This is a genomic window from Marinomonas foliarum, assembly GCF_003337275.1.
GTDB lineage: Bacteria > Pseudomonadota > Gammaproteobacteria > Pseudomonadales > Marinomonadaceae > Marinomonas > Marinomonas foliarum.
Genome location: NZ_QPJQ01000008.1, coordinates 57,672 through 115,342, shown reverse-complemented (window position 1 = coordinate 115,342; position 57,671 = coordinate 57,672). Strand labels below are relative to the sequence as shown.

The window sequence follows — 57,671 nt, the reverse complement described above, 5'->3', positions numbered from 1 at the left end:
TTAAATCTTTTTCATGCAATGACTTACCTACATTGTAGCCTCGAGCAGCAACAAATGTATTGGAAATACCACCACCCACGATCAGCTGATCGCAGACTTTAGATAAGGACTCTAATACCGTTAATTTAGTCGATACTTTTGAACCACCAACCACAGCAACCAAAGGACGTGCTGGATTATCAAGCGCTTTACCTAATGCCTCTAACTCTGCAGCTAATAATGGGCCAGCACAAGCCACAGGCGCGTATTTGGCAACGCCGTGAGTTGATGCGTGAGCACGGTGAGCCGTTCCAAATGCGTCCATTACGAACACATCACACAAAGCCGCCATTTTTTTAGACAAGGTTTCGTCATCTTTTTTCTCGCCAAGGTTAAAACGCACGTTTTCAACCAAAACAAGTTGACCAGATTCAACCTCAACGCCATCCAACCAGTCTTTGGCTAATGGCACATCTTGCCCTAGCAAACTAGCAAGATGTGTCGCTACAGGTTGAAGAGAAAATTCTTCTTCGTACTGCCCTTCTGTTGGACGACCAAGGTGTGACATCACCATCACTTTAGCGCCAGCGGCTAACGCCAACTTAATAGTTGGCAAGGCTGCGCGAATACGTGCATCACTCGTCACTTTGCCATCTTTAACAGGTACGTTAAGATCTTCACGGATCAATACTCTTTTGTTCGTCAGATCCACGTCTTTCATATTAATTACAGTCATGTACGATGTCCTCGTCGTTTAAACTTCTGATGTCTCAATCCAAATTTGATTGTTCAATCACACCTGCCCAATGCTTAGCCACGTCCAACATACGGTTAGCGTAGCCCCATTCATTATCAAACCAACACAGTAACTTCACCATTCTCTGATCAATTACTTGGGTTTGTGTACTATCGATAATTACAGAACGTGGATCATGATTAAAATCCACAGACGCATGCGCTTCTTTGGTAAACCCCATTAATCCAGCGTATTTTGAGCTTGCCGCTTGTTCTAACTGGGTATTTATTTGTTCTACTGTTACATCCCGCTCTGTACGCAATACCAAATCAATTACAGAGACATTTAATGTTGGCACACGCACTGCATTACAACCCAACTTTCCGTCAAGTTCTGGCATCATCCGTGTAATACCTTTCGCTAAACCGGTATCAACTGGAATAATAGAGCTCAACGCTGCACGGGTAAGACGTAAATCCTTGGTGTGATAGCCATCAATCACAGGCTGATCATTCATCGCCGAGTGGATTGTTTGCGTCATGCCATGCGCCACACCCGCAAACTGCTTCACCACATCCAAAACCGGAATCAAACAATTCGTCGTACAAGATGCCGCTGACACAATGTTTTGATTTGCCTGAATGTCCTGATGATTAAAACCATACACAATAGTCGCATCCACATCAGCCGCAGCAGGCTGGGATAGCAACATTCTGGGAACACCGGCATTCAGATAGGCTTGCGCACCTTCTCGACTAGAAAAACTGCCCGAACACTCCAGCACCATATCCAGTTCAAGAGACGACCAATCCAACTCATCAGGAGTAGCACAAGAAAAACATAAAATACTATCGTCACCGATCAACAAGGCATTGCCTTGGGTCGAAACAGGCTTAGGGAAACGGCCATGAGTGGTGTCATAGCGAGTAAGATAACTGATTGTCTCAATATCGGACAATTCATTAATAGCAACCACTTGAATGTGATCGCGGTAGCCGTTTTCATACAACGCTCGCAATATCGAACGTCCGATACGACCATAACCATTTATAGCGACTCGCAACATATTCCTACTACTTCATCGCAAAGAAAGTGATCAAAAACCATCACCTTCCGCCTTAATAAAAGGAAAAAGAGGCATACAAACGTATACCTCTTTTCTTATCAAGCACCAGATTACGCAGCTAGAATTTTCTCAGCAGTCGCAACCACATTGTCTACTGTAAAGCCGAAGTGTTTCATAAGATCACCACCAGGAGCCGACTCACCAAACGTCGTCATCCCCACCATAGCGCCGTCGAAACCAACGTATTTGTACCAGTAATCTGTATGGGCCGCTTCGATAGAAACGCGCTTAGTCACGCTACTTGGCAATACAGATTCTTTGTACGCGGCGTCTTGGGCATCAAAGACATCAGTGGATGGCATAGAAACCACACGCACATTCTTGCCTTTCGCTGTAAGTGCTTCAGCAGAGTCCATTGCTAGGCCTACTTCAGAACCTGTAGCGATCAAGATAAGATCAGGTGTACCAGTGCAATCTTTCAGCACATAGCCACCTTTCGCTGCGTTAGCTAATTGCTGTGCATCACGTGCTTGCGCAGGCAAACCTTGGCGAGAGAATACCAAAGACGTTGGGCCAGTACGACGTTCAATACCCGCTTTCCAAGCAATCGCTGTTTCCGCGGCATCACATGGACGCCATACAGACATATTTGGCGTCATACGCAAATTCGCTAACTGCTCAATAGGTTGATGCGTTGGACCGTCTTCGCCTTGACCAATAGAATCGTGCGTGTAAACAAATACGTTTTGAATGCCCATCAAAGCAGACATACGAACCGCGTTACGGGCATATTCCATAAACATCATAAAGGTCGCACCGTAGTTAATAAAACCACCATGCAAAGAAGCACCATTCATGATACCGCTCATACCAAACTCACGAACACCATAGAAAACATAGTTGCCTGCTGGATCGTCTTGAATACCTTTTGAACCAGACCATAACGTCAAGTTAGAACCAGCAAGATCCGCAGAGCCACCTAGCAACTCTGGCAACATAGCACCAAAGAAACCAATCGAATTCTGAGATGCTTTACGGCTCGCGATGCTTTCACCTTTGTCTTGGCTTTCTTGAATGAAAGCTTGTGCTTTCGCTTCGAAGTCTGCAGGCAATTCACCCTTAATCACACGACGTTCAAATTCAGCCGCCAATTCTGGGTAAGCTGCTTTGTACGCTTCAAATTGTGCATTCCACTGAGCTTCACGAGCAGAGCCCGCTTCTTTCGCATCCCAACCAGAGTAAACATCAGCAGGAACCTCGAACGGAGCATGCGGCCAACCAAGGAATTCACGTGCAGCCGCAATTTCTGCATCGCCTAGTGGCGCGCCGTGGCAATCATGACTACCAGATTTATTTGGCGAACCAAAACCAATAATGGTTTTGCAGCAAATCAACGTTGGCTTAGTTGTTTCAGCTTTTGCCGCTTCAATCGCCGCTTTGATCGCTTCTGGATCATGTCCATCTACATCAGCAATAACATGCCAGCCGTACGCTTCGAAACGCTGCGGTGTATTATCAGTAAACCAACCTTCAACATGACCATCGATAGAAATACCGTTGTCATCCCAAAACGCAACCAATTTACCCAAACCTAGCGTTCCAGCAAGAGAAGCCGACTCGTGAGAAATACCTTCCATCAAACAACCGTCACCAAGGAAGCAATAGGTGTTGTGGTCGACGACAGTATGCCCTTCGCGGTTAAACTGCGCAGCTAAGGTTTTCTCAGCAAGCGCCATACCGACGGCGTTACTAATACCCGCGCCCAATGGTCCCGTTGTGGTTTCTACGCCATCGGTATATCCATATTCTGGGTGACCCGGTGTTTTAGAGTGAAGTTGACGAAACTGTTTTAAGTCTTCAATTGCCAATTTATAACCAGATAGGTGCAATAAAGAATAAATCAGCATAGAGCCATGGCCGTTTGACAACACAAAGCGGTCGCGATCAACCCATTTTGAATTGTTTGGGTTGTGCTTTAAAAAATCATTCCATAGCACTTCAGCGATATCCGCCATACCCATTGGTGCACCGGGGTGACCAGAGTTAGCTTTTTGTACGGCATCCATACTCAATGCACGTATGGCGTTAGCAAGTTGTTTACGAGACGGCATGGTTATTCCACTCCTGATAGCTTAACGAACAATAGAAGTAACATTCTCTACGGGATAGAACCACGATACAAGGTTGGCACCATCGTAACGCCCAAACACTGGGCAAAGAAAATGAAATCACTTAGAAATCTGCACCATCGTAACAAAAAAACCACCTTTTGCCTCATTAAAATCCACATACTGGGTTGATATTTAAACAATGCTAGTTCATGATTCGCCCTACTAATACAGCGTCGATTTGTCTCGGCTTGCGGGCGCTATATAAACTCAGCTAAACAGATACGCAAGAACCTGTTTAGCACTTTTGATGCCGAACAGGTTTTTTTATGCCTGTTTAGCGACTAACTCAGCTAAAGAGGAAAACTCAATATGTCAGAATATTCTTTATTTACCTCAGAATCCGTTTCTGAAGGCCATCCAGATAAAATCGCCGACCAAGTCTCCGACGCCATCCTTGATGCCATTTTGGCAGAAGACCCTGAAGCACGTGTTGCCTGCGAAACTCTCGTTAAAACCGGCATGGTCTTGGTTGCAGGTGAAGTTCGTACCAACGCATGGGTCGACATCGAAGAAATCGCTCGCGGTGTTATCCGTGAAATCGGCTACAACAGTTCAGACATGGGTTTCGACTGGGAATCTTGTGCCGTAATGAACGCCATTGGTAAACAATCTGCCGATATCGCGGTAGGTGTTGATGAAGCCAGTGAAAAAGAGCTGGGGGCTGGCGACCAAGGTTTGATGTTTGGTTTTGCAACGAACGAAACTGACGTGCTAATGCCTGCCCCAATCACCTACGCACATCGTTTGGTTCAACGCCAAGCTGAGGTTCGTAAAAACGGCACCCTAGACTTCCTTCGCCCAGATGCGAAAAGCCAAGTCACTTTCCGTTACGATGAAAATGGCAAGCCCTGCGCAATCGATGCGGTTGTTCTTTCGACACAACACAGCGCATCTGTTAAGCAAGCGGATCTTCGTGAAGCCGTCATGGAAGAAATCATCAAACCTGTTCTTCCTGCTGAATGGCTATCCAAAGACACCAAATACTTCATCAACCCAACAGGTCAGTTCATCATTGGCGGTCCAGTTGGCGATTGCGGTCTAACAGGTCGTAAAATCATCGTTGATACTTACGGCGGTATGGCTCGTCACGGTGGTGGCGCTTTCTCTGGTAAGGATCCTTCTAAAGTTGACCGTTCTGCTGCTTACGCTGGTCGCTATGTAGCAAAAAACATCGTTGCAGCAGGACTTGCTGATAAATGTGAGATTCAAATTTCTTACGCCATCGGCGTGGCTGAGCCAACATCCATTAGTATCAATACGTTTGGTACTGGCAAAGTAAGTGATGCCGTGATTTCACAATTGGTTCGTGAGCACTTCGAATTACGTCCAGCAGGCCTTATCAAAATGCTCGATTTGAAACGCCCGATCTACCTGCCAACAGCGGCTTACGGTCACTTTGGTCGTGAAGGTGAAAATTTCACTTGGGAAAAAACGGACAAAGCAGACGCATTACGCAAAGCTGCTGGTTTATAATTTTCTCAATTTCCGTTATAAAGCCTTCTTCTGCCTTTCTTTTAGAAAACAGACGAAGGCTTTTTTATTTCTACGTCCTCAAGCATTAGGGAACATAAGACACGTATGCGTATTCCACGAATTTTTATCGATACAGAACTCAGCGAGAATACTAGCCTTGTCTTACCTGACTCATCCTTCCAGCACCTCTGCAAGGTTCTGCGCCTCAAATCAGGCCACCCTATTCGCGTGTTTAATGGTAAAGGTGGTCAATATAATGCGATGTTAAGTGATGTCGAAAAACGCTCAGCCAGTATCCAGGTAGCCGATTTTGAAATGCTTGAAAACGAATCGCCAATCCAAGTCACCGTTGGGCAAACATTGTCTAGAGGCGAACGTATGGATTACGCTATTCAAAAAGCCGTCGAAGCTGGCGTATTTGCTATCCAACCACTTTTTAGTCAACGTTGCGAAGTGAAACTACAAGACAACCGTGCAGAAAAGCGCCAACAACATTGGCAGCAAGTCGCAACAAGTGCAGCTGAACAATGCGGTCGTGGTATTGTACCTGTTGTGTATCCACCAATAGAATTAACTGAGTGGATTTTAAATTGTAATGAAATGTTAAAGCTAACATTGCATCACCATAGCGCTAAACCCATTCGACAATTCGAAAAGCCAATCAATAATCGTATCGCGTTATTGATTGGGCCAGAAGGTGGCCTTAGTGAAAAAGAAGTGCAACTGTCTGAAAATTCTGGGTTTAATGCTATTTCGCTGGGACCTAGAGTACTAAGAACTGAAACTGCGCCAATTGTTGCGCTCAGTGTAATCAACACGCTATGGGGAGATATCTAATCTACTCATCATAACAGAATAGCAACATATTCATAAAATAAATGGATTTATCATCCCAATAGGAATTATAAAGGACAGAGAATCACATGTTTTACCGAATAGTGTTAACTTGCACGGTTTATATTGGAGCTGCTTTTGTACCTGCAATATCGCACGCTATATCCCTTGAAGAAGCCACTTACACAGCAATAGAAAATAGCCCATCAGTACGACAAGCTGTAGCAAAATATAGAGAATCGCAAGAAAGTGCAGACATTGCTCGACGTTCGGGCTATTACCCAAGTGTCGACCTTTCAGCAGGCATAGGACATGAAACTACCTACGCCGACGACAACCCCAACTCTGCTGACATTGATCTTGCCCGTCGAGAGTTAACACTGTCTTTGAATCAGCCTCTTTTTAATGGTTTTTCTACCGTAAATGAAATAGAGCGTTTAAGCAGCGAAGCCGAAGCTGATCGCTGGAGCGCTCTCATTTCGGTCGAAAATACTGCACTTGAAGTTGCTCAAGTTTATGCCAACATTTTACGTTATCGAGAGCTGGTGAATTTGGCAGAACTGAATCTTGAGACCCACCAACGCATTTATGGCCAGATCAAGCTTAAAAGTGATTCGGGCATAGGGCGGCAATCTGATCTCAGTCAAATCACCGCACGACTATCGAAAGCGCATGCAAATTATTTCGCCGCGGTTAACAACTTAAAAGACGCAGAAAGTAACTACAACAACATCGTGAGCGAAATGCCACCCAAAGAACTTATTTACCCAGTTCCAGACCAGGACCTACTGCCAAAAGATCTTGACTCAGCACTTAACGACTCCCTTAAGAGAAACCCTGCAATTGAAGGGGCTCGTTGGGACGTAGCCGCAACAGAGAGTGCACAGAAAGTCACCGATGCAGGAAAATACCCGACTGTTAGCTTTGTTCTAGAGCGAACATGGAATAACAATATTGATGGTGATGAAGGCCCAAGCGAAGACCTACTTGCAATGGTTCGTCTAAATTACAACCTTTACAGTGGCAGCACACAAAAACGCCAAGCCGAAGTGGCATCTCAACAAAATATACAAGCCACTGAAATACGACGAAAAACAATCAGAGATACTGAATTAACGGTACGCTTAGCATGGGCAGCTTTTGAAGCAACAACAGGGCAAAAAGAACATATTCGTCAATATGTTATTGCCACGAAAGAGTCTCAAATTGCCTATGAAAAGCAATTCCGTTTAGGCCGACGTACATTGCTGGATGTGTTGGATAGCGAAAATGAACTGTTTCAAGCTCGTCAAGATTACGTGAATGCAGACTACGATCAGCTTTTCTCTGAATTCAGGCTGTTTAATGCAAAAGGCGAGCTAATGCGCGCGTTCCGTATTTATCGCCCGCAGGTACTTGGATTTAATGACTCTTTTGAAGCAGCCAAAGTGCCAGCAAAGATTCCACCAACAGCTACTGAAGAATTGCAAGCTGCGGAGAACGCACTGACAAAAAAAGCGTCAGTCAACTCTCAACGTACACCACCCACCAACAACGAAGAAGTGCCAACAGAGAGTGAACTTTTCCTTGATGCAGGTGAAAAAGGCAGTAGTTGGTAACAACAGGCCAGTTAATACAGAGTCTTTGCGTTCAAAGACTCTGTTGCTATATGGCTTCAAGTCCTAGATGACGATTAATTCAGACCTTAATCATTCGTAATACGCCCGATTTTTATTTCTCAAATCAACTATATGAAAATCATGGGTGTTTTTTCTTCTCAGCGTCCCCATATTTCTATAGCATCAACACCTATTAATCGTTTTATCAAAGCGCTAAAACGTCGCTTTCGCTTTAGGAACTACCCCTATGACTATTAAGCTCGGCATTGTTATGGATCCAATCGCATCCATCAACTACAAAAAAGACACCTCACTCGCCATGCTATGGGCCGCTGCAGACAAAGGTTGGCAGCTTATATACATGGAGCAAAAGGACTTATTTCTAGACAATGGTAAAGCCTATGCCATGACTCGTCCGCTCAATGTATACAAAGACCCTGAGCATTTTTATGACCTAGGCAATGAAAGCAAAATGGCACTTGGTGAATTAGACGTTATCTTGATGCGTAAAGACCCACCGTTTGACAGTGAATTTGTTTACAGCACCATGATTTTAGAACAAGCAGAACGTGATGGCGCTATGGTGGTAAACGATCCAAAAAGCCTACGCGACTGCAATGAAAAACTGTTCGCGACACAATTTCCGCAATGCTGTCCAACGGTGCTTGTAACACGTCGCACAGATTTACTGAAAGACTTCCATAAAGAACATGGCGACGTCATTTTCAAGCCTTTAGATGGTATGGGAGGCACCTCTATCTTCCGCCTTAAACCAGACGACTCCAACGTCAGCGTCATTATCGAAACATTGACTAACATGGGTACAGAACAAATCATGGCGCAAAAATTTATCCCAGAAATCAAACAGGGGGATAAACGCATTTTAGTCGTTGATGGCGTACCAGTACCTTACACTCTGGCCCGTATCCCTGCATCCGGTGAGACACGTGGTAATTTAGCCGCAGGTGGTCGTGGTGAAGGCCGCCCACTCAGTGACAGAGATCGCTGGATTTGTGAACAAGTGATTCCTTCTTTAAAAGAAAAGAATTTAATGTTTGTTGGCTTAGATGTTATCGGCGATTATCTCACTGAAATCAATGTCACCAGTCCAACTTGCGTGCGTGAATTAGACTCACAATTCGATCTCAATATCGCAATGACATTAATCGAAGCCATTGAGAAACGTCTCCCGTAATAGCCGATGCGAGTAATTGATAAATTTTCTATCGCGCTCTTCATTGCCATTAGCCTTCATGTGCTAATGGTGATGATTATTGGCTTCGATTTCGAGCTGCCTTCACCAAAACCCAAAACACTGGAGGTAACGCTTGTTCAACACACTACAAAAGCGCCCAATGAAGCGGACTTCATCGCACAAGCCAATCAACAAGCAAGCGGAACGGAGCTTCGCAAACAGAAGCTAACCACCACAGAAAACGCACAATTTTTATCTGATACTATCCAAGAAATTTCGCCTCCGGTTCAACCTCAACTCGCTTCCCAAAGACCCATAGATGAACCCAGCTTGCTGGCGACACAAAATCAAGAAGCCGTTTTTGAGATCATCAACGAGCCAGATGAGGCAGCTAAAACACTCGAAGAGCAGTTTCGTGGTGAAACGCAAATACCCAGCCACATATCCAACGATATTGCGACTCTAGAAGCACTGCTCGATCAACAAAGGCAATCCTATGCGAAACGCCCAAGGATTCGACGACTGACTTCAGTGTCAGCAAAAGCAGCAGTTGATGCCCAATATTTGGATGACTGGCGCCGTAAAATAGAGCGGATAGGAAATATTCACTACCCAGAAGAAGCCAAGCGTAATCACCTATATGGCGAACTACGCCTTGCTGTGATCATCCAGCCCAGTGGTTACGTCGATGATATAGAAGTGCTACAGTCCTCTGGAATTAGAGTCTTAGACGACGCTGCAATGCGTATTGTTCGCCTTGCCGAACCCTTTCAAGCCTTCCCAAGCGAATTAAAAAAAGAAGTAGATAAGCTAGAAATCATCCGCACTTGGCGATTTGTACCTGGCAACCAACTGCAAAGCCGATAAACATAAACCAATATATTAAAAACATTAGGCACAAAAAAAGCCCTCATATAGAGGGCTTCTTCTTACCGTTTACTAAAGTTAACGATCAGTCAAATTGACCATCACCCATAGCAAGACGTATTTTCTTCATCGCATTTTTTTCGAGCTGTCGAATACGCTCTGCAGACACACCGTATTCATCTGCCAGTTCATGCAATGTCGATTTCGCATCAGATAACCAACGCTGTACTAGAATATTTCGGCTACGCTCATCAAGGTCTGACATTGCAACTTCTAAACGCTGGTTAGAGTCTTCTTCCCAGTTACCGTTTTCAAGCAAGGTTGCAGGGTCGGATCGATGATCCTCTAAATACTGAGAAGGCGCTTGGAAAGCACTGTCATCATCGTCATCAGCAGAAGCATCAAATGCCATATCAGACGCGCTTAAACGCCCTTCCATTTGGCGAACCACTTCCGGCGTGACACCAAGATCACTAGCAACTGACTCAACTTCGGAGTTACTGAACCAAGACAGGCTCTTTTTCGCACTGCGCAGATTAAAAAACATCTTACGTTGCGCTTTCGTTGTCGCGACTTTCACAATACGCCAGTTTTTCAGAATAAACTCATGAATTTCAGCTTTGATCCAGTGCACAGCAAAAGACACAAGACGCACACCCACTTCAGGGTTAAATCGTTTTACTGCTTTCATCAGGCCAACATTGCCTTCTTGAATAAGGTCGCCTTGGGCTAAACCGTATCCTGAGTAACTTTTTGCAATATGCACAACAAATCTCAAGTGCGACATAACCAATGTACGTGCCGCTTCAAGATCTTCTTTATAATAAAGACGCTCAGCTAACGCTTTTTCTTCGTCTGCCGTAAGAATCGGAATTCGTCCGACTGCTTGCATATAAGATTCAAGGTTTTGACCTGGAATCATCATGTCTGTAGGTTGGAGAGCTTTACCCATCTCTGTTTCCACCTTCTAGTTGTTCATACTGTGTATGACAAAATACTAACAAGTAAATTCTGCCTGTGTGTGACATAAATGTGAATAAACCATGGCTATTATCTTTAGACTGATTCTAGCCTTTCATCGTCACTGCAGTTCAATATTTGCGATATGTCGGTTAACGGCAATCCACGCGCCGAATACTCCAACAAACGCGCTGATAGTTAAACATAAAACAATCTCATCTGCATTAAAAGACTGAAGATCAAAACCACTCTGATAAAGATCAATCAATCGCTCCGCTGGCGCACTTACCCACCAGCTAAGCAAGAGAATACATAGGCTTGCAAAAAAACCGCCTAATACACCGAACCAAAACCCCATGTATAAAAAGGGCCTACGAATGTACGCATCTGTAGCGCCTACCAACTTCATCACCAACACTTCGTCTCGACGACTTTCTACCGCCATGCGAATGGTATTTCCCACGATAAGTAATACAGCAACTACCAACAATACGGATAAGGCATACACAAAACGCTGGCCAAAACTCAGTATATTCGCAAGACGCTGTAACCATTGTGCATCTAATTCTGCATGATCCACTTCTTTTTCAGCGGCCAATGTATCGCGTAGGGCTTGCAAGCTCGACAAAGTCGTAATGTCCACTGCTTGCTTAGGAATCACTCGTAAAACGATCGGCAACGGGTTCTCTGGAAGTGCAGACATAATCTGCTCATAACCACTGGATTGCTCAAAATACCTTAGCCCTTCTTCCTTAGAAATATATTCCACCGATGCGATGTCATCTTGTGCAGATAAACGATGGGATAATGCCAAAGCCTGAGTGTCTTCCATATTAGGGAAAAGATACAGAGTAATAACAGACTGCTGTTCCCATTGATCAGTCACCGACTGCACGTTTTTCAATAAAACATACAAACCACCGGGTAATGACAATGCGATAGCAATCACCATCACTGTCATGACGCTCGCCAAAGGATAGCTGATCAAACGCATGAAGCTTTCTGCTAGCGTTGCTTGGTGCTGACGAAAGTACTTATTGGGACTAAACGTAGTCCGTGTCGGCCAATTATGTTTCGTCGCTTTAATGGACTCTCGAGTGGCGCCTCGCTGATTCGGCTTTTGTGCCATTTAGCCAAACCCTCCATCGTTAACCATTCGACCTTGATTTAACGTCAAGACTCGATGTCGCATACGTGCCACCAACGCAAGATCGTGACTTGCCACAAGGACTGTCACGCCAACACGATTAAACTCTTGGAATAGATTCATAATTTCAGCGGACAACTTAGGGTCTAAGTTACCCGTTGGCTCATCCGCTAACAGTAATTGAGGTTTGTTCACTACCGCTCTGGCAATACCAACACGTTGCTGTTCACCACCAGACAATGCCATAGGGTTATATTTTTCTTTGTCTAATAAGCCGACTTTGTCCAACGCTGCTCTAACACGTTTAGCAATCTGCGCCGGGTCAGCACCGCTCACTTGTAGGGGCAGGGCTACGTTATGGAATACGCTTCGATCTAATAACAACTGGTGATTTTGAAAAACCACACCGACACGACGTCTATGGTGAGGCACGGCTCGTCGGCTTAAGGTACGCAGATCAACCCCATCAACCAAAATTTGGCCAGAGGTTTGACGTTCAATCATCATCATGAGTTTCATTAAGGTACTTTTACCTGCACCAGAATGCCCAGTAAGAAAAGCCATTTCGCCCTGTCGCAAATGAAAACTCACTTGTGACAATGCTTCTTGACCACTCTCGTACTTTTTACCCACCCGTTGAAATTCAATTTCCACGTTTATCCACTATCCTTAACTAAAAAGGTTGAATGTTTTTCTATTCGCCATCAAACAAGGCATCAATGAATTCTTGCGCAACAAAAGGACGCAAGTCATCCGCTTGCTCGCCCACGCCAATGTAGCGTATTGGCAGAGCAAACTGTTTAGAGATCGCAAAAATAATTCCGCCTTTTGCCGTACCGTCTAGCTTAGTTAATGTGATACCGCTCACACCAACCGCTTCAGAGAACAACTTCGCCTGACTAATTGCGTTTTGACCTGTCCCCGCGTCAAGTACAAGCATCACCTCATGAGGCGCATGTACATCTAGTTTTTTCATGACACGAACGACTTTAGACAGCTCGTTCATTAGGTTTGCTTTGTTTTGCAAACGGCCCGCCGTATCAGCAATCACAACATCAATACCTTTGGCTTTAGCAGATTCAATAGCATCGTAAATGACTGAAGCGGAATCCGCGCCACTATGTTGCGCCACAACAGGTACATTATTGCGCTCGCCCCACACTTGCAACTGTTCAACTGCGGCTGCACGGAAAGTATCGCCCGCCGCCAACATAACACTTTTACCTTCTGCCTGATATTTTTTCGCTAGTTTGCCAATAGTCGTCGTTTTGCCTACGCCATTTACGCCAACCATCAAGATAACAAAAGGGCCTTCTTGGTTAGCTGGCTCTAGCTCTTGTTCAGAGACAGCAAGAATACCCTGCATATCGGCTTTCAATTGATTCAACAAGGCATCAGAATCTTTTAACTCTTTACGGTTCAGCTTCTCTGTTAAACCAGTCATTAAGGCCTGTGTTGCATCAATACCAACATCCGCCATTAATAGCTGAGTTTCTAATTCCTCTAAAACGTCTGCATCTACTTTTTTATGTCCACGGACAACCGAAGACAAACCATTACCTAAACCGCTTCGTGTACGAGATAATCCAGACTTAATACGCTGAGACCAAGATAACGCTGGCGCCGGTTCTTCAACAGGCAGACTTTCAATAGGGCTATGATCACTTATTTCTTCAATTGAAGAGGAATCCACATCAATTGTTTCCGGCGTGCTTGTAGTGCCATCTTTAGCTTCAGATGCATCTATATCCTTTTTCTTAGCCGCTTTAATATCTGCATTCATTTTATTCACAAACCGGCGGCGAATAATAAAGGCTATAATGGCTAATAGCGTTCCAATCGCAATAGGAACATAACGCGCATATTCACCAAAATACGGTGTAAAAAAAACAATGATTTGATTAACAACTTCCATTAAATCGGTCTCTTTATTTTGACTGATGCAGTTAACATCAGTGAAATGCTATGATTGGACATTGTGCCACGCAGATAAGCACTAAAACGACTATTTTAACATCATTTTAGTGTGCAAACAGGCCTAGTTTCACACTAACACATACCGATTCAAGGTTAATTATGTCTGACAGTAACAAACCTCTCTTTAGTCGACCTGTTTTAGCGGCCATTATGCTGTTCTGCACACTGGCAATTTGGTTGCTCAATTTAACCGCGACCAGTAGCACACTTCCTACACCTAAGTTAGAAACCTGGACAACCTCATCAGGCGTTCCTGTGGTGTGGCTCAAGCAAGAGACGTGGGAAAACAGCAATAAAGTAGAGCTTCGCTTTGCTTTTCGTTCCGTCACCACCAATACCGTATTGATAGAAACAACACTGGCCATGTTGATGAGCGACTCTCTTCCATTAAGTACCGCCTCAATTAACCAAAGACTTGCACCATTGGCAGCCAGTGCAAACAGCTATTATGACCATGAAAACCAAGTCATTGGCTTAACTTTAAACAATGAAACCGATTATTTACTGCCCTCATTATCATTAGTCACCAAATGGCTAAAGAGCCCAGATTTCAAACGTCGTACTTTTGACAATTGGCAAGCTCAGAGGCCTTTGTCACCAGATGCACAGCACGAGCTTGAAGATGCCTTATTCTTTGACAGTGCGGCAGAACAAATCAGTAGAAACCGTACACCAGCATCGCTAGAACGCATTATCGATTACTACCAGAGTTTAAAAAACGCGGCCGTTGCCATTTATATAGTCGGAGATCTAACGCTTGAAGCACAGAAAAGCCTTCAAACAGCACTGAACGAGATCAGCCAAGACTTTCAAATAGCCAAGAATCCAGCAGAGCAAATCCAACACGAACCACTCAGCACCATCATTCAACAGAACCAAGGTGAGCTTTGGCAGACTCGCAGTGCCATTGCATTAAAGCCAGTAGCCACGATAAAGGAATGGATTAGCTTACAGATTTGGGGAGCAGACCTAGTTGCCACACTAAATCAGCAACAACATATAGACTTTGTTCAACTTGCCCTCACCCTTTCCCCAACCAATCCTTGGGCATGGTGGAGCATTCAATACAGTAATAACCCTATCATTGCACCTACAGTATCGAACGAAGAAATGGACCAATTAATTGATGCAAAAAGCCTCGTGTTTACCGAACAAGTGCCCTCCATCAAAAGTGAGAAAAGGTTTCAGACCTTACTAGATACCTTTAAAACGCAACTCGAAACACAAGCGTTATCACCCACATGGTGGAGCTACATCGCCACACAAATCACCCACGTAGACAGCCAACTGACTCTAGAGCAATTCGCCAATAACTACCAAGAGGCGGTCGATAGCTTCAGCGCAGAAGATTATCAAGTGGCTATCACTCAGCTATTAATATCATCCTCTTACCAAGAGATTCAGGTTTACCAATGAAAAAAAAACCACTAAATAACGCGTCAAGTAAAAGCCAAGCGAAAGCCGCCAAGTTGCGAATTATTGCTGGTGAATGGCGCTCACGCCAACTGCCAATTCCAAACATCGAAGGGCTGCGCCCCACTCCCGACAGAGTCAGAGAAACTCTCTTCAACTGGATCAACCATGAGATTCCGGGCGCTGTTTGTGCCGATTTTTTTTGTGGTTCAGGTGCGCTTGGGCTAGAAGCCTTATCACGGGGAGCAAAACATCTAACTTTCGTCGATAACTCCCGAGTTGTCACCCAACAAATGACGCAAAATCTAGCCACCTTAGGTGCCACCAATGCGAGCGTGACAGCACAAAACACCGCCGTATTTCTCGACACGGCAACCCCACAGCCTATGGACATAGTATTTTTAGACCCGCCATTTCGTAAAGGCTGGCTAGCGCAAATTATCCCCTTACTTGAAAAAGGCTGGCTGGCGGACCGTGCGTTGGTGTACATAGAAATGGAAAAAGAAGCACTGCTACCGGAATTACCAGCGCATTGGTCTTTGATAAAAGAGAAAACCGCCGGACAACTTGTCTACCGATTGTTTAGCATTACTAAATAATTGACCTAACTATTATTAGCCCTGCTCAAAACAGGGCTTTTTATATTTTCATCTCCCTAGATCCTGCACCAATTAAAAGCATTTTTTAAACAAAATCGACTAATTATTTGACCCTAACCTAAGCGCACTCACCTCTTAAACTTTTTAGCACGATGATTGCATAGCCAAACAGCCTATGCATTTATTATATGCATGTTATTTCTATAAACTGACGAGCTGGAAGGTCATTAATTATGCTGTTAAACCTATCCTTTAAAACGAAGTTGTTAATACTATTGATCACTGCAATTTTAGGTCTCGTCATTGTCACTTTTGTGGCTATTGGCGGACTGTCTTCTCAACAAAAAGCCAATAATGAGCTGAGATCCCTTTCCAAGATACAAGCGTCTAACGACAACCTCAGCATTCAAATGCTAGACATCGCGGACCGATTAAGATCGGTTTCGGTTGAAACCGTTCAAGAATATCTGGCAACAACACACCAACAGATAGAGCAAAATGCAAACACCATTACCGCCAGCATCGAGAAAGCCAATGGCCAAGATCTAAAAAACGCGCTTGAGGAGAGCTTAGAGCACATCAATCTCTACAGCCAATCGCTCGTAGCCCTTATCAACGAACGTAACATCATTGGTTTTAACTCTTCTTCTGGCTTACGTGGCAGCATTGATAGTATGGGGACAGAAATCAGTGAAGACATTCAAAAGCTCAGTTTATTAAAACGCGAGTTCACCAACGTTCGAAAAGCGGAAGCCAATTATTTATCTGATCCTACAGAGGATAATTTAGAAGAATTTAGCACCAGCTTCACTCGATTAGACAACCGAATCGAAAACTTTGGTTTTCAAGATACTCATGGCGTAAAGGCTAACGCCTATCGTGAAGCAATTTTGCAGTATGGTCAGGCATACGTCTCTCTTCAAGAGACAGAAAACATATTTACGCAACAAAAAAATAACTTTACAGAAGGCCAGCTAGCCACCAACAAACTCATTGAAGCCAAACTAGTTGAAGCCGAAGAAGAGGCGCAAAAAAGTTCCTCTCAAGCAAACGCGACCTTACTAACGGTAAGTATTGCCATTATTCTGGTAGCAGCATTGTTGATGATCGCAATTGGACGCAGTGTAAACACCACGCTACAAGGTATTATCTCCGACCTTAATAAAGTTAAAAAAGGTGACATGTCCTCCAAAGCAATCGTCAACACAAAGCGCAATGACGAATTTGACCAACTAAGCCAGTCACTGAATGAAATGACCAGTGGATTAAGCAATGTTCTAAAGGACGTAGTGTCGACTACGGATAATGTCAGCTCCATGTCGACGGATTTAAATAACACCATAAGCAGCATCTCTGGCAGCAACCACTTGGTAAACCAGCGCACCCACTCTTTAGCAACGGCCACAGACGATATATCAAATCGCTTAGCAGAATTGTCGAACACCACCCACGCGCTAAAAAACCACTCCAGCGAGACCTATCAGTCAGCAAAATCCGGTGCGGACACCATAAAAATGGTATTGAACAGTATTAGCGATACTGTAGAGATCGTTAATACAACCAGCCAACAGCTGAACGAGCTAGGCCGTTTGTCCAAGGATATTGATAGCGTTATCGCCATGATCAATGACCTTGCCAGCCAAACAAACCTTCTTGCATTAAACGCAGCCATTGAAGCAGCTCGCGCTGGGGAAGCCGGCCGAGGTTTTTCTGTCGTGGCCGACGAAGTGCGAGCATTAGCAGAAAAAACAGTTGATGCCACCTCAAAAATTACAGGTATTGTTAGCACTATCCAACATTCAACCCAAACAGCAATCACCACCATGGAAAGCGGACAAAACAACTTAAAGGTCATCGGTGAAAATGGCAGCAAAGCAGAAGACGCCATGCGTGATATCGAGAGTAATGCCATGACTGGGTCTAAATCCACAGACTCAATGGCGAACGCTATCCAAGACGTTGCCAGCACTGCGGTGCAAATGAGCTCTGAAATGGAGCAAATCGCTCAACAACTGAACCAAGATACAAACTCTATCGATATTATGGCGGACAAAACCAAACAGATTCAGCAGCTCTCCGAGCAGCTGGCCAGCAAGACACAAGTGTTCACCCTCCCTTAACCTGTCAATCACATATTTAAAGACGCTTCTATATACTCCAAAAAAAGGCAATAGAAGCGTTTTTTGCTGCGCATGTTTTCCTCCTCCCGCCTCTTGATGACACTAGGCGCAAACGCTAGACTGTACGGCATCATTCATTGATGGACTTTCCCACGTCTCTTCACGGGAATTCGAGCACTTTCATTAGGATACAAACAAACCTATGCCGGACGTCATTCCAGCCGACTCTATTGGTATTGTCACGCCGCAGATTGCGCAATTCGACACGCCATTAACGCTTTCTTGTGGGCAAACACTGTCATCATACGAACTCGTCTATGAGACATATGGAACGCTGAATAAAGCCGCCTCCAATGCCATTTTGATTTGCCACGCACTCAGCGGCGATCACCACGCAGCGGGCTACCATGCTATGTCTGACAAAAAACCAGGCTGGTGGGACTCGGCGATTGGACCTGGCAAAGCCATTGATACCAATAAATTTTTTGTTATTGCACTTAACAACCTGGGCGGTTGCTGTGGCTCAACAGGCCCAACCAGCATCAACCCAGAAACAGGGCAACGTTGGGAAGCTAGCTTTCCAATTGTCACTGTAGAAGATTGGGTCGAAAGCCAAGCTCGTTTAGCGAACTTATTAGGTATCCAAACCTTTGCTGCCATCGTTGGTGGTAGCTTAGGAGGCATGCAGGTACTTGAATGGAGTATTCGCTTTCCAACGCGTTTGCAGTCCGCCGTGATAGTGGCTTCAGCACCAAAGTTATCGACACAAAATATCGCCTTCAACGAAGTGGCACGTCAATCTATTCGCCGTGATCCAGACTTTTTTGATGGAAATTACCTAGACAACAGTTCAGTGCCAACCAATGGCCTTGGCTTGGCACGCATGCTCGGCCACATCACCTATTTATCTGACGATGCCATGGGGGCTAAATTTGGCCGTCAAATGCGTCATGACAGCTACCAATACAACTACGGTGTTGAATTCGAAGTAGAAAGCTACTTACGCTATCAAGGCGAAGCCTTCACCAAACGCTTTGACGCCAACACCTACATGTTAATGACCAAAGCGTTGGATTATTTTGACCCTGCAGCACAAACCAATGGCGACCTCGCGACAGTATTAAGTCGAGCGCAATGCGAATTTTTATTAGTCTCCTTCACTACCGATTGGCGTTTCTCACCAGAGCGCAGTGAAGAAATCGTCAACGCACTCGTCAAAGCTGGCAAGCAGGTGTCTTACGCTAAGATAGAAGCGGCAGAAGGTCACGATGCCTTTTTATTCCCGATTCCGCGCTATATGTCCGTGTTGAATACCTTTTTAACCCGTGTTGCCAATCGCTTAACCACGGAGGTCAAATAATGCGTTCTGATTTAGAAATAATCGACGAATGGGTACTGCCTAATATTCGCGTACTCGATTTGGCTTGTGGCCCCGGAGAATTACTTCATCACCTGATTCAAAATAAACAGGTAAACGGCTATGGCTTGGAAATCGGCCATGACGATTTGAATACCTGTATTGAAAAAGGCATTCCGGTTTTAGAGCAAAATATCGACGAAGGTTTGCAAAACTTCGACGATCAAAGTTTTGATCTCGTTCTAATGACCCATGCTTTGCAACAGTTCCGTCGTCCCGATTTATTGATCGACGAAATGCTGCGTATTGGTAAAGAATGCATAATTACCTTCCCGAACTTTGGCCATTGGCGTAGCCGTATGCATTTGGCATTAAAAGGCCGCATGCCTGTATCGGACTTTTTGCCATACAACTGGTACGACACGCCAAACATTCACTTTTTTACCTTCCAAGATTTTGAACGCCTGTGTGAAGAGAAAAATATAAAAGTGCTACGTTGGGCCGCAGTCGATGGTCAGCTAAAAGACCACTGGTGGATTCGATCTATGCCGAACTTATTCAGCGAAACAGCGATATTTCACATCAGCCGCTCATGATAAGCCATTGAAATCGAGCAACTAAATATGGCAACAAGGCGGCGAAAGAGCCGTCTTTGTTTTACGACATCGAGGAAAAATCCGTGAATAAAACCATCGTACTCGCCAGCAACAATGCCGGTAAAATCAAAGAATTTAATGCGTTACTGGGTGACATGGGCATTGATGTAAAACCGCAAAGCGAGTTTAACGTCGAAGAAGCCGAAGAAACGGGCTTAAGTTTTATCGAGAATGCTATTTTAAAAGCCCGCAATGCTTGCGCTCATACTGGCTTGCCAGCCTTAGCAGATGATTCTGGCATCGAAGTCGACTATCTTGATGGTGCACCGGGAATTTACTCCGCTCGTTTTGCCGGTGAACATGGCGATAATGAAGCGAATAACGCATTGTTATTAGAAAAACTAGAGGGTGTAGCAGAACTTGAACGCACTGCTCGCTTTCATTGTGTTCTAGCTTATATGCGTCACAAAGACGACCCTACTCCGCTGGTGTTTCATGGTGTTTGGGAAGGCCGCATTATGACTTCTACGGAAGGTCAGGAAGGCTTTGGTTATGACCCTTTGTTTTACGTACCAGAATGCGCTTGCAGTGCCGCCAGCTTGCCAAAAGAAGTAAAAAACCAAATTAGCCATCGTGCCAAAGCCTTAAAGCAGCTTTTTAGTGCTTTCCAAAAACAACCATCTGTACAGCAAGGTACGCCATTTTGAGCACCCAGTTACCACCGCTAAGTTTATACATACATTTACCTTGGTGCGTGCGTAAGTGCCCATATTGTGACTTCAACTCCCATCAAGCAGATCGCTTTGAAGCCAATGGCAAGCTTCCAGAAGACGCTTATTTGGCGCAGCTTCTAGCCGATCTAGACGCCGATTTGCCTTATGTCGCTGGACGACCAATCCAAACGGCTTTTATTGGTGGTGGTACGCCAAGCTTAATGAGCGAAGATTTTTATTATCGACTCATGGATGCGCTACGCGGCAAGCTGACATGGGCAGACAATGCTGAAATCACCATGGAAGCCAACCCAGGCACCTTTGAGCAAGAAAAATTTCGTCATTTTCGCCAAGCCGGCATCAATCGCTTATCAATTGGTATTCAAAGTTTTCAACCAAACCTGTTGAAAACCCTAGGAAGAATCCACAACCGTGAGGAAGCGATACACGCTGTGGATAAGTCTAGAGCCGCCGGCTTCGATAATATCAACCTAGATTTGATGCATGGTTTACCCGATCAAAGCCTTGAAATGGCATTAGAAGACCTGTCGCTTGCTATCGAACTGAATCCTGAGCACTTGTCTTGGTATCAGTTAACGATTGAACCAAACACCGAGTTCTACCGCCGCCCTCCAAAGCTGCCTGAAGACAATACTTTGTGGGGCATTCAAGATGCAGGACAAGAGCTGCTTAATAAGCATGGTTATGCGCAATACGAGGTATCAGCAAACTCAAAAGAACATCATCGTGCAGCGCACAACCTGAATTATTGGCGCTTCGGTGATTACATCGGAATTGGCGCGGGCGCTCATGGAAAGATCACATTGGTTAATGGTCAAATATTTCGTACACGAAAGACCCGTCACCCAAATCATTACTTAAATAATCTACCTGAAGCCTTGGTCATTAAAGAAGCCATAGAACAAGAAGACCTTCCTCTTGAGTTCATGATGAATCGTCTGCGCTTGTTTGAAACCTTTGATTTAAAGGATTATGAACGATTCACTTATCAAAATGTGCCTGACGCTCTAATCAAAGCCTGTGAGATAGCAATAAAACAAGGTTTTTTAGACGCTGATGAGTGGAAAAAACAGAGCATAAAAACCACCGAAAAAGGCAAATTATTCCTCAACGAGTTGCTTGAATTATTCCTTCCTTAGCCGGTCAATTTGTTTACTATAATTTGACATCTAAACATATTGATGTAACTCTTAACCAGTTAAGAACAAAAAAGGCCATCATCGATGGCCTTTTTTGTTCTCTTTCAAAGCTTTAACGTCGAGTTACGCTAGCTTAAATAGTCAGTCCTTATTGACAGGAAAAAGGCTTAAACAGACAAAAATTTAAACGAAAACTCAAATGATACTAAGACTGACGGAAACTGTTGAAATGGTTCCAAAAACGTCGCGTTCAGAACAATTTGATGTTATGAATTCTCTTAATGTTGATTAGCAGTATTGTGCAAAAAATATTCATGTGGGTTTTCGTTTAAATAACGTACCAAGAGTCCCTGACACATGGCATGGCTATATAAGCAAAAAATTCGGGAAAAGTTTTCACTAATTCGGGAGAAGATTTATGACTAACAAAGTACCTGACAATGGTCGGGCAGAATACAATACATCGTATAAGGTGGGACAAGATAACGTTCAGTTTCTTGGCCTAGATGTATTGAACCCAGTCTTTAGTACTAGCGCTGTAATCATTTTCGCATTTATCATCGGCAGTATCTTGTTCCCTGCTGATGCAAGTGTCATTTTATCCGGTGCAAAGAATTGGTCGATCAATAATTTTGATTGGTTCTTTATGGTTGCAGGTAATATTTTCGTTCTCTTTTGTTTGCTACTAATCCTTCTTCCTCTCGGTAAAATCCGTCTTGGTGGCACCGAAGCAAGTGCAGAACATTCAACGATCACATGGTTCTCTATGCTGTTCGCAGCAGGTATGGGTATCGGTCTGATGTTCTGGAGTGTGGCTGAGCCTGTTGGCTATTACACCGGTTGGTACGGCACACCTTTTGATGTCACAGCCAACACACCGGAAGCAAGAGATTTAGCAATGGGCGCAACTATGTTCCACTGGGGCCTTCACCCATGGGCTATTTACGCTGTAGTTGGTTTGTCTTTGGCTTTCTTTGCATATAACAAAGGTCTTCCTCTTACGATTCGTTCTGCTTTTTACCCATTATTCGGTGAGAAAGTTTGGGGCGGCATCGGTCACGTAATCGATGTTATTTCGGTTATTGCGACTATCTTTGGTCTAGCAACTTCGCTAGGTTTTGGCGCGCTACAAGCAACAAGTGGCCTTCACTTCCTTTTTGATATTCCAAATACGCTAACGACACAAATTATTGTCATCTTAGGTGTCACTGCGGTTGCCATTATTTCGGTAGCTCGTGGTCTTGAAGGCGGTGTAAAACTACTGTCTAACGTGAACATGATCATTGCGGCCGTATTAGCAATCTTCATCGTGATCGTTGGTAACACTGGCGCTATCTTTGCGGCAATGGGCTCTTACTTCTTAAACTACGTTGAAAACATCATTCCATTAAGTAACTGGATTGGCCGTGACGATACTACTTTCTACCACGGTTGGACTGTATTCTACTGGGCTTGGTGGATTTCCTGGTCACCATTTGTCGGTATGTTTATCGCGCGCGTTTCTCGTGGTCGTACTGTTCGTGAGTTCCTTGTAGCTGTTCTATTGGTTCCAACAGTTGTTTCTCTTGTCTGGATGTCTATTTTTGGCGGATCAGCTCTAGATCAATCTGCAAATGGCATTGGTGCATTAGCAAACGGAATTTCTGATTCTTCTCTAGCTATGTTCCAAATGTTTGCCAGCCTACCAATGACGTCTGTGATTTCCTTCGTTGGTATCATTCTTGTGTTGGTATTCTTCGTAACCTCTTCAGACTCTGGTTCTTTGGTTATCGATGGTATTACCGCTGGTGGTAAAACTGACGCACCAATGATCCAACGTGTTTTCTGGGCGGTCCTAGAAGGTATCATTGCGATTGCATTGCTTGTTGGTGGTGGTTCTGAAGCACTTGGTGCTATCCAAGCTGCAGCCATTACCATTGGCCTACCGTTTACTTTGCTCATGTTGGTCATGTGTGTAAGTCTATGGAAAGGTCTACATAGCGATATGCACTTGTACAAATAATTTATATTGCAGAGCAACGCGGACAGCAGTGTCTGACCGCGTTGTATTTTTAATATAAATGCTATATTCTCTGCGTCCTCTTAGGGGAGTAATCTTCTTTGCACATACAAACTGCAAAGATTCTTTGTCAACATAATTGAGCCTCAAGCTCATGGCAAAGAAGTCCTGACTCGATAATAAATCGTTGGGATTGGTGAGACTTAAGACAATGACTTGGCTCAGGTGGGCTCAGGTTTGTTGTCTTTCGTTTTATTGCCCACCTAGGACCTATCAAATGGAAGCACTACTCACATCAGTCTCCACTGTCGCTCTCGCGGAAATGGGAGATAAAACCCAACTTCTCGCTCTATTCCTTGCTACGCGCTTCGCGTCTAAATCCTCTATTGTCCTTGGTATTCTTGCCGCCACATTACTCAACCATGCATTATCGGCTTGGATTGGTGTTGAGGTCGCACAATGGATTCCAGAAAGTGCCATTAGCTGGGTAGTTGGTCTAAGCTTTATAGCGGTGGGTCTATGGCTATTGATTCCAGACAAAGACGACAGTGATGATAATAGCATGCTGAAATTCGGTGCATTTGGCGCCACCTTTGTATTATTTTTTCTTGCAGAGATTGGTGACAAAACTCAAATTGCCACAGTTTTGCTAGGCGCACACTACGGCAGTGTCTGGATGGTATTGCTCGGGTCCACTATTGGCATGATGTTAGCCAATGTGCCTGTTGTCTTTGCTGGCAACTGGATCATGGATAGAATAAATGCTGACCGAACTCGTCAGCTTGCTTGTTTGTTGTTTCTTATCTTAGGCGCAGTGACCATTGCTTCGCCATTACTTCAATAAAAAGGCTCTAATAAACAGGAATGTATTATGGACGTCGAATTAACAGAAATACTTGAAGCGCTTTGCCAACATGCCCCATTCAATGAAATTGCAGACGACCCGCAACTTAATGATATGGCGAAAGAAATAGAGATCCAGTATGTTCGCGCTGGGGAAATGGTTATCGCTCAAAGTGCACTGAACAACACCTTGTTCTTTATTCGTAGCGGTGCAATAGAGATTCTCAGCAAAGAGAAAAAGTTAATTCGACGTATGAACGAAGGTGAGCTGTTTGGTTACGCCTCTATTTTACGTGGCGGTAAATCCTCTCAGGCGATGCGAACCATTGAAGATAGCCTTTTGTATCGTATTCCTGCTCGCTGGTTCCTCAAACTGCATCAAGAAAATGATAATTTTTCTGATTTTTTCCAGCTGGCTCGCGAAGCAAGATTACGTGCTGCCATGGATGCGCAAAATTCGGATGTCTCCTTAATGACGTGCCCTGTCGTCAGCTTATTAAGACGACCTCCGATCAGCACACACATAGACTCAAACATTCGTGTCGCCGCTCAAATCATGGCAGAGCACCGTGTTTCTAGTTTATTAATTACTGACAACGACGAACTTATAGGCATACTTACAGATCGAGATTTGCGCACACGAGCAGTGGCTCAAGGTCTGGCTTACGACACTCCGGTATCAGAAATAATGACGCGCGACCCTATCGTCATGGACAGCGGTGACTATGCATCAGAAGCTGTGCTAAAAATGATGGAGCGCAACGTTCACCATATCCCAATCGTCAAAAACGGTCGACCTATTGGCGTTGTCAGCACAGGCGACATCATTCAAAAAGAAAGCCATGGCAGTGTCTATCTGATCAGTGATATTTATAAGCAAACCAGCATTGAAGGCTTAAAAAGCATCAGTCAAAAAATGACCCATACTTTCACCCAACTTGTGGTCGCAGATGCCAATACGCAAATGATCGGTAATGCCATGTCGCATATTGGCACCGCCTTTGTGAAACGACTTTTGCAATTGGCAGAAGAGATATACGGACCGCCACCAGTACCCTATTGCTTTATTGCACTTGGCTCACAAGCACGTGAAGAGCAAACCATTAAAACAGACCAAGACAACGCTCTTATTTTAAGCGATAAATATGATAAGAAGCTCCATGGTGAGTACTTTGAAGCATTAAGTGACTGGGTATGTCGGAACCTTGACGAATGTGGTTACACACTTTGTACTGGCGATATCATGGCGTCTAACCCACGCTGGCGTCAGCCGTTAAAAGTGTGGCAAGAATACTTTAGCGATTGGATACAAAAACCCAAAGCGGAAGCCTTGTTGCGTATGTCTATTTTCTTTGATTTACGCGGTATCTATGGAGACAAAACTCTCGCCAAACAGCTGAACCAACACATACGTCAACAAGCTCAACAGCACTCTGGCTTCTTAACCTTTATGGCAAGAAACGCCAACCAGCGCAAACCACCGCTTGGCTTCTTTAGACAATTTGTCTTAGACGGTGAAGGCAAGCAGTCACGTACCTTCAACTTAAAAGAACGAGGCATTGCTCCGATTATCGACATTGTCCGAGTACACGCCCTTGCCTGCGGGAGCGACAAACTCAACACCTTGGAGCGAATAGAAGACATCGAAGCGGCAGGCTTGTTACCAGGTGGTCGAGCCAAAGATCTTGCTTTGGCACTAGAGATGATCGGCATGGTACGAATTCGCAACCAAAAAGAGCAGATTGAAGCAGGCGAAGAGCCAAATAATCACGTTAACCCAGAACATCTTTCTTCATTTGAAAAGCGTCATTTGCGCGATGCATTCCACATCGTTTCTCGCCAACAGGAGTTCATCAAATTCCGATATGCAGGGAAGCGTAGTTAAATGTCAAAACACGTATTGAAAAATAAAAAAGAAGAAGAGATTCAAGACTGGCAGGAAATGTTTGCGCAATGGGCTGAAGAAGCACCTGAAGGCCCATTAAAACGTTATTACCAAGCTGGTATGATTGCTGCCAACACTTCTCTGAAAGACGCGCCTTTACTGGCGTTGGACTTGGAAACAACAGGGCTTGACCCACACCAAGACGAGATTATCAGCCTTGGTTTGATCCCACTAAGCAGCAAGATCATTCGCTGCCAAGGTGCGAAATACTGGATGGCAAAACCAGAGCATTCATTGAACGCTGAATCCGTAACGATTCATGAAATAACCCATGCTGAGTTGGCCGGAGCGCCCTCTTTGAATGCTATTTTAGACGAGATACTCATCGCGTTAACAAATCAAGTGGTTGTTGTGCATTGCGTCTCTATAGAGCGACAGTTTCTACTCGAAGCCTCAATGAAAGCCTACGGTTATCCGCTGTACTTTCCGGTACTTGATACCATGGATATTGAGCGCCAAGCGACCTTCAAACCTTGGTGGCAGCGCTTTGGCAGACGACCATCGCTGCGTTTAGACGCGTGTCGACAACGTTATAAACTGCCTCGCTACAAGGCTCATCACGCACTCACAGATGCCTTGTCATCGGCGGAACTACTGCAAGCACAGATTTCTTATCACATGGACCCCGAAGCTGACATTTCAAATTATTGGATGTAAGGCTCTATATAATCGAGGGGCAGCTCTCACGGACGACCAATTCGGTTTCTAATACCACGTCCCTGGCCTCTCTAAGTCCTAAGAACACTTCGGCTGCCACGCGACCTTTTTCCACTGTATGCTGGTGGATTGTGGTGATCGAAGGGTGAATATTGGCACTTTCCGCAATCCCATCAAAGCCCACGACCTGTAAATCTTCAGGCACTCGCAAACCTAAATGCAAAGCGGCTTGCACTGCAGCAATAGCAATACAGTCGCTCATGCACAGTAACAACTGTGGACGTTTCGCCATGGTTAATGCTTCGCGGGCGGCTTGATACGCCTGCTTATGATTATTCTCTGGAATATTCCATATATACTCAGAGGCCACCGATAATTGATGCTCTTCCAAGGCTTCGAAGTAACCATGCAAGCGCTGAATAGAAATCGACGCTGCACGATCAAATAGCTCATCTTCTCGGATACGACAAACGCGATCTGTATCCAACAAGCTCAATCCTAAAATGGCGACGGCCTCAGGTTTGTGCTGCAACGCATGGCTTGCCACACGATAAGCACCACTGTGGTTTTCAATGTTGACCGACGTAGTACCTGGAATAAAACTGTCTACTGTAATGATGTTTTTATTCGGCATTAACCAAGGAGCGTTAATACATTGCTGAGGTTTGTGGCCGTAAACGATAAAACCATCCACCATAGAAGACTGCATCCGACTTTGTGCATCTTGTTCCACATGGTCAGACGACAGCAGTAACATATTGTATTCATTGGCTTCAAAGACTTCCGCCATGCCCTTCAGAAACTGATTCGCAACGGGGTCAGTTAGGCTATAACTCAAGTCATCCGAGAGCACTATACCAACAATGCCTGTTCGCCCTGTTCGCAAGCTTCGAGCAGCGGCATTAGGGCCAAAGTAGCCCATTTTTTCACATTCACTCAGAATGTTTTCACGCAAATGAGCCGATAATTGATCTGGGCGATTGAACGCATTTGAAATAGTTGCCGTAGACACCTTCAGGCGCTCTGCGACATCTTTTAAAGTCAGCTTTTTTATATTTTTTGTCATGCTCACTGTCCATAATTGCAAAATAACAACGACAAACAAGCCGATTTAGGTCTCCCAAAAATCGGCTTGTTTGTTACTAAAACAGAATGTCGTATAGCAGAGAGGTTTAAGAAAGCTTAGCGAAAAACGCTTGATACGCTGGTAACGTCAAGGTTTGGCCATTCAACGTTGACACAAAGCCATGTCCTTGTAGTTCAGTCATGATATCAGCCCCTACAGTCGCTTGTTGCGACTCTCCTGTCATATTCAACACCACAAGCAAACGCTCACCTTGATATTCACGAACCAAAGCAACTAATTGAGCATTGTTCACGTCACGCTGTGATAACTCACCATTAACCAGTGCTGGTTGCTGTTGGCGCCAATGAATCAGCTGACGCACCTTATGCAATAGTGCATCTGGATTCGCTTCCTGCTCAGCCACGCTCAAAGGTAACTGCTCTTTAGATACAGGTAACCAAGGTTCTACCGTAGAAAAACCACCTAATAGTGACTTATCCCACACCATTGGCGTACGACAACCGTCACGGCCTTTAAATACAGGCCACAATGGAATGCCATAAGGATCTTGAATTCGTTCAAACGGCACATCCGCTTCAGGTAAACCTAACTCTTCACCTTGATACAAACACACACTACCACGTAGAGATAAAATAAGCGCTAAAGCAACCAAAGGGTAGGCTTCACCATCTTCATTAGCCCCCCAGCGAGTACGAGAACGCTCTACATCGTGGTTTGACAACGCCCAACATGGCCAGCCATCGCCCACAATTTCCTGCATGTTTTTCAACACATCACGAATATAGTCTGGCGTATGTGGTTTATTCAAAAAATCAAAGGTGTACGCCATATGTAGCTTGTCGCCACCAGAAGTGTATTCCGCCATGCGCTTGAGTGGAAAATCGTCACCAATTTCGCCCACTGTTGTCGTACCCGGATATTCGTCCATCATGGCACGCATGTCTTTTAGAAAATCGAGATTTTCTGGGCGGCTCAAATCGTATACATGACGTTGGTAAGTATAAGGATTATCGTGTGGCGCCCCCATAGTTTTTGGCTCACCAGCGGGTACAGGAGGATTATCTTCCAAACCTTCACTGTGGAAATAGAAATTCACCGTATCCAAACGGAAACCATCAACCCCCATATCTAACCAAAAACGCATATTATCTAAATGTGCTTTACGTACATCAGGGTTATGGAAATTAAAATCAGGCTGAGACTCCAAGAAATTATGCAGATAATACTGCAAACGACGACTGTCCCACTTCCATGCACTACCACCAAAAATAGATAACCAGTTATTTGGTGGTGAGCCATCTGGTTTTGGGTCCGACCATACATACCAATCGGCTTTAGGATTGGTTTTATCTTGTCGACTTTCTTCAAACCAAGGGTGGGCATCTGCAGAATGACTAATAACCTGATCGATCATAACCTTGAGGCCTAACTCATGAGAACGGTCAATTAAGGCTTTAAAATCCGCTAACGTGCCAAACATAGGATCGATATCACAATAGTCTGACACATCGTAACCAAAATCTTTCATTGGCGATGTAAAAATAGGCGACAACCAAATTGCATCCACACCCAATGACGCTACGTAATCAAGCTTACTCGTAATACCCGCTAAATCACCAATACCATCGCCATTCGCATCCATAAAGCTACGTGGGTAAATCTGGTAAATCACTCCACCTTTCCACCAATTCAAACTGGTCGTCATAACGGCTCTCCATAAACAACTAAAACAGGGAGCAACACAGTGCTCCAATAAAAAGAATTCAAATGATTAACGACGATAAGACACTTCTTTATCATCAAATAAATGCATTTTTTCAGGCAAAGCAGACAGATGGACAGTGTCTCCACGTTGAGTTTTCAAGGTACCCGCTTGCTTCGCAATCACCATTTCTTCACAGCCTGGAACAGTGACGTACAGTAAAGTTGCTTCACCTAAGGACTCAACAAACGTTACCTGACCTGATAAGAAGCCTTCAGCCTCAGTCGCTACAACCAATAAATCTTCTGGCCGAATGCCAAAGAATGCCGCTTTAGCTTGCTCGCTGCTGCCAGTAATAATGGGAGTTTCAACCATAACGGTAGAAGATAAAGACACCTGGGTTTGCTCGCCGGTTTTCTCGATACGACAAGGCACCACATTCATTGCTGGCGAACCAATAAACTTAGCAACAAAGACATTAGCTGGATGCTCATACAAGTCTAATGGCGACCCCACCTGTTCAATGTTACCCGCAGACAACAACACGATACGATCCGCCAAGGTCATAGCTTCCACCTGATCATGGGTCACATAAATCATGGTTGAGTCCGGCATGCTGTCTTTTAAGTTAGCAATTTCCATACGAGTCGCGACACGCAATGCTGCATCCAAGTTCGACAAAGGCTCATCAAACAAAAATACTTTAGGTCGACGAACAATCGCACGCCCAATCGCCACACGCTGACGCTGTCCACCGGATAGTGCTTTTGGCAATCGATCCAAGTAAGGAGTGAGTTGCAACATATCAGCCGCTTTACGCACCTGCTGGTCAATGCTCTCTTTACCGACCTTAGCGATCTGTAGACTGAACGCCATGTTGTCGTACACCGACATATGCGGATACAAGGCATAACTTTGAAAAACCATCGCAATGCCGCGCAGTGCCGGCGGTATATCATTCACCACCTGACCATCTATCTCTAAAGTACCTGCTGAAATTTCTTCCAAACCAGAGATCATGCGCAACAAGGTTGACTTGCCGCAGCCTGAAGGCCCAACAAAAACGATAAACTCGCCTTTTTTAATGTCTAAATTGATGTCTTTTAACACTTCCACTTTATTGGAATAAATCTTTTTAACATGGGTTAACTTTACATCTGCCATGATTCAATCGCCTCAATCTAAATACGTACTTTGAGTGAGGAGCCAAGCTCAACTCACTCGCGCAACGGGTGTTATTTCACAGAACCTGCCAACAAACCGCGCACTAAATAGCGCTGTAAGCTGAAGAAGACACACAAAGGAACAATAATGGTAATAAACGCCGACGCCGTCAGAATCTCCCAATTACCACCTCGAGACCCTAGTAGCTCTCGCAGCTGACCGGTTAAGACCAAATGCTCTTCATTATTTCCCAAGAAAACCATGGCGATTAGCAAGTCGTTCCATACCCAAAGAAATTGAAAAATGGCAAACGAGGCCAACGCAGGAAATGACAAGGGCAAAATGATTTTGCGGAAAATATCGAAGTCTGACGCCCCATCCACACGAGCTGACTCGATGATTTCACTCGGCAGTCCGGCGATATAGTTACGTAATAAATAAATCGCTAAAGGCAGACCAAATCCCGTATGCGCCAGCCAAATCCCTACATAGGTTTTTGAACCAACACCAAAGAATTCACCAATCAAATTGTAGCTTTTTAACAAAGGAATCAACGACATTTGCAGTGGCACTACCAACAAGCCCACTACTGCAGCGACCAATAACGCTCGGCCTGGAAAACGCATCCAAGCCAATGCATACGCAGCAAACGCCGCCACTAAAATAGGAATAATCGTCGCAGGAATCGTCACCGTTAAGGAGTTTAGGAACGATTGGCCTAAACCTTCAGCACTCAACACCTCACGATAGTTGTCCAAGGTAAAACGCGGAGGCACTTCTGCCGTATAAAAAATTCGTTGTCCTCGAGATCCCTTCCATTGCGCAGGGGAAGCAAGAGCGTAGTCACCATTCGCCATCACTTGTAATGTCTGACCATTCCTCATTTCAGCCAAGGTTCCCGCGGCAAATGCTTCAGGATCTAATGAGCTAAAACCAAACTGCGTGATAACTGCAGATGAGTTCGTCAACAAATTACCGCGAATAACGAACTGATCACCCTCTTGGGTTTGAGTTTTCGGACCATTCGCACGGTCAACAATACGCTGTTCAGAAGTCGATAGTGCCGTCCACCAGCCAGACACAGACAACTGGTCTTTGTCACGGATAGAGGAAACAAATAACCCTGCTGTTGGGATAGTCCAAATCACCACCAAAAACAACACAGTGGCGTGTACCAAGTAAGTCAACGGGGAACGTTTCGATGATGCAATCATATTAACGCCCCTCCATTTCTGCGTTCGCACGCTTAATATTCCAAATCATAATAGGGATAACCAACACCATAATCACAATAGCAACCACAGCGCCACGACCAAAATCGCCGCCACCACGGAACATCCAATCAAACATTTGATTCGCTAAGACTTGCGTATCCCATTGACCATTTGTCATCGCCAGCACGATATCAAACACCTTAAGAACCAAAATGGTGATCGTCGTCCAAACAACAGCAATGGTTCCCCAAATTTGCGGCACCATAATTTTAAAGAAAATCTGTACGCCGTTAGCACCATCTAATACCGCTGCCTCAATGGTCTCATCGGGGATTCCGCGTAGCGCAGCAGACAAAATAACCATCGCAAAACCGGTTTGAATCCAAATTAGGATGATCATCAAAAAGAAGTTGTTCCAGAAAGGAATCGTGATCCAATTTTGTGGCTCACCACCAAAGAACACCACAACGGCATTGAGCAAACCAATTTGAGCATCACCGCCACTGCGAAAATCGTAGATGAATTTCCAAATAACCGATGCACCGATAAACGAAATAGCCATCGGCATAAAAATCAGACTTTTCGCAATATTTCCCCACCAGATACGGTCTGTCATGGTGGCGATAACCAAACCAAAAAACGTCGCTGCTGTGGGCACAACAATTAGCCACAACATGTTGTTACGGAAGGATTCAAAAAACTCATCACTGCCAAATAGCCACACGTAGTTTGAAATACCAACAAACTCGTCGCCGCTACGGTCAAAGAAAGACAAGCGAATGGAGTCGATAACGGGATAAAATAGGTAAAACGTCAGCAACAATACCGCTGGGCCTAAAAACAGCCAAGGACGAATGGTATTGGAAATACGCAGATTTCGAGCGACTTTTTGAGCAGGTCCACTTTTTGTCGGAAACACTTTATCCAATAGGATATTAGAACCGTAAAAATACACAGCACATCCCAGTACACCCAAAAGCATGGTCACTAACGCGGAAGCGAGCTGAGCCATATAAACTCCAAAATACTTAGAACAAACAGATCACCCAAGGGCCATCTGGTAATGTGAACAACAAATAATAAAGCCTCTAAACGATCACTCGTTTAGAGGCTTTTAGCTAGCTTATTTCAACGCATCCCATGTTTTTTGAATATCATTAGCAACTTCTTTTGCGTCTTTACCGCCAGTGTAATCCACCATTCCAGTCCAGAAAGAGCCTGCACCGATTTTACCCGGCATCAAGTCAGACGCATCAAAGCGGAACGTGGTTGCATAACGCAGGATCTCACCTTGCTTCTTCGCTGTTTCACTCGCATAGGTTTCAGGATTGGCTTTCAAATGAGCCGAAATAAAACCTGTTTGCGCCATCCACAATTCATGAGCGATTGGAGAACGAATGAAGTCAATAAAAGCTCGCGCGCCTTTTGAATCATTCGTAATACTTACCAAAGTACCCGCACCCAAAACTGGATTACCGAGGTCTTTAGACTCATACGATGGGAAATAGAAGAAGTCAGCGTCTAAACCAAGCTCAGTACCTTCTGGGAAAAACGCCGGAATGAAAGACGCTTGACGATGCAAGTAACATTTAGGAGGCGATTGGAATAAGCCTTTAGGGCTGTCACGGAAGTCAGTAGAAGATACCGCGCCAGCTCCGCCATCCACAAAGTCATCATTACGAGCGAACCAACCAAACTCCTCAATCGCACCAACAACACGAGGGTCATCAAACTTAATTTCGTTGGTTACCCATTTGTCATAAACAGAGGCAGGTTGTGTACGCAACATTAAGTCTTCTACCCAGTCTGTTGCAGGCCAACCTGTTGCAGCACCAGAACCCAGTCCGATACACCAAGGAGTGCCGCCATCAGCAACAATCTGTTCAGTAAGTGACTTTAGGTCTTCCATAGTTTCAGGCACATCATAGCCAGCATCTTGGAAGTTATCTGGCGAGTACCAAACCAAAGACTTCAAATCAGCACGGTAAAAAACACCGAAGAACTCTTTATTACCCTTTTGATTTTTAAAGCTCGCTAAGTCCACCCAAGACTGCCCCGCAGCATAATCGTTCACTACAGCATTTTTTACGGTATCGCTAAGTGGCGCTATAAAGCCTTTCGCAGCTAAATCTGCCGCTAGGCCTGGCTGAGGGAAAACAGAAATATTAGGTGCACTGCCCGCTTGGGCATCAATCACAATTTGTTGCTCAAAGGAATCTGAGCCCGCGTAATTTACTTTAGCGCCAGTGGCTTGTTCAAAATACGCAACAACACGTTCAAAGTTACCTTTCTCGTCACCCATCCAAGGGCCAAATACAGAAATGGTTTCACCAGACAACTTGGTAGACTTCAACGCATCATAGCTGCTCCAGCTAAAGCGAGAGTCCTCACCAGGTGTAAACATAAGATCAGCTGCATGCACAGCATTTGCGGAAAGCGTCAGGGCTACCGCCGCAGACAATAGAGACTTTTTCATCATAGCTCCTTACGGCACACTGGGAATCCTCCCCTAGTACGCCTTTGTTTTTATTATCGTAGGTCGAAACACACTAAACATGTCTTCTATAAGGATTAAGAAGGAATTTGATTATTAACAAACAAAACCCGCGCTTCAAGCACTTAGCATCCTTAATATTGACTTAATTAATTACTAAATTTAGTTGGATATTATGAAAATGCGAATCTAATCTATTCGCACCAACCTGTATAAAAAACAAACAATATAGGGTTTTCTCTCTGAATTCAGCAAGTTATTGCTCATTTATCGAACATTTCATACGTGCTTCATTCTCAATTCTTGCTAAATTTGAGATCAGGATTTAGGCATAAAAAAGCGCAGACAAACTGCGCTTCATAGGTAACAAAACAATTTTATCGTCTTCTTAACCGTTTAACTAAACGATGAGCCAATGACCTAGATCAATGTCGGTTAAACTAGAACTTCGCCAATTGCGTTTCAGCTTCTGCCACAGTGGGTAAAGAAGGATACGCGCCTAATTTGGTCACAGAGTCCGCACCGCAAGCCGCAGCAAAGCGGACAATGGCGATAAGCTGCTGCTGCGATAGCTCTGCCAATGCCGCACGATCTCCACCTTGCTCAGCCAGCTTATAAAGTAAACCTCCAACAAAGGCATCTCCCGCAGCAGTGGTGTCTTTTACCTCGACTTTCGGCGTAATCACTTCACTAACACCATGTGCCTGTGTGTAGAAGCGGATTGGATTGCCGCCATCGGTTAACACAAACAAGGTAACACCCGCTGCCAGTGATTGCTCGATCAAAGCAAACGGGTCTTCCGCAAGCACGGCCAGTTCTTCAAGGCTAGCTTTCACCACATCGCCACTTTGCATCCAATCAATCACGCGCTTGGTATCGACTTGCCCATTGGGCCAAAGGTTCACACGTAAATTAACATCAATGCTGACAATCCAATTGGCAGAACGCGCCATGCCGACACCCACCAAGGTGGCTTTAGTAATATCTGCATCGGTTAATGTATTGGAACAAGTATGAAAAACGCCTTTGCCCCCCGCAAACCAAGCCGCATCAAAATCCTTCTCGCGAAACAAAATATCAGCGGAAGGGCTTCGGTAGAATTCAAAGCTACGCTCACCTGTTTGGTCCAGACTCACAAAGGCCAGCGCTGTTTTGGCTTCTTTGGTCATCAGCATATTGCTGGTATTTACCCCATAATCATCAAGGGATGCTTTCAAGAAATGACCAAACGCATCATCACCAACTTGACCTACAAAGTGACTATTGCCACCTAAGCGAGCCACAGCAACAGCAACGTTCGCTGGAGCACCGCCAGGAAACTTCGTAAAAGATTCAAGCTCTCCGGCTTTGGTTGCTCCATTTGAAAGAAAGTCGATTAAGGCTTCACCGAATGCCATCACTTTTGTTGTCATTATTGTGTTCTCTTTTAAATACGTGGGTAAAAATAAGGATAGTTGAAAAATTATGCAGGTGGAAAAGCCTTAAATCAATTTAATTTATTTAATTGACGAAACGTCGCCACGTCATTTGAACAATTGGTTCACTCTCACTTTCTTGCTAGACTCGAAACTTAACAGACGGTTTTACACAAAATGAAACCTGTTCGCAGGTCTCTATAAACACTTCCACCGAGCAAAAGAATGACCAACGCAAAATGTATCTATGTTGTAGACGATGACGACGAGATCCGCACCCTGCTCAAAACATATTTAGAAAAGCACCAATTTAACGTACTTACCGCCGACTCCGGCGAAGCGTTCTTGGCTAATTTTCGCGCAGAGCAAGACATAGACCTTGTCATATTAGACATCATGCTTCCAGGGCAAGATGGCTTTGCTGTATGTCGTTCTTTGCGCGCTCTTTCACAAGTTCCTGTGATCATGCTGACCGCCAACTCTGATGAAATGGATCGTATTATTGGCCTAGAAATTGGCGCCGATGATTACTTAGCAAAACCTTTTAATCCCCGCGAATTACTGGCGCGCATTAAAGCGATTTTGCGTCGTATGGAACACACCGAAGTCGTTGAAATAACGCCCGTAAGCCACCGTTTTTATCGGTTCGCTCAGTTCTCCTTGGATACCTTGTCACGGGAACTGCACTTTGATGATAAGAAAGAATCCTTATCTGGCGCCGATTATAATTTGCTCATGTTGTTTTTGACTCACCCGGGAGCGGTACTCACTCGCGAGCTGATTGCTGAAAATACCCGCGGACGCGACAGCGCGCCATTGGATCGCTTTATTGATGTCCATGTCAGCCGCTTACGCCAACGCTTGCATGAAGACGCGCGTCAGCCCCAACTAATAAAAACTATCCGTGGTCAAGGCTACATCCTAACCGCCAACGTCGAAGTTCTCAGTGATGTCCAATAACAACGCTGAAAGCACAAGCTCACGCATTAAGCGCTGGTCACAATCACTAACAGGACAAATCTTGATTATTATGGCGCTAGGAGTTGCTAGCGCTCAGTTCATCAGCTCAACAATATGGCTACGCCAACTCGAATCTGACACCGAACAAAACGTCCGTGAAGTATCTAAGCACATGGCCTTTCGTATTGCCGCGACTGTCAGTTACTTCAAATCCTTACCAACCAATTATCGCCACATTGTCATTGACCAGTTACAAGACATGGGGGGCACACGTTTCTTTGTTACCCTCAACAAAGAAGAAATCCTCATCAACAACATTCCCGACTCACCTCTCAAAAATATTGTGAAAAACGAGGTGCAATCGACACTGGTGAAGCAATTAGGTATCCGTAATGCTCATATTGCCTTTTCCAGCCCGAGCGATTTACATGTCATCAATAACCACACTCGCCTCGTGGATTTACCAGAGCGATGGGGACACCATAGTTTATTAGTAAAACCTCTTACTCCACCGATTATTGTCATTCAAATCCCTATCAACGACAAAGACTGGCTGTATTTAGCGAGTCTTATGCCAGACCCGTATTTTCTAGAGGGCAACTCGGCACTCACTGGCGACCGCTTATTTTCCATGGCGATGTCGGTCATCACCGTACTCTTGCTGAGCATTGTTATTCTGCGCCGTGTCACTCGTCCGCTGGCGACCTTGGCTCGAGCAGCAGAACGCTTTGGACAAGGCGACTGGAAACCGATAAAGGAAGTGGGCAGTGTCGAAGTTCGTAACACTGCCAAAGCCTTTAATGATATGCAGCGTCGTATCCAGCGTTATTTAAATGACCGAGAAAGGTTATTTGCGTCTATATCACATGATTTAAAAACCCCAATCACTCGCCTACGATTGCGTGCAGAAATGCTCGACGAAGACGATACGCGCGACGCTATGATTCGCGATTTAGAAGACCTAGACATGTTGGTGAAAGGCGCACTACAAAGTGTGAAAGAAACCGATATCCATGAAAATCGTATCGAGGTAAATATCTCCCGCATGTTACGAGACATGCAAACTGCAGCCAATTTACACGATGTGAAACTCACCGTTGTTGGTGAACTGGAGCACCCATTTATAGGTAAACCTCTCGCAATCAAACGCTGTTTGGGGAACCTAGTTGATAACGCACTGTATTACGGAAAAACCGCCATTGTGTACATTGAAGATGATGAAGACGAAGTCTGTATTCGTATTTGTGACCAAGGTCCAGGCATTCCAATAGATAAAATTGACAAAGTCTTTCAACCCTATACTCGTCTTACTCCAGATCACTCCGGTCACCCAGGTGGAATGGGATTGGGGCTGAGTATTGCACGAAATATTGCCCGCGCTCATGGCGGTGAAGTAACATTGAACAATAATATACAACAAGGACTTGAAGCCAAGCTTTGGCTACCAAGACACTGATTTCACGGACTTTTGTGCAAAAAAATAGCAATAAAGTCGGCAATAAAAAGCAACCTTGCAAGACTTTGTTACAATAGGTTGCTCTACTTTACCCCCCCTTGTCAGATCCTTTGCTAAATTCTGTAACTCGAACACTCGCTTAAGCTGGTCTTCAGACAGCGAGGTCGATACAAAAATAACGCAATATCAAAACACTAGATGATTTTGATTAGACGCAATAACAATAACAAAGGTTACTATCATGAAAAAAATTGCTTTCGGTTTAACCACAGTTGCACTTTCTCTAGCCGCGGCTACTGCTCAGGCTGGTGAGGTAGAAGTTCTACATTGGTGGACATCAGGTGGCGAAGCCGCTGCGATCAATGTACTTAAAGAAGAAATGGTAGACGCTGGCCACACTTGGAAAGACTTCGCAGTCGCAGGTGGCGGTGGTGAATCTGCTATGACCGTTCTAAAATCTCGTGCCATTTCTGGCAACCCACCTTCCGCTGCTCAAATTAAAGGCCCAACCATTCAAGAATGGGGTGATCTTGGTTTCCTAACAAACCTTGACGATGTGGCAGAAGCAGGCGAATGGGACGTTATCCTTCCTCAAGTCGTTAGCGATACAATGAAATACGACGGTAATTACGTTGCAGCACCAGTAAACGTTCACCGCGTAAACTGGATGTGGGCAAACCCAGAAGTATTCCGTAAATCTGGCGCATCTATCCCTACAACATGGGAACAGTTCATCGTAGAAGCGAAAAAAATCAAAGCAGCGGGTTTCACGCCACTTGCACATGGTGGTCAGAACTGGCAAGACGCGACTTTGTTCGAAGCAATTGCTTTGGCAAAAGGCGCGAAATTCTACAACAGCGCCTTCATCGGTTTGTCTGACAAAACGCTACGTAGCCAAGACATGATCGACGTGTTTGATACTTTCAAGCAAATGCGTGAGTTCGTTGACCCAGGTTTTTCTGGTCGCGATTGGAACGTTGCTACTTCTATGGTTATCAATGGCGATGCAGCAATGCAAATCATGGGTGACTGGGCGAAAGGCGAGTTCACTGCAGCGGGCAAAAAAGCGGGTATCGATTACGTTTGTTACCCAGCACCAGGCACAAGCGGCTCTTTTACTTTCAACATAGACTCTCTTGCTATGTTTAAAGTAGACGGCAAAGAAAAACAAGCAGCTCAAAAAGACCTTGCTCGTTTGATTCTTGAGCCTAAATTCCAAGAAACATTCAACTTGAATAAGGGTTCTATCCCTGTTCGTTTGAACATGCCACGTGAAAAATTTGATACCTGTGCACACGCATCTATGGATGCTTTCCTAGCAAGCTCTACTACTGGCAACCTAGTGCCAAGTATGGCTCACGGTATGGCTGCAAACTCTATGGTTCAAGGCGCTATCTTTGACGTTGTGACTAACTTCTTCAACGATGAGTCTATGACATCTAAAGAAGCTGTAGACAAGCTAGCACGTGCAGTAAAAGCAAGTATGTAAGATCACGTTTGCAAACATCGTTTGTAGATAAGCATACGAGGCTGGTCCTCTGACCAGCCTCTTCTTAATATTTCTTAGAGAATGCCAGAAACAACACGAGTAAAGATGAATTAGGTTTAATACCACTCCATCAAGCGCAGTCGTTTTATCGCACTCTCTTCTATAGTGAAGCATCAAATATGAACACTAAAGCCGCCAATACTGGGTCAGGGCCGACTCAGTCAGGACGTCCTGCGCGCCTCAGCCTGGCAGATTGGATGCCTAAAATCGTCATGGCGCCAACGGTAATTGTTACCTTGGTGTGCATTTACGGCTACATGATTTGGACAGCCGTTCTCTCTTTCACTGGTTCTCGTATGTTGCCGTCGTACAATTTTGTCGGCTTTGACCAATACGAGCGCCTATTCAACAACGACCGCTGGATGGTAGCCCTATCCAACCTTGGGATCTTCGGTGGTTTGTTTATTGCTATCTGTTTGTTCCTTGGCGTGACTTTAGCCATTTTCTTGGATCAAAAGATTCGTGCCGAAGGCGCGATCCGTACTATTTATCTTTATCCGATGGCGATTTCTTTCATCGTCACAGGTACCGCTTGGAAATGGTTACTTAACCCAACCAACGGTCTAGAAAAAATGATGATCGACTTTGGTTTTGAAAACTTCAAATTCGATTGGTTGATTAATCCAGACATGGTTATTTACTGTTTGGTTATCGCGGCCGTTTGGCAAGCCTCTGGCTTCGTCATGGCGTTGTTCCTAGCCGGACTTCGTGGCGTAGATGGTGATCTTATTAAAGCCGCACACCTTGATGGCGCAAGCACATTTACGACTTACCGTCGTATTATTTTGCCATCACTTAAACCTGTCTTCTTCAGTGCCTTGGTCGTTCTATCGCACATTGCGATTAAGAGTTTCGACTTGGTGGCGGCGTTAACCAATGGTGGACCAGGTTACGCATCCGATCTGCCTGCTAACTTCATGTACACCTACACCTTTACCCGTAGCCAAATCGGCTTAGGTTCGGCGTCTGCTATGGTGATGCTAGGTTGTGTCTTGGCGATTTTGGTTCCTTATTTGTATTCTGAGTTGCGAGGTAAACGCCATGAGTAATAAAGCTGTTGGCCGTAAAACATCTGGCCTAGACAAAGCATTACGCGTTGCCTTGTACACGGTATTAATCGTCGTAGCTGCGTTTTACTTGATGCCTTTTATCGTCATGTTATTAACCTCACTTAAAGACGTTGAAGAGATTCGAACTGGAACACTGCTGTCTTTGCCTGCTTCCTTGAATTTCGATTCTTGGTCAAAAGCTTGGTCAAGTGCCTGTACTGGCGGTAGCTGTGGCGGTATCTCGCCTTACTTCATGAACTCGTTTCAAATCGTCTTGCCAGCCGTAGCTATCTCAACTTTGGTTGGTGCACTAAACGGTTACGTTATTTCCCTATGGAAATTCCGTGGTAGCGATTTCTTCTTTGCCGCCATGTTGGTTGGTTGTTTCATTCCATTCCAAGTTATTTTGTTGCCAATGGCACAAACGCTAGGCTGGTTGGGAATTGCTAATACCACATCGGGGTTAGTCTTCGTACATGTGGTTTACGGTATCGCTTTTACAACCTTGTTCTTCCGTAACTTTTATCAGTCAATTCCAGGTGAATTGGTAAAAGCGGCTCGCCTTGATGGTGCTGGCTTTTTTACTATTTTCTATCGCATTATTTTGCCAGTCTCTACGCCGATTATCGTCGTAACCGTCATTTGGCAGTTTACGCAAATTTGGAATGACTTCTTATTTGGTGTGGCTTTTTCTGGTTTTGATACTCAGCCAGTAACAGTGGCCTTGAACAATTTGGTAAACACCAGCTTCGGTGGTAAGGAATACAACGTCGATATGGCCGCCGCTATTATCGCAGCCCTACCAACACTGGCTGTTTACGTGTTCGCAGGAAAATACTTCGTCCGTGGCTTAACGGCTGGTGCTGTAAAAGGCTAACAGTGGTTTAGCAACCTAGCGAACAACGATAAAGACAAAATGCACTCGTGCCTTCTATCTAACACAGCACGAGTGACCTAAAAAATTCGGAGTAATAACATGGCAAACCTAGTCATTGATAATGTAAAAAAGCGCTACGGCGAGACTGAAATCTTAAAAGGCATCAATATTTCCATCAAAACGGGTGAATTCCTGATTTTGGTTGGGCCATCTGGTTGTGGTAAATCCACCCTGATGAACTCGATTGCAGGCCTTGAAGACGTTAGCGAAGGTCGTATTCTGATCGCTGATAAAGACGTGACTTATACCAGCCCAAAAGATCGTGATATCGCGATGGTGTTCCAGTCTTACGCCCTGTACCCAAACATGACGGTAGAGCAAAACATCTCTTTCGGTTTGGAAATGCGCAAAGTACCAAAAGAAGAGCGTGATGTGGAAGTACAACGCGTTGCGGAATTGCTGCAAATCAGTCACCTACTTGACCGTAAACCAGCACAATTATCTGGTGGTCAGCGTCAGCGTGTTGCTATGGGTCGTGCCTTAGCGCGTCGTCCTCAGCTTTACTTGTTTGATGAGCCATTGTCTAACCTTGACGCCAAACTGCGCGTAGAGATGCGCACAGAGATCAAGAAGCTACATAAAAAGCTAGGCACAACCATCGTTTATGTAACACACGATCAGATAGAAGCCATGACATTGGCCGATCGCATCGCAGTAATGAAGGACGGACAAGTTCAACAGCTTGGTACGCCACAAGAAATCTATGACAACCCAGCGAACTTGTTTGTTGCGGGCTTCATGGGTTCTCCTGCAATGAACTTCATTCCTGCGAATGTCGTTGAACAAGATGGCACACCAATGTTGGAACTGGCCACCAGCACAACCGTAGCGCTGCCATTCCCGAAACCAGAATCACTAAAAGATTACGTTGGTAAAACCGTGTTGCTTGGCTTGCGCCCAGAAATGATCACTGAACCGCAGCCACACAAAGAAGGCCAGCCATTTGTCACGACCACAGACATAGAAGTGGAAGTAACAGAACCTATGGGTGCCGATACGATGATTTTGACTCGTGTTAACGATGCTGAAATCAACTGTCGTTCTAACCCTATGTACCCAGCCGCTGCAGGTTCAGTTATCAAAATGATGTTTGATACCTCTAAAGCGGTTGTTTTTGATCAAGAGTCTGGCAAACGTCTTGATGTCTGATAGTAGTTATTTATAACGTTTTAGCTTTTATAAGCGAGCCTGTGAAAGAGTGAACCTCTATCACAGGCTTTTTTTTACCTGAAAAGCGTAAGATATTGCACAAATGGTCAAAATTACTGCACAGTCTCTCGAACTTGTCACAAATATGAGATACATTTTCAGAACTGCAATCAAAGAAGTCACTCCAAAGCGACATTTGATTACTCAGAATCGAAGAACGGCCGACTAATATCATGTAAGGAACGAATCCATGAAATTTACCAAGCGTTTGATCACGAATCTTGCCATTACAGGCGTTGCTCTCTCTGTAACGGCCTGTTCAATGATGGGACCTCAAAAGCCAGATTGGCAAGCGGACAAAGAATATCGGGTCACCATTTTGCACACCAATGACCATCACGGTCGTTTCTGGCAAAACAGTAAGGGCGAATACGGTATGGCCGCTCGCAAGACCTTGATCGACAACATTCGTGAAGAAGTATCATTAGACGATGGCAATTCCCTTTTGCTATCGGGTGGTGACATCAACACAGGCGTTCCAGAGTCTGATCTACAAGACGCAGAGCCAGATTTTCGTGGCATGAAGATGCTAAAATACGATGCAATGGCACTGGGTAACCACGAATTCGACAACCCGCTTTCTGTACTGAAGAAACAACAAGAATGGGCAGGTTTCCCTTTCCTTTCTGCGAACATTTTAGACGCGCAAACGGGCAAGCCTTTGTTTGACGCTTACAAAATTTTCCAAGTAGATGATCTTAAAATCGCGGTTGTCGGCTTCACCACAGACGATACCGCTAAACTGGGTAACCCTGAATTCCTAGGTGGCATCAAGATTGAATCGCCTATCACGGTTGCGAAAAAACTGATTCCTGAGCTACGCAAGAAAGCTGATCTAGTGGTTGCTGTAACTCACATGGGCCACTACAAAGATGGCAACTACGGTGGCAATGCGCCAGGTGATGTAACGCTAGCTCGCACCGTTCCTGGTATTGATGTTATCGTTGGTGGTCATTCTCAAAACCCTCTGACTCAACCTGACGAGCAGAACGGCACACTAATTCTACAAGCCCACGAATGGGGTAAATACGTTGGCCGCCTCGACTTTGTCTACAAAAATGGCGCCATTGTGTGGTCTGAATACGAACTCATTCCGGTTAACCTGAAGAAAAAAGTCACCAATGCCGATGGTAAATCTGAGCGAGTTTTCATCCAAGAAGAAATCGCCCAAGACCCAACCATGCTGGAAATGCTAACGCCTTTCCAAGAAAAAGGTCAGAAAGAGTTGAATGTCGAAATTGGCTTCTCAAATGCTGACTTTGTTGGCGAGCGCAGCATTGTCCGCAGCCAAGAAACCAATTTAGGCAACCTAATTGCCTTCGCGATGAAGCAAAAAGTAAACGCAGACATTGGCGTCATGAACTCTGGCGGCATTCGTGACAACCTAGAAAAAGGGATAGTCACCTATAAGAGCGTGTTGAAAGTTCAGCCTTTCGGCAACATGGTGTCTTATGTTGATTTCACAGCGGACGAGCTAACCGATTACCTTTCTGCTTTGGCTGCGAAGCAGGCAGGCACAGGGGCGTTTGCTCAGTTCAGCGGTGTGTCTTTGACATTAAAAGATGACAAAGCGAGCAACATCATGGTCAACGGTAAAGCATTAGAAGCTGGGGAAACCTACCGTATTGCGATGAATAACTATTCTGCATCAGGCGGTGATGGCTACCCTAAAATCGTTGATCACCCAAACTACGTTAACTCAGGTTATGTAGATGCCGATGTTTTGGTGGAATATATTAGTAATAACTACCCGCTTGATGGCGCGAAGTTTGCGCCAACAGGTGCGGTGAAGCGTTAATCAAAAAACAGCATAATAGCTACAAAAAAGCCCCAATAGATGTATATGCGTCTATTGGGGCTTTATTATTAACAGCCTTAAAAAGCAGCTTAGCAACAGGATTACTCTTTTTTATAGGACAAGGACCAAGTTAAAGGTGTTGGTAGCTTTTCGGATTCTAGCTTAACCGTAAACAGCAATTCATTATCGCCTACTTGCTTCCAAGTATTGGTGCGTTTACCGCGTTCTGATTCCAATACCAACACAACGGCATCAGTTGTACGCTGATAAGTACCCGATATATCAATCCCTTCTTCGTCTTGCTTAAACACATCGCCTTGAGCGGCAAGAGGCATTGAATCCACCTCGGCACTGTCACATTGCCATTGGAACTGCTCGGTTTGCCAACCTAGCGTCCACTGCTGGCAAATCTGTGTTTGTTTTTTCAATACCGGTCGCGCCAACGCACGAATAAAGAAATTCATCTCCTGCGCCACGTTTTCAACCGCTTCGTCTAGCTTATCTTGCGTGCTTCCCGCATCTTGCAAAAGCCACTTGCCTGCTAAGTCGTCATTTGACGCTTGCGCTCCTGTGCTTAGCGCCATAACCGCGACGATACCAGCACAAACACGAACACCACCAATCAGTTTGTTCACCTTGCTTCTCCTTATTTTTATTGTGAACAGATAATGGCAAAGAACTCAGCTATTGTAAGGCGCAAAAACGCGCACAATGACTGACATTTAGCGCCAAAAACATAAGAAGACTCGACGCTATGTGCTAAACATTTTCTGCTTGTAACGGAAAAACCACCGCACTACGAAGATATTCAGTGGCGAGGTCCTCTTTTACTGGCATCGAAAAATAGTAACCTTGGTAAGTTGTGCAGCCGATGTCGCTCAAGATTTCTTTTTCAATAACTCTCTCCACCCCTTCTGCTAAAACAGACAAGTTCATATGCGCCGCCATTGAAACGATAGTATTAATAATCACATGACTCTTAGGATCACAGGAAAGGTCTCGAACAAAAGATTGATCCACCTTTAACTGGTTAATCGGGAAATGCTGAAGATAACGTAACGATGAATAACCAGTACCAAAATCATCAATAGAAAAACGCACTCCCTGCTCTTTAAGGCGCCACATTTTCTCTGCAACAGAGGAGATGTTTTCGACCAACATACCTTCGGTAATTTCTAGATCCAGCAAACCAGAGTCAATGTCAGCATTCTCTATGACGCCTTGAACTGTCTCTACAAAGTTCTCTTTGGAAAATTGATGAGGGCTGATATTAACCGCTACGCCCTTAAATTCTGCCGGTAAGCCCATGGTTTGCCATATTTTCAATTGTTGGCAAACGGTTTCAAGGACCCAATTACCAATATCGTATATTAGGCCGATTTCCTCAGCGACAGGAATAAAGCGATTTGGCGGAACCAAACCCAATTCCTTGTTAAACCAACGTAACAGCGCCTCAAAGCCGATCAATTGGCCGTATTCATTCACCTGAGGTTGGTACACCAAGTAAAATTCATCATTGCTAATCGCACTGTGTAGCGCCTTTTCAAGTAACGCGCGCTCGGTGACTTGCTGCTGCATACCTTGCCGATAAAAACGGAAGGCATTGCGACCACTCTCTTTTGCTTCATACATAGCGGTATCGGCATAACGCAAGATTTGTGCGCCATTTGCATCATCCTGTGGAAACAAGCTAATACCAATACTCGCAGAGATAAATAAATCCGTCTGCTCCAAACAAAATGATTGAGACAACTGCAGCAATAATGTCTCTGCAAGCACAGTCACTCTATTTTGTGCTCTTTCAAAATCATCAGCGAGCACTGGAACCATCACAACGAACTCATCACCGCCCATTCGAACGGCAATATCTGCGTCGGATAAGCAAGATAAAATACGCTTCGACGCTTCAATCAAAAGCGCATCGCCAATATGGTGGCCCATGGAATCATTGACGTTTTTAAAGCGGTCTAAATCAATAAACAACAGACCACCAATGTGACCCTCGCTCTGTGCCATGGCGATTACTTTCTCGATATTTTGATTTAAAAAACGTCGATTAGGTAAGTTGGTTAATGCATCGTAATACGCTAAAAACTGAACTTGCTCTTGGTCTAATCTACGCTGTGTGATATCACGAAAAGACGCCAGAAAATGCGCATCGTGGTCCAAAACGATAATATTTCCACACACTTCGACAGGGAAATCGACACCATTACTACGACGGTAATTAGTCTCATAAACTTGAGCCTCTCCATGAGGCCTTTCGGCCCACTCTTTCAATCGCTCTGCAGTATGGTCAAAATCGATATGTTGAATTTTTAACGTCAATAATGTGGCTTTGTCATACGCCAATAATCGACAGGCTTCACCGTTGCAATCGAGAATTTGCCCTTTTAAGTTGGTCAGTAGCATACACTCACTGGACTGATGCAGTACCGCCCTGAAGTAGGCTTCACTTTTGGCCAACTCTGTTTCGACCTTCTTGCGTTTATGCCAGAGCGCCGTGATCGTTCGCGCTAAAATACCCAATTCATCTTCACGAGCCGTCTGAGTAAAACGCAGCTGTGCAGGGCCGTTATCCTCTTTCTCTAGCATGCCTAACTGCTCAATAAGTCGAGAAAGTGGATGAGAGATCTGCACGTAGAACAACATAAACATAGCCGCACCAAGCAGCAATGCCGAGATTAGTGACGTCGCAAGTAAACGAAAGTTACGGCACAAGAAGCCATTCGTTACGGCACCGCTATCGATCGAGACAACAACAGCCCCCACAGACAAATGAGCATGGCGCATTAACGTCAGCCGGAAGTCCTGTGGTAGACCACTAAAAACTTTTCCAGATAAGCCCCGTAAAAACATAGGTTGTAAGGGACGATATGCACTTGCCAGCTCGTAGCCCAAATCATCTTCCAAACGCGCTTTATAAAAACTGTCCGAACGCATCAACCCAGTAAGTACTTTTTTGGCCAAGTCCTCATCCAATGAATACGCCGCTTCCGTCGCCGCATTCTCGGCGATGTACAATGTCGACATAACTTGGGATTGAATGGTGGCTTTCTCGTCTTGCCAATCCACAAAAATTTGCAGAGAGCTCATCGACAAGCTGAGCAATAAAATCAGCATCAATGCCCATTTGGCTTGTTTATAAGAAAGACGCTTGCGAAGTGGTAACATAATTCCTCATGCTGTGCGCTAATGTGATAGAAACGGAAGACCATATCTTTCGAATATCGCGTCCCTCTCTCCACTTTCATTCAATTCTTTTAACCCTTTATTCAAAAGGTCGCGCCATTGTTCAGCGTTCGGGTACTTCTTACTAAAACAACCGGCATAATGGTCAAGGCCTAACCCTGAAACGTCATAAAAACTGAGCTGGTCAATGACTCCCATACGCCTTGCTGCAAAAATAGCGCTATCGCGCTCCGTCATAAAAATATCGTGGTTGCGGCGTAACACAAGGTTAATGCCTTGGTCTAACCCAGAAGCCGAGTAGTACGGAATATTGGCCCCTTTCAAAATATCAGTCTGAGACCAACCATTTACTGCAGCCACGCTGTATTGATTTAGCAAAGACAAAGTTGGTACTTCATCATCTAGAAACGCGCGACGAGTAACAAACGCATTAGCAGAATCACTCAGCGGTGCTGAAAACAACGCAAAGGTTTCACGTACTGGAAGCCGTCGACAAGACACTGCACCCAGTATCAGCCCCTCTTCAACGTCACGCATAATACGCTTCCAAGGCGTTAGTTCGACTCGTACTAGCACACCTTGTGTTGCATAAGCCGCACGTAATATATCCACATCAAACCCGTATACAGCGTCTTCATCCAACCCTTCCGGTGGAGGAATAATGTTAGGGTCAATAATATGAGGCGGTAAGTGAATTGTGTGTAAAACAATTTCTTCGCCATAAATAGGCGCAGTAGACATTAATAGGTAGCCTAGAAGACAAGAAATAAAAAAATGATTGGCTCCTTTCATATAACGCTATTCTCCGCTCTATTCAGGGGAATTAGACTAAAACATCACCTATTTACCATTGTACAAATATGCAGCAGAATTGAGAGTGACTCAAGCTTTAAACGCCCTTATGACGGCTGCTTTGCAAATCGTTACAAACCAAAAAACTCACCATATTGCGATATAACAGGCAAAAAAAATCTAGCCGAAGCTAGATTTTAAAAATTCTCAATTAGAAGACGAAACCATCTATCGCCTCCTATTAATCATTCAGATAACTTTTATTTGTCGAACAAGGCCGCGCGCTGCGCTTCCATGATTTCATTAATTCCTTTGCGCGCCACAGCCAACATGCCCATCATCTGCTCATCACTAAAGGCTTCACCTTCGGCAGTGCCTTGGATCTCAATGAAACCGCCTTTGTCGTTCATGATAACGTTCATGTCTGTTTCAGCGTTTGAATCTTCTGGGTAGTCCAAATCCAACACAGGCACGCCTTTATAAACGCCCACAGAAATCGCTGCAATTTGCGATACGATCGGATTCGCTTTGATTTTTTTGTTCTCAACCAAGACACGCATCGCGTCCGCTAACGCAACAAAACCACCAGTGATAGACGCGGTACGAGTGCCGCCGTCGGCTTGAATCACATCACAGTCAATCGTAATCGTGTTCTCGCCCAATTTTTTAAGATCCACCGCGGCACGCAAAGAACGGCCAATCAAACGCTGAATTTCAACCGTACGGCCAGTCTGCTTACCACGGGCGGCTTCGCGATCCACTCGACTGTGTGTAGAACGGGGCAACATACCGTATTCCGCTGTGATCCAACCTTGGCCCTTGCCTTTCAAAAAACGCGGCACGCCATGAACCACAGTCGCAGTACAAATAACTTTCGTGTCGCCACATTCGATCAGCACCGAGCCTTCGGCATGTTTGGTAAAATTACGTGTGATTTTCAGGGGACGTAATTGATCAGCTTCTCTTCCGCTTGGACGCATACTTGCTCTCTCTATCGATAAACATCATAAAGGCGCAATTATAACGAACCCACATAAAATTGCGCCCCCAGCGACAGGAAAACATGACATTGAGCACACCTGTCGAACACAGTCTGGTTAGGCTACAATGTCGCCTCTATTTTTAACAAAGTACTGGCAAGCACAGTAATCGTGCAAAGGTCTCTCTATTTATTTTTTACTTAGGTACTCAACATGACAGCAAGCATGACAGCCTTCTCACGCCAAGAAGCCGTATACGATTGGGGAACCATCAGCTGGGAAGTTCGCTCAGTGAATCAGCGCTACCTAGAGCCTAGCTTTCGTCTACCAGAAAACTTCCGCGAGCTTGAGTTTGCTTTTCGTGACGTGCTGCGTAAAAAAATCAACCGCGGCAAACTAGAATGCCAACTGCGCTTCCAAGGCGTAGACAAAGCCGCTACCAATCTGACAATCAACCCAAATAACGCCCAAGCGTTGGCAAACGCCATAGAAACGCTTGGCACATGGTTCAAAGATCTGGACCCTGCCAATCCTCTCGACATCCTGAAATGGCCTGGCATCCTGAGCGAAGAAGGCAGTGACTTTGAGATCATCAAAAAAGCGGTCGTGGAACTCTTTAACACAAGCGTCGATGAACTGATCCAAGTTCGCCTACGTGAAGGCGCGCAACTCAAAGACATTATCGAACAACGTCTTGATGCCATAGACGCCATCGTTGTAGAAGTGCAAGCCAAACTGCCAGAGATCATCGCGGCGCAAAAGCAAAACTTACTGGATAAACTCGAAGCTGCCAAAGTCGACCTCGACCCAATGCGCGTCGAAGCGGAAATCGTCCTACTGGCGCAAAAAGCCGACGTGGCCGAAGAACTGGATCGCCTAGCGACCCACACCAAAGAAGTCCGCCGCCAGCTACAACAAAAAGGCCCCATCGGCCGCCGACTCGACTTCCTAATGCAAGAACTCAACCGCGAAGCCAACACCCTTTCGTCAAAATCCATCGTAGTGGAAACCACCCAAAGCGCCGTGGAATTGAAGGTGTTGATTGAGCAAATGAGGGAACAGATACAGAATATTGAGTAATGTATACCAGCATCGGTATTGCTCTTTTTATTGCATCAAAGAGCATTCATGCTAGAATTTATTCCACGACTCAGCCTTGTACGCAGCGATTCAGTTACGCTGGCAGTTAAGGCGAAAAAACCGGCTTCGGCCGGTTTTTTCATATCTAAGGAGCAAGAAAGAACGGGGTTCTTCAATGATGGGTATCCCTCTTGGACAACTTAGTTGCTAACCACTGTAGTGATCTAACATAATCTACCCCACCGCCAGTTTTGCGGCCTGTTGCCACATGAAGTGCGGCATGGGTGTTTTCAGTTGCCATGTAATGCTCATCGGTTGTGAACCGGTGTGAGACACGTATTCCACTTCCCCGTAGCTCACGAAACCCATGGTGCGGCCGTATTCGTCTTTGCTTTGCTCTCGCACAAATAGGAATAAGCGCTTACCTATCTCACGATGCTGGATGTATTCCAAACCACGCCCACGATCCGGCCTTGCGCTGTTTTGCGATTGCCAATGAAATAGCGACTCGTTGATGGCGTAGTCATGGTACATAGTAGTTGGTGAGAACAGCTTTTCATTTTTATCGAGCGTGACAAACATTAGCTCTATATTTTGATCCTGAATAACAAACACACCTTCTCGTGCAGGCGGTTGACGTTCAAACGTGGTGGCTCCAAATGCCGCTAATATCTGCTCGCGGGCGTAGCGAGCATGGACTTTAAGCGGCACCTCTGGCAGCTCGTTCATATCTACCAATTCATGCTTGATACGTGCCAGCTGCCAGCGAATCACATCGGCCAGCTCCTCCGTTACGCCAAGGTGACTGAGCTGTTTGATGCTCTGTGCTAAAGATGCAAAGCCAGCATTCGGGCCCGGCTTTTGCCAGAAGTCATAATGGCACATCACCGTACGACGATCGTCAGCACTGATGCCGCTGAAGTCAGACTGACAAAGCAATGCAAGAAAGTTTAAATAACCATTATCGTCACAGGTCAGAATGCGATTATGAATTGCTTTACGCACTATTTTAAAGGCTTCACCGATCCGCGAGCCCTCGTTAATTTCATCTTTGGATTTCGCTACCAGCTCAGCCCAGCTGCCACGTTTATACAGCTCATTTAAATCAATGTGCGGATGCTGAGCAATAAAGTTCGCTAGTGTCAGAGGTTGTGTGGAATGCTGTGGAAATTGGCGAATCATGTCCGCCAGACGGCTTTTAGTAAGTGTTGCTAGTCGGATGTTACTCAAGACCAGCTCTTGGGTGCGTTTCGTCAGCTCAATTCGGCACCCTAACGGCGCATGAGGGAAGCCTTGTTTGATTTCATCAATGATCGCTTTTGGACTTCTACCGATTAACGCTCTGAATTTATTGGCAAAATCGTACTCTGGTCGTGAGTTTCCAACGAAGTCTAGTACCGTACAGCATCCCTTTCCTTCAGCTAGGCGCAAACCACGGCCAAGCTGTTGTAAGAAAATGGTGAGACTTTCCGTTGGCCGTAAAAACAGCAAGGTATCGACTTCTGGAATATCGACCCCTTCATTGAAAATATCCACGACACACAACACATTGATTTGTCCGCTACGAATCGCCTGCTGCTTCTGTTGACGCTCATCGCTGTTATCACTGGTCAGCACATCCGCCTTAATACCTTTAAGCACAAATTGGCTCGCCATATACTTTGCATGCTCACGGCTAACACAGAATGCCAATGCCTTCATTTGGCTAATATCGGTAACGATCTCCTGCAAACTCAGCAGTATTTTGTCAAAACGAGCTTGGTTGTGAGTATAAAGATTGGTGAGCTGCGCAATATCGTAACGGCCACGGTTCCATGGAATCGACCGTAAATCCGTATCGTCATCAACACCAAAATACTGGAACGGTGATAAATGGCGCTGGTTAATGGCTTCCGGTAAACGTAACTCAGCAGCAATCACACCACCAAAGTCGGCCAAAATATCACCGCCATCATGACGCTCCGGTGTCGCTGTTAAGCCCAACAATAAACTCGGCTGAAAATAGTCCAACACAGCACGATAGCTATTCGCTTTAATATGATGCACTTCATCAATCACGATGTAATCGTAAAAGTCTGAAGTAAGCTTGAGCTGATCCAATTGGTTATTGAGCGTCTGAATCGAAACAAATAACTGACGATAATGCGCTGGCGAATGGCCGCCAACCCAAAGCTCACCAAAGGCACCATCGCGTAATACACCACGGTATGCCGCACGAGCCTGCTTTAAAATTTCTTCTCGGTGCGCCACAAATAAGAAGGTCGCATTTGGTTTTTGCTTCACAAAACGAGCAAAATCAAACGCAGAAATCAGTGTCTTTCCTGTACCTGTGGCGGCCACAACAAGATTGCGAAAGCGTTGGTGAATTTCTCGTTCTACGGTCAACTGTTCCAAAATCTCACTTTGATGCGCAAACGGCGTGACATCAAAAAAGTGAGTCGTGCTTTGTTCATCGCCACCACGCTGTTGTCGCAAGGCTCGATTGAGCTTTTCTGTGCTGCTTGTATCGCCATTAAATAACTCAAACTCATTGGAAGCCCAATAGGTCTCAAATGTGCTCAACGACTTGTCGATGATATGAGGGATTTCTTGTGACGTTATTTTTAGATTCCATTCCAAGCCATTGGTCAGGGCGGAATGGGATAAGTTAGAAGAGCCAATGTAGCCCGTGTGAAAGCCGGTATTGCGAAGAAACAAATAGCTTTTAGCATGGAGACGTTCGCGTTCGGTGTTGTAGCTCAGTTTTACTTCGGTGTTGGGTAAACTCGCCAAATACTCCACCGCTTTCGCATCGGTCGCGCCCATGTAGGACGTTGTAATAATCTTTAGCTCTCGACCGCTGGCGGTGAATTCTTCAAGCTCTTTGCGGAAGATTCGAATCCCCGCCCACTTGATAAAGGATACCAACCAATAGATCTTATCCGCAGACAAGATCTCTCGCTTCAATTCGGATTCAAGGGATAACCCCGCATTGCTGCCACAAAACAGTTCGCTTTGCGTCAGTCCCGTCAGTGGAAATACATCTTCCACATATTGCTTAAGGTTGGCTGCGACAGGGTTTTCCAGCTCATATAAGGCAGTCAGAATTTTGCCTTGGCTATCAATAAGGTTTTCTTCGATTAAGCCATCTTCCTGCAAACGCTCTTTCAACCAAAGCAGCAATTCATTGGACAACTCTATTTGCTGCTGTAATTGTTGGTCCCCCTTAGGAATAGAGCCAATAGCGTAATCAAGAATGTTGCCCAAAAAGCGAGATAACCAAACTGACGCCTCTGCTGCTGTCAATTCGCGTTCACCTACATAGAAACGCTCGCGATCGAGACGCTTTTCTACTAGCTGAGTAATCAGCTGCTCATATATGCCAGACTGTTGCATAAACTCCCTTTTGTACGATTTCAGCATAGTGATTAAAAGCAAGCCTCAGAGGTATTCGCTCTTATAACGGTGAACTATATTCCCACTTTTTAAAAACGAATGGGACCATAAAACTATGTTTAACCGTAAACCATCTACCAAAAGCATGTGGAGAGCAATCAGAACTCTCACTCCTTCCCTTTTTTCATTTCCCGACGCAGTTCCTTTAACTCCAGCTGTAGCTGTTGCATTTGCTCCAATAGTTGTTGCTGGGTGGCTTTTTCTGTGTCGATCTCTTCTTTGTGTTCGTCGTCGTGCATGGTTTGTACGGCATTAACGATGACAGCTATGAAGAGGTTGAGTAGGGTTGGTGTATGGCTAAGTGTTGTTAACGAAGGATTTGCCCATATTGCCCCAAAAGCCCAAGGGATAGCGTACTACTTGGAAGCTTCCTACTCAAAGCCCGGTGTTGGTGAGTCGTATGGATTGAGCTTTATTATGTCGATACCATCGACATAACAAGCCTTCATGTCGAAATTCTCTCACTTTTTCGACATGAAAATAAAAATCCTGATGACCTGTCTATTTTTTCGTGTTTTTTATACATAACCCAACAGACATCTGTTTTCCTATGCCTCCTATAAACCGCTTTCAAGCATTAAACGTTTCTTGTTTAACAAGTTATTCGCTGAGGCGGATGCAGGGCTGATTTGCACAGCATTGAAGAGGTTAAGCATGGTTCAGGTCGCCATCTGAATAAAAGGAGAAATATTTTTACAATTCCCCTATCTTCTTAATCTTTCGAAAGATCTCCCCCCTCTCCTCTGTCGGCATATCGTCACTAAAGTGTCATGTTTTCACGCTAGAGTGACTGTCACGCTCCCAATGAATTAAATCAAATCAACCATTATCTCATGGGTAAGGAAGACTTTATGAAACGCCTTTGCACACTCGCTTTTACCTCTGTCATCGCCGCTAACGCTGCGTACGCGGATTTTTCTCTAGATAGCCGCTACGTGGATAACGATAACGATCTGGTAGCTGATATTCCTACGGATAAATCTAAGCTAACAGACCCTAGCACGTTGATTTTTGCCTACACTCCAGTGGAAGACCCAGCAGTATACGAAGATGTTTGGTCAGACTTTTTAGAACACATGGAAGACGTAACAGGTAAAAAAGTAAAATTCTATCCAGTTCAATCCAACGCGGCGCAAATTGAAGCCATGCGTGCAGGTCGTCTTCATGTAGCGGGTTTCAACACAGGTTCAAACCCTCTAGCGGTTGCGTGTGCGGGCTTTCGTCCCTTCGCAATGATGGCGGCAGCAGATGGTTCATTTGGTTACGAAATGGAAATCATCACTTACCCAGGTTCTGGCATTAATAAGCCAGCAGACATCAAGGGTAAGAAGCTAGCCTTTACTTCTCAAACCTCGAACTCTGGTTTTAAAGCGCCATCAGCAATTTTGAAAGCAGACTTCGACATGCTTCCTGAGCGTGATTTTGAACCTGTTTTTTCTGGTAAGCATGACAACTCTATCCTAGGCGTTGCGAATAAAGACTACCCAGCCGCAGCCGTTGCTAACTCTGTTTTACACCGTATGGTCGAGCGTGATGTCGTGAAAGCCGACCAAATTAAGTCTATTTATAAGTCTCAAACCTTCCCAACTACGGGCTATGGTGTGGCATATAACCTAAAGCCAGAGCTACAAGAGAAGATCAAAGAAGCGTTTTTCACGTTTAATTGGAAAGGCAGCAAACTGAAGCAAGAATTCAAAAGTGAAGATCAGTTCTTACCTATTACGTTCAAAGAACATTGGAACGTCATTCGTAAAATTGATACCGCCAATGGCGTTTCTTACAGCTGCAAATAGGCGATAACGTGTTAAAACTTGAACATTTAAAGAAACGCTACAAAACTGGCCCTTGGGTACTTAAAGACATTAGCTTTGAAGTACCTGAAGGAGAAATCGTTGGATTAATCGGCCCCAGTGGGGCCGGTAAATCTACCTTGATCCGCTGTATCAATCGTTTGATTGAACCGTCCGAAGGTAACATTTACTTGGCAGACGCTTGCCTTAGCAAGCTGTCCACCAGCCAAATGCGTACCCAACGTCGCAAAATCGGTATGATCTTCCAAGAATATGCGCTGGTCGAACGACTAAGCGTGATGGAAAACGTTTTATCAGGCCGATTGGGTTACTTGCCGTTTTGGCGCAGCTTCTTGCGTAAGTTCCCGAGCAACGACATAGACAACGCCTTTGAATATTTGGACCGTGTTGGCTTAATCGATCACGCCAACAAGCGTGCAGATGAGCTATCTGGCGGCCAACGCCAACGTGTCGGCATTGCTCGTGCTCTGGCGCAGGATCCACGCCTTCTACTGGTAGACGAACCAACGGCTAGTTTAGACCCAAAAACCTCACGCCAAATAATGCGTCTGATCCAGTCTATCTGTCGTGAAAACGGTTTGCCGGCCATCATCAACATCCACGATGTGCCATTAGCTCAGCAATTTGTGGATCGTATTATCGGTCTTCAAGGTGGCGAAGTCGTATTCGATGGCAAACCAGATGAACTGACCGAAGATGTGCTGACGCGTATTTATGGTGACGAAGACTGGCATCCAGAACCTCAGGATGATGCGGATGAACTTGAACAGGTGGAGGTGGCTTAATGCGTACTTGGCAAAGGCCGCATTACCTCGTCCCCAATAAACGCTGGCGCTTAGCGCTGTGGGTTATGTTTATTGCCTATTTAGTGGTTGGCATTGGCAGCGTCGAGGTTAACTGGATGCGTGCTTATGAAGGCTTAGACCGCGGCGCAAAATTCCT

Annotated in this window: 47 protein-coding genes and 1 riboswitch (2 of these 48 cut by a window edge); of the genes, 27 read left to right on the top strand and 20 right to left on the bottom strand. The window is 45.0% G+C overall.

The window, feature by feature from the left end; all coding sequences use genetic code 11:
* From DFP77_RS06415 to tkt, 3 genes are all read right to left on the bottom strand, one after another.
* Positions 1-715 carry the 5' portion of a phosphoglycerate kinase gene (locus tag DFP77_RS06415; RefSeq protein WP_114411449.1) on the bottom strand. The gene continues 449 nt to the left of window position 1, outside the view, so only the first 715 of its 1,164 coding nucleotides appear in the window; the start codon lies at positions 713-715; the stop codon falls past the left edge of the window.
* A 34-nt stretch (positions 716-749) separates the two neighbouring features.
* Complete coding sequence (locus DFP77_RS06410) at positions 750-1,781, bottom strand: type I glyceraldehyde-3-phosphate dehydrogenase (protein WP_114411448.1); 1,032 nt, start codon at positions 1,779-1,781, stop codon at positions 750-752.
* A 110-nt stretch (positions 1,782-1,891) separates the two neighbouring features.
* Complete coding sequence (gene tkt / locus DFP77_RS06405; RefSeq protein ID WP_114411447.1) at positions 1,892-3,892, bottom strand: transketolase; 2,001 nt, start codon at positions 3,890-3,892, stop codon at positions 1,892-1,894.
* Between the two features lie 369 nt (positions 3,893-4,261).
* Between tkt and metK the strand changes: the two genes are divergently transcribed.
* The 5 genes from metK (at position 4,262) to DFP77_RS06380 (ending at position 9,919) form a co-directional block, all read left to right on the top strand.
* Positions 4,262-5,425: a methionine adenosyltransferase gene (gene metK, locus DFP77_RS06400; RefSeq protein ID WP_114411446.1), complete on the top strand. Its 1,164-nt coding sequence runs from the start codon at positions 4,262-4,264 to the stop codon at positions 5,423-5,425.
* A gap of 105 nt (positions 5,426-5,530) precedes the next feature.
* Complete coding sequence (locus tag DFP77_RS06395) at positions 5,531-6,262, top strand: 16S rRNA (uracil(1498)-N(3))-methyltransferase (protein WP_114411445.1); 732 nt, start codon at positions 5,531-5,533, stop codon at positions 6,260-6,262.
* Positions 6,263-6,348: 86 nt separating this feature from the next.
* Positions 6,349-7,857 (top strand): TolC family outer membrane protein, encoded by a 1,509-nt coding sequence (locus DFP77_RS06390; RefSeq protein ID WP_114411444.1) that lies wholly within the window; start codon positions 6,349-6,351, stop codon positions 7,855-7,857.
* A 247-nt stretch (positions 7,858-8,104) separates the two neighbouring features.
* A complete protein-coding gene (gene gshB, locus DFP77_RS06385) occupies positions 8,105-9,052 on the top strand; it encodes a glutathione synthase (RefSeq protein ID WP_114411443.1) in 948 nt (315 codons plus the stop codon).
* A gap of 6 nt (positions 9,053-9,058) precedes the next feature.
* Entirely contained in the window at positions 9,059-9,919 is an 861-nt protein-coding gene (locus DFP77_RS06380; protein ID WP_114411442.1) for an energy transducer TonB, read from the top strand.
* Positions 9,920-10,004: 85 nt separating this feature from the next.
* Here the strand turns inward: DFP77_RS06380 and rpoH are convergent, their stop codons facing one another.
* The 4 genes from rpoH to ftsY all read right to left on the bottom strand — a co-directional run bounded on the left by rpoH (position 10,005) and on the right by ftsY (position 13,941).
* Positions 10,005-10,871 (bottom strand): RNA polymerase sigma factor RpoH, encoded by an 867-nt coding sequence (rpoH, locus tag DFP77_RS06375; protein ID WP_114411441.1) that lies wholly within the window; start codon positions 10,869-10,871, stop codon positions 10,005-10,007.
* 129 nt (positions 10,872-11,000) lie between these two features.
* Complete coding sequence (gene ftsX / locus DFP77_RS06370) at positions 11,001-12,008, bottom strand: permease-like cell division protein FtsX (RefSeq protein WP_114411440.1); 1,008 nt, start codon at positions 12,006-12,008, stop codon at positions 11,001-11,003.
* Complete coding sequence (ftsE, locus tag DFP77_RS06365; protein ID WP_110577038.1) at positions 12,009-12,680, bottom strand: cell division ATP-binding protein FtsE; 672 nt, start codon at positions 12,678-12,680, stop codon at positions 12,009-12,011.
* Between the two features lie 40 nt (positions 12,681-12,720).
* Positions 12,721-13,941, bottom strand: a complete 1,221-nt coding sequence (ftsY, locus tag DFP77_RS06360; RefSeq protein WP_114411439.1) for a signal recognition particle-docking protein FtsY — start codon at positions 13,939-13,941, stop codon at positions 12,721-12,723.
* Between the two features lie 161 nt (positions 13,942-14,102).
* Here ftsY and DFP77_RS06355 point away from each other — a divergent pair, with 161 nt between their 5' ends.
* The 11 genes from DFP77_RS06355 to DFP77_RS06305 all read left to right on the top strand — a co-directional run bounded on the left by DFP77_RS06355 (position 14,103) and on the right by DFP77_RS06305 (position 27,405).
* A complete protein-coding gene (locus tag DFP77_RS06355; protein ID WP_114411438.1) occupies positions 14,103-15,419 on the top strand; it encodes a peptidase M16 family protein in 1,317 nt (438 codons plus the stop codon).
* Positions 15,416-16,015 carry a 16S rRNA (guanine(966)-N(2))-methyltransferase RsmD gene (rsmD, locus tag DFP77_RS06350; RefSeq protein ID WP_114411437.1) on the top strand — a complete coding sequence of 200 codons (600 nt, stop codon included), beginning with the start codon at positions 15,416-15,418 and terminating at the stop codon, positions 16,013-16,015. The genes DFP77_RS06355 and rsmD overlap by 4 nt, the downstream gene beginning before the upstream one ends.
* 233 nt (positions 16,016-16,248) lie before the next feature.
* Positions 16,249-18,135 carry a methyl-accepting chemotaxis protein gene (locus DFP77_RS06345; RefSeq protein WP_114411436.1) on the top strand — a complete coding sequence of 629 codons (1,887 nt, stop codon included), beginning with the start codon at positions 16,249-16,251 and terminating at the stop codon, positions 18,133-18,135.
* Positions 18,136-18,337: 202 nt separating this feature from the next.
* The gene (metX, locus tag DFP77_RS06340) at positions 18,338-19,495 is read left to right on the top strand and encodes a homoserine O-succinyltransferase MetX (RefSeq protein WP_114411435.1); all 1,158 of its coding nucleotides are present in this window, start codon (positions 18,338-18,340) and stop codon (positions 19,493-19,495) included.
* Positions 19,495-20,088: a methionine biosynthesis protein MetW gene (metW, locus tag DFP77_RS06335; RefSeq protein ID WP_114411434.1), complete on the top strand. Its 594-nt coding sequence runs from the start codon at positions 19,495-19,497 to the stop codon at positions 20,086-20,088. Before metX ends, metW begins: the two co-directional genes overlap by 1 nt.
* An 83-nt stretch (positions 20,089-20,171) precedes the next feature.
* On the top strand, positions 20,172-20,795 hold the full coding sequence (gene rdgB, locus DFP77_RS06330; protein WP_114411467.1) for an RdgB/HAM1 family non-canonical purine NTP pyrophosphatase: 624 nt from the start codon (positions 20,172-20,174) through the stop codon (positions 20,793-20,795).
* Entirely contained in the window at positions 20,792-21,961 is a 1,170-nt protein-coding gene (gene hemW / locus DFP77_RS06325; protein WP_114411433.1) for a radical SAM family heme chaperone HemW, read from the top strand. The genes rdgB and hemW overlap by 4 nt, the downstream gene beginning before the upstream one ends.
* A 418-nt stretch (positions 21,962-22,379) precedes the next feature.
* Positions 22,380-23,963: a BCCT family transporter gene (locus tag DFP77_RS06320; RefSeq protein ID WP_114411432.1), complete on the top strand. Its 1,584-nt coding sequence runs from the start codon at positions 22,380-22,382 to the stop codon at positions 23,961-23,963.
* A 69-nt stretch (positions 23,964-24,032) separates the two neighbouring features.
* Positions 24,033-24,231: riboswitch (yybP-ykoY riboswitch) on the top strand.
* 6 nt (positions 24,232-24,237) lie between these two features.
* Positions 24,238-24,804, top strand: coding sequence for a TMEM165/GDT1 family protein (locus DFP77_RS06315; protein WP_114411431.1), 567 nt, complete (start codon positions 24,238-24,240; stop codon positions 24,802-24,804).
* A 27-nt stretch (positions 24,805-24,831) separates the two neighbouring features.
* Positions 24,832-26,688: a DUF294 nucleotidyltransferase-like domain-containing protein gene (locus DFP77_RS06310; protein ID WP_114411430.1), complete on the top strand. Its 1,857-nt coding sequence runs from the start codon at positions 24,832-24,834 to the stop codon at positions 26,686-26,688.
* The gene (locus DFP77_RS06305; protein ID WP_114411429.1) at positions 26,689-27,405 is read left to right on the top strand and encodes a 3'-5' exonuclease; all 717 of its coding nucleotides are present in this window, start codon (positions 26,689-26,691) and stop codon (positions 27,403-27,405) included. It abuts the gene before it with no gap.
* A gap of 4 nt (positions 27,406-27,409) precedes the next feature.
* Here the strand turns inward: DFP77_RS06305 and DFP77_RS06300 are convergent, their stop codons facing one another.
* The 7 genes from DFP77_RS06300 to DFP77_RS06270 all read right to left on the bottom strand — a co-directional run bounded on the left by DFP77_RS06300 (position 27,410) and on the right by DFP77_RS06270 (position 36,478).
* On the bottom strand, positions 27,410-28,471 hold the full coding sequence (locus tag DFP77_RS06300) for a LacI family DNA-binding transcriptional regulator (protein ID WP_114411428.1): 1,062 nt from the start codon (positions 28,469-28,471) through the stop codon (positions 27,410-27,412).
* Positions 28,472-28,577: 106 nt separating this feature from the next.
* Positions 28,578-30,197 (bottom strand): alpha-glucosidase, encoded by a 1,620-nt coding sequence (locus tag DFP77_RS06295; protein WP_114411427.1) that lies wholly within the window; start codon positions 30,195-30,197, stop codon positions 28,578-28,580.
* 66 nt (positions 30,198-30,263) lie between these two features.
* Positions 30,264-31,358, bottom strand: coding sequence for an ABC transporter ATP-binding protein (locus tag DFP77_RS06290; protein WP_114411426.1), 1,095 nt, complete (start codon positions 31,356-31,358; stop codon positions 30,264-30,266).
* Between the two features lie 71 nt (positions 31,359-31,429).
* Positions 31,430-32,572, bottom strand: a complete 1,143-nt coding sequence (locus DFP77_RS06285; RefSeq protein WP_114411425.1) for a carbohydrate ABC transporter permease — start codon at positions 32,570-32,572, stop codon at positions 31,430-31,432.
* A gap of 1 nt (position 32,573) precedes the next feature.
* On the bottom strand, positions 32,574-33,584 hold the full coding sequence (locus DFP77_RS06280) for a carbohydrate ABC transporter permease (RefSeq protein WP_114411424.1): 1,011 nt from the start codon (positions 33,582-33,584) through the stop codon (positions 32,574-32,576).
* A 111-nt stretch (positions 33,585-33,695) separates the two neighbouring features.
* Positions 33,696-35,048: an ABC transporter substrate-binding protein gene (locus tag DFP77_RS06275; RefSeq protein ID WP_114411423.1), complete on the bottom strand. Its 1,353-nt coding sequence runs from the start codon at positions 35,046-35,048 to the stop codon at positions 33,696-33,698.
* Positions 35,049-35,506: 458 nt separating this feature from the next.
* Positions 35,507-36,478 carry a carbohydrate kinase family protein gene (locus DFP77_RS06270; RefSeq protein WP_114411422.1) on the bottom strand — a complete coding sequence of 324 codons (972 nt, stop codon included), beginning with the start codon at positions 36,476-36,478 and terminating at the stop codon, positions 35,507-35,509.
* A 228-nt stretch (positions 36,479-36,706) separates the two neighbouring features.
* On the opposite strand from DFP77_RS06270, the gene DFP77_RS06265 reads away from it, so the two are divergent.
* From DFP77_RS06265 to ushA, 7 genes are all read left to right on the top strand, one after another.
* On the top strand, positions 36,707-37,441 hold the full coding sequence (locus DFP77_RS06265) for a response regulator (protein ID WP_114411421.1): 735 nt from the start codon (positions 36,707-36,709) through the stop codon (positions 37,439-37,441).
* Positions 37,431-38,897: an ATP-binding protein gene (locus DFP77_RS06260; protein WP_114411420.1), complete on the top strand. Its 1,467-nt coding sequence runs from the start codon at positions 37,431-37,433 to the stop codon at positions 38,895-38,897. Before DFP77_RS06265 ends, DFP77_RS06260 begins: the two co-directional genes overlap by 11 nt.
* A gap of 241 nt (positions 38,898-39,138) precedes the next feature.
* Complete coding sequence (locus tag DFP77_RS06255) at positions 39,139-40,386, top strand: ABC transporter substrate-binding protein (protein WP_114411419.1); 1,248 nt, start codon at positions 39,139-39,141, stop codon at positions 40,384-40,386.
* A 179-nt stretch (positions 40,387-40,565) separates the two neighbouring features.
* The gene (locus tag DFP77_RS06250; RefSeq protein ID WP_181858502.1) at positions 40,566-41,495 is read left to right on the top strand and encodes a carbohydrate ABC transporter permease; all 930 of its coding nucleotides are present in this window, start codon (positions 40,566-40,568) and stop codon (positions 41,493-41,495) included.
* Entirely contained in the window at positions 41,488-42,372 is an 885-nt protein-coding gene (locus DFP77_RS06245) for a carbohydrate ABC transporter permease (RefSeq protein WP_114411418.1), read from the top strand. The genes DFP77_RS06250 and DFP77_RS06245 overlap by 8 nt, the downstream gene beginning before the upstream one ends.
* A gap of 99 nt (positions 42,373-42,471) precedes the next feature.
* Positions 42,472-43,581: an ABC transporter ATP-binding protein gene (locus DFP77_RS06240; protein ID WP_114411417.1), complete on the top strand. Its 1,110-nt coding sequence runs from the start codon at positions 42,472-42,474 to the stop codon at positions 43,579-43,581.
* A 250-nt stretch (positions 43,582-43,831) separates the two neighbouring features.
* A complete protein-coding gene (gene ushA / locus DFP77_RS06235; protein ID WP_114411416.1) occupies positions 43,832-45,439 on the top strand; it encodes a bifunctional UDP-sugar hydrolase/5'-nucleotidase UshA in 1,608 nt (535 codons plus the stop codon).
* Between the two features lie 101 nt (positions 45,440-45,540).
* On the opposite strand, the gene DFP77_RS06230 is transcribed toward ushA, so the two are convergent.
* From DFP77_RS06230 to rph, 4 genes are all read right to left on the bottom strand, one after another.
* Positions 45,541-46,074 (bottom strand): hypothetical protein, encoded by a 534-nt coding sequence (locus tag DFP77_RS06230; protein ID WP_258861081.1) that lies wholly within the window; start codon positions 46,072-46,074, stop codon positions 45,541-45,543.
* 124 nt (positions 46,075-46,198) lie between these two features.
* The gene (locus DFP77_RS06225; protein ID WP_114411415.1) at positions 46,199-48,613 is read right to left on the bottom strand and encodes a putative bifunctional diguanylate cyclase/phosphodiesterase; all 2,415 of its coding nucleotides are present in this window, start codon (positions 48,611-48,613) and stop codon (positions 46,199-46,201) included.
* 18 nt (positions 48,614-48,631) lie between these two features.
* On the bottom strand, positions 48,632-49,372 hold the full coding sequence (locus tag DFP77_RS06220) for a substrate-binding periplasmic protein (RefSeq protein WP_181858501.1): 741 nt from the start codon (positions 49,370-49,372) through the stop codon (positions 48,632-48,634).
* Between the two features lie 311 nt (positions 49,373-49,683).
* Positions 49,684-50,403: a ribonuclease PH gene (gene rph / locus DFP77_RS06215; protein WP_114411413.1), complete on the bottom strand. Its 720-nt coding sequence runs from the start codon at positions 50,401-50,403 to the stop codon at positions 49,684-49,686.
* Positions 50,404-50,616: 213 nt separating this feature from the next.
* Between rph and DFP77_RS06210 the strand changes: the two genes are divergently transcribed.
* Complete coding sequence (locus DFP77_RS06210; RefSeq protein WP_114411412.1) at positions 50,617-51,483, top strand: YicC/YloC family endoribonuclease; 867 nt, start codon at positions 50,617-50,619, stop codon at positions 51,481-51,483.
* A gap of 234 nt (positions 51,484-51,717) precedes the next feature.
* Here the strand turns inward: DFP77_RS06210 and DFP77_RS06205 are convergent, their stop codons facing one another.
* A complete protein-coding gene (locus tag DFP77_RS06205; RefSeq protein ID WP_114411411.1) occupies positions 51,718-54,858 on the bottom strand; it encodes a DEAD/DEAH box helicase in 3,141 nt (1,046 codons plus the stop codon).
* 167 nt (positions 54,859-55,025) lie between these two features.
* Positions 55,026-55,157, bottom strand: a complete 132-nt coding sequence (locus DFP77_RS19775) for a hypothetical protein (RefSeq protein ID WP_258861080.1) — start codon at positions 55,155-55,157, stop codon at positions 55,026-55,028.
* Between the two features lie 612 nt (positions 55,158-55,769).
* On the opposite strand from DFP77_RS19775, the gene phnD reads away from it, so the two are divergent.
* The 3 genes in view from phnD to phnE are tightly spaced (at most 8 nt apart) and all read left to right on the top strand, a layout consistent with a single transcriptional unit that may run on beyond the window.
* Entirely contained in the window at positions 55,770-56,711 is a 942-nt protein-coding gene (gene phnD / locus DFP77_RS06195; RefSeq protein ID WP_114411410.1) for a phosphate/phosphite/phosphonate ABC transporter substrate-binding protein, read from the top strand.
* 8 nt (positions 56,712-56,719) lie between these two features.
* Positions 56,720-57,514, top strand: a complete 795-nt coding sequence (gene phnC / locus DFP77_RS06190) for a phosphonate ABC transporter ATP-binding protein (RefSeq protein ID WP_114411409.1) — start codon at positions 56,720-56,722, stop codon at positions 57,512-57,514.
* Positions 57,514-57,671, top strand: the 5' end (the start) of a protein-coding gene (phnE, locus tag DFP77_RS06185; RefSeq protein ID WP_114411408.1) for a phosphonate ABC transporter, permease protein PhnE. The gene runs 631 nt beyond the window's last position; the window shows 158 of its 789 coding nt (coding positions 1-158); it begins with the start codon at positions 57,514-57,516; its stop codon lies beyond the right edge, outside the window. Before phnC ends, phnE begins: the two co-directional genes overlap by 1 nt.

Excerpts from the sequence above, each read along its gene's own strand:
- DFP77_RS06410 (WP_114411448.1), bottom strand. The coding sequence starts at position 1,781 with ATGTTGCGAGTCGCTATAAATGGTTATGGTCGTATCGGACGTTCGATA.
- tkt (WP_114411447.1), bottom strand. The coding sequence starts at position 3,892 with ATGCCGTCTCGTAAACAACTTGCTAACGCCATACGTGCATTGAGTATG.
- metK (WP_114411446.1), top strand. The coding sequence starts at position 4,262 with ATGTCAGAATATTCTTTATTTACCTCAGAATCCGTTTCTGAAGGCCAT.
- DFP77_RS06395 (WP_114411445.1), top strand. The coding sequence starts at position 5,531 with ATGCGTATTCCACGAATTTTTATCGATACAGAACTCAGCGAGAATACT.
- DFP77_RS06390 (WP_114411444.1), top strand. The coding sequence starts at position 6,349 with ATGTTTTACCGAATAGTGTTAACTTGCACGGTTTATATTGGAGCTGCT.
- gshB (WP_114411443.1), top strand. The coding sequence starts at position 8,105 with ATGACTATTAAGCTCGGCATTGTTATGGATCCAATCGCATCCATCAAC.
- DFP77_RS06380 (WP_114411442.1), top strand. The coding sequence starts at position 9,059 with ATGCGAGTAATTGATAAATTTTCTATCGCGCTCTTCATTGCCATTAGC.
- rpoH (WP_114411441.1), bottom strand. The coding sequence starts at position 10,871 with ATGGGTAAAGCTCTCCAACCTACAGACATGATGATTCCAGGTCAAAAC.
- ftsX (WP_114411440.1), bottom strand. The coding sequence starts at position 12,008 with ATGGCACAAAAGCCGAATCAGCGAGGCGCCACTCGAGAGTCCATTAAA.
- ftsY (WP_114411439.1), bottom strand. The coding sequence starts at position 13,941 with ATGGAAGTTGTTAATCAAATCATTGTTTTTTTTACACCGTATTTTGGT.
- DFP77_RS06355 (WP_114411438.1), top strand. The coding sequence starts at position 14,103 with ATGTCTGACAGTAACAAACCTCTCTTTAGTCGACCTGTTTTAGCGGCC.
- rsmD (WP_114411437.1), top strand. The coding sequence starts at position 15,416 with ATGAAAAAAAAACCACTAAATAACGCGTCAAGTAAAAGCCAAGCGAAA.
- DFP77_RS06345 (WP_114411436.1), top strand. The coding sequence starts at position 16,249 with ATGCTGTTAAACCTATCCTTTAAAACGAAGTTGTTAATACTATTGATC.
- metX (WP_114411435.1), top strand. The coding sequence starts at position 18,338 with ATGCCGGACGTCATTCCAGCCGACTCTATTGGTATTGTCACGCCGCAG.
- metW (WP_114411434.1), top strand. The coding sequence starts at position 19,495 with ATGCGTTCTGATTTAGAAATAATCGACGAATGGGTACTGCCTAATATT.
- DFP77_RS06320 (WP_114411432.1), top strand. The coding sequence starts at position 22,380 with ATGACTAACAAAGTACCTGACAATGGTCGGGCAGAATACAATACATCG.
- DFP77_RS06315 (WP_114411431.1), top strand. The coding sequence starts at position 24,238 with ATGGAAGCACTACTCACATCAGTCTCCACTGTCGCTCTCGCGGAAATG.
- DFP77_RS06310 (WP_114411430.1), top strand. The coding sequence starts at position 24,832 with ATGGACGTCGAATTAACAGAAATACTTGAAGCGCTTTGCCAACATGCC.
- DFP77_RS06305 (WP_114411429.1), top strand. The coding sequence starts at position 26,689 with ATGTCAAAACACGTATTGAAAAATAAAAAAGAAGAAGAGATTCAAGAC.
- DFP77_RS06300 (WP_114411428.1), bottom strand. The coding sequence starts at position 28,471 with ATGACAAAAAATATAAAAAAGCTGACTTTAAAAGATGTCGCAGAGCGC.
- DFP77_RS06295 (WP_114411427.1), bottom strand. The coding sequence starts at position 30,197 with ATGACGACCAGTTTGAATTGGTGGAAAGGTGGAGTGATTTACCAGATT.
- DFP77_RS06290 (WP_114411426.1), bottom strand. The coding sequence starts at position 31,358 with ATGGCAGATGTAAAGTTAACCCATGTTAAAAAGATTTATTCCAATAAA.
- DFP77_RS06285 (WP_114411425.1), bottom strand. The coding sequence starts at position 32,572 with ATGATTGCATCATCGAAACGTTCCCCGTTGACTTACTTGGTACACGCC.
- DFP77_RS06280 (WP_114411424.1), bottom strand. The coding sequence starts at position 33,584 with ATGGCTCAGCTCGCTTCCGCGTTAGTGACCATGCTTTTGGGTGTACTG.
- DFP77_RS06275 (WP_114411423.1), bottom strand. The coding sequence starts at position 35,048 with ATGAAAAAGTCTCTATTGTCTGCGGCGGTAGCCCTGACGCTTTCCGCA.
- DFP77_RS06270 (WP_114411422.1), bottom strand. The coding sequence starts at position 36,478 with ATGACAACAAAAGTGATGGCATTCGGTGAAGCCTTAATCGACTTTCTT.
- DFP77_RS06265 (WP_114411421.1), top strand. The coding sequence starts at position 36,707 with ATGACCAACGCAAAATGTATCTATGTTGTAGACGATGACGACGAGATC.
- DFP77_RS06260 (WP_114411420.1), top strand. The coding sequence starts at position 37,431 with ATGTCCAATAACAACGCTGAAAGCACAAGCTCACGCATTAAGCGCTGG.
- DFP77_RS06255 (WP_114411419.1), top strand. The coding sequence starts at position 39,139 with ATGAAAAAAATTGCTTTCGGTTTAACCACAGTTGCACTTTCTCTAGCC.
- DFP77_RS06250 (WP_181858502.1), top strand. The coding sequence starts at position 40,566 with ATGAACACTAAAGCCGCCAATACTGGGTCAGGGCCGACTCAGTCAGGA.
- DFP77_RS06245 (WP_114411418.1), top strand. The coding sequence starts at position 41,488 with ATGAGTAATAAAGCTGTTGGCCGTAAAACATCTGGCCTAGACAAAGCA.
- DFP77_RS06240 (WP_114411417.1), top strand. The coding sequence starts at position 42,472 with ATGGCAAACCTAGTCATTGATAATGTAAAAAAGCGCTACGGCGAGACT.
- ushA (WP_114411416.1), top strand. The coding sequence starts at position 43,832 with ATGAAATTTACCAAGCGTTTGATCACGAATCTTGCCATTACAGGCGTT.
- DFP77_RS06225 (WP_114411415.1), bottom strand. The coding sequence starts at position 48,613 with ATGTTACCACTTCGCAAGCGTCTTTCTTATAAACAAGCCAAATGGGCA.
- DFP77_RS06220 (WP_181858501.1), bottom strand. The coding sequence starts at position 49,372 with ATGTCTACTGCGCCTATTTATGGCGAAGAAATTGTTTTACACACAATT.
- rph (WP_114411413.1), bottom strand. The coding sequence starts at position 50,403 with ATGCGTCCAAGCGGAAGAGAAGCTGATCAATTACGTCCCCTGAAAATC.
- DFP77_RS06210 (WP_114411412.1), top strand. The coding sequence starts at position 50,617 with ATGACAGCAAGCATGACAGCCTTCTCACGCCAAGAAGCCGTATACGAT.
- DFP77_RS06205 (WP_114411411.1), bottom strand. The coding sequence starts at position 54,858 with ATGCAACAGTCTGGCATATATGAGCAGCTGATTACTCAGCTAGTAGAA.
- DFP77_RS19775 (WP_258861080.1), bottom strand. The coding sequence starts at position 55,157 with ATGCACGACGACGAACACAAAGAAGAGATCGACACAGAAAAAGCCACC.
- phnD (WP_114411410.1), top strand. The coding sequence starts at position 55,770 with ATGAAACGCCTTTGCACACTCGCTTTTACCTCTGTCATCGCCGCTAAC.